The sequence below is a fragment of the Burkholderia sp. AU6039 genome (genome assembly GCF_002223365.1).
Taxonomy (GTDB): domain Bacteria; phylum Pseudomonadota; class Gammaproteobacteria; order Burkholderiales; family Burkholderiaceae; genus Burkholderia.
Genome location: NZ_NKFK01000005.1, coordinates 1831671 through 1886872, shown reverse-complemented (window position 1 = coordinate 1886872; position 55202 = coordinate 1831671). Strand labels below are relative to the sequence as shown.

Sequence of the window (55202 nt, the reverse complement as noted above, 5' to 3'; positions counted from 1 at the left end):
CCGGTAGCCGGGCGCGAGCGTCTTCGAGAACGAACTGCAATGCATCACGAGGCCGTGCCGGTCGAACGCGCGCGCGGGCAGCGGATAGTCGGGGCCGAAGTGCAGCTCGCCGTACACGTCGTCCTCGATCAGCGGCACGTCGCGCGCGGCGAGCAACTCGACGAGCGCGCGCTTCTTCTCGGCGGACAGCGTGACGCCGGTCGGATTCTGGAAGTTGGTCATGAACCAGCACGCGCGGATGTCGTGCCGGTCGAGCGCGTTCGCGAGCGCGTCGAGATCGAGGCCCGTGCGCGGATCGACGGGTATCTCGACCGCGCGCAGGTCGAGCCGCTCGATCGCCTGCAGCGCCGCATAGAAACCGGGCGCTTCGACGGCCACGACGTCGCCGGGCCGCGTGACGGCCATCAGGCACAGGTTCAGCGCTTCGAGCGCGCCGTTCGTGACGACGATCTCGTCGATCGGCTGCGAGATGCCGGTCGCGAGATAGCGCCGCGCGATCTGCTGGCGCAGCGCTTCGTTGCCGGGCGGCAGGTCGACGACCGTGCTCCACGGGCTGACGAGCCGCGTGGCCTGCGCGAGCGATTTCGCGAGACGCGGCAGCGGAAACAGTTGCGGCGACGGGAACGCGGAGCCGAGCGGCACGATGCCGGGTTGGGTCGCCGCGTCGAGGACGGAGAACACGAGGCTGCTGATGTCGACCTTGCGCGTGACGCCGGCGCGGCTTGCCTGGCGTTTGGCGGCCGGGCTTGCCGCCGGCGTGGCGCCCGGCGCGACGTAGTAGCCCGAGCGTTCGCGCGCGCGGATCAGCCCCCACTGTTCGAGCAGGTAGTACGCGCGAAACACCGTCGACTGGCTCACGCCGTGCTGCGCGATGATCTGCCGCAGCGACGGCAGGCGCGTGCCGACGGCGAGGTTGCCGTTGCGGATGTCGTCGGCGATCGTGTGGGCGAGGGTTTCGTAGCGTTTCATCGGCGAGGGTGGCGCGCGCCGTCGCCACGCGCGGGCCGGGGTGGCGCCGCGCCGGCGGGCGCGGCTCATTGTCCGATGCGCGGCCCGAAAAGGAAAGCGCAGGCGCGGTCAGTTCAAGGCGGGCCGCGCTTTCCTGCCGCGTCAGGCCGCGTTCGGCTCGACGTTATGCCGGTTCGCGGCGCCGCGCAGCGGCGGCAACGGCTCGACCTTGCCGACGATGAACAGGTACGACAGCGCGCCGACTACGAATGCTCGAGTAGCACTTCTGTCGGATCATGCGACTTGAGGCCGCCTGAGTGCATTCACGGGAAACCTTAGGCGGATAGTCCACCAGCGGGTGCACGTGATCGTCCTCGTCGCACGGGTATTCGGTCACGAAGACCAAGTGCACATGCATCAGAAAGACATAATGGCGGCCACGTCGAATGGCTTGACTCTCGCTTGTAGGCCAGACATACAATGGCCCGATGCGACGACTCCAGGCCTTCAAGTTCGAACTGATGCCGAACGGCGAGCAGCAGCGCGATATGCGCCGCTTCGCCGGATCGTGCCGGTTCGTCTACAACAAGGCACTGGCGTTGCAGAAGGAGAACTACGAGGCGGGCGGCAAGTTCATTGGCTACGTAGCGATGGCCAAGCATCTGACGGAGTGGCGTAACGGAGGCGAAACGCCATGGCTCAAGGACGCCCCCGTTCACCCGTTGCAACACGCCCTCAAGGACATGGAGCGGGCCTACAAGAACTTCTTCGCCAAGCGAGCGGCGTTTCCGAAGTTCAAGAAGCGCGGCCAGCGCGACAGTTTTCGCTACCCGGACCCGAAGCAATTCAAGCTTGACCAGCCCAATGGGCGCATTTTCCTGCCCAAGCTGGGCTGGATGCGGCTGAGGCTGTCGCGTCCCGTGCTGGGCGAACTGCGCAACGCAACGGTCAGCTTCAACTCGGGCAAGTGGTGTGTCTCGATCCAGACCGAGCGCGAGGTCGAGCAGCCGGTGCCCCATGCCACCAGCGTGATCGGCATCGATGTTGGCATTGCCCGCTTCGCCACGATGAGCGACGGCACGTTTGTCGCACCGCTCAACAGTTTCAAGAAACACGAGGCTCGTCTGCGCCGATGCCAACGTGCGATGAGCCGCAAGGTCAAGTTCAGCAATAACTGGAAAAAAGCCAAGACCAGAGTCCAGCGCATCCATGCGCGCATCGGCAATGCTCGCCGCGACTACCTGCACCAGGCAACGACCACGATCAGCAAAAACCACGCGATGGTGTGTATCGAGGACTTGCAGGTTCGGAATATGTCCAGGTCGGCGGCAGGCAGCACCGATGCGCCTGGCAAAAATGTTCGGGCCAAGTCCGGTCTGAACAAGGCCATCCTCGACCAAGGGTGGTTCGAGTTCAGGCGGCAGTTGGAATACAAGCTGGCCTGGATTGGCGGCTGGCTGGTGGCGGTTCCGCCCGCGAATACAAGCCGGACGTGTCCGGCTTGTGGATACGTGAGTGCGGAAAACCGGACCACGCAGGAAAAATTCGCCTGTGTCGAGTGCAGTTACGAGGAGAACGCCGATGTCGTCGGCGCTCTGAACATTCTGGCGCGGGGACACCGCGTTGCAGCCTGTGGAGAGCCGGTGCAGTCGGGCCGCTCAATGAAGCAGGAACCCGCCGAGGCGATCTGAGAAAAGCGTTATCGTTTCAGGCGCGGTAGGAATCCCCCCTCTTCAGGCGGGGGAGGATGTCAAGACGTTGGCCAGGAAGCACATGAGGATCATGGCCTATCGGATACATGGCATGCGGTGTGCCGCGCGGAATGCCGTGATGCCTGCCTGCGATCCGTAGCGCGGGCGGCCTCGATGGGCGGGTTATCGCGTGGCTTGCGACGGCGTGCGGTCGAACTTGGCGAGCGCTTCCCACAGGCCGTTCAGGTAGACCGTGCCGAGCGTGCGGTCGTAGAGGCCGTAGCGAGGGCTTGCCCATCTCACCCCAGATAATACGGCCGATCGCCAGTTCCACCTGCGTATCGCGGAATCGACCGGCAACACGGTGCTGCTGCACATGGTCACCGCGATGTGGGACTGCGCGCGCAGCGATCCGCTGTGGGACAAGATCGAGGAGCATTTTCACTCGACCGCGCTGCGTGAGGCGTCGCAGGAAGATCACCAGCGGATCTTCGCGGCGATCATGGCGCGCGACGCAACGGCGGCACGCGACGCGATGCGTGCACACCTGTCGCGCGTGATCGCGGAATTCACGCAGGCGTGGCGCTGACGCGCGTTCCGTCAGAGGAAACAGGCCGGCGTAACGTTACCGTCATACGGCGGTGAGGGTTGGCGCGCGCGTCCCCGTTGTACGGCTTCTTCCGATTGCATGACCGTAGGTTTTATGGTCTTGTTGCGGGATATCGCATCGACTCAAAAAAGGACAGTCGAATGCAGCCGGGCGATTCACACGGGGTCCAATTGATCAGGGGAATCGGCGGACGTACACGCGTACGGTTCGCCGTGCGCCGGCTGCTTGTCATTTTGACGGCAGGCTTACTTGCCTCCGTGCTTCCCCCCGCGTTCGCCGCCTCTCCCGAAACCGTCAACGACAACGTGCTGCGTGTGCTCGCATGGCCCGGCTATGCGGACGACGATGTCGTCAGTGCGTTCGAGGCGCAATTTCACGTCCGCGTCGAAGTCACGTTCGTCGACTCCGACGAAGCACTGTGGACGCGCATGCACAGCGCGGCGCCACCGCCGTACGACGTGCTGGCCGCGAATACGGCCGAGATCCAGCGCTATGCGCACGAACGCCTGCTCGCGCCGATCGACCTGCCGCGCATCCCGAACCGGCGGCGGCAGTTGCCGAACTTCCAGCAACTCGCGGCGATCGACGGGCTCGTTGAAGCGGGCGCCCCGTATGCGATTCCGTTCACGTATTCGTCGATGGGGCTGATCTACGACCGCAAGCAGGTGCCGGCCGCGCCGCGCTCGATGCGGGAGATGTGGAATCCGCGCTATCGCGGCAAGGTGCTCGACTTCAACAGCGCGCAGCACAATTTTTCGTTCACGGCGCTGGCGCTCGGCTATCCCGATCCGTTTCGCCTGTCGCCCGCGCAGACGCTCGCCGTCGCGCACAAGCTGATCGACCTGCGCCGCAACCTGCTGACGTACTACACGCTTCCTGAAGAGGCGACCGCGTTGTTCGTCCAGCATCGTGCGGCGCTGATGTTCGGCAACTACGGCACGCAACAGGTCGAACTGCTGCGACGGGCCGGCGCGGACGTCGGCTACGTGATCCCGGATGAAGGCGCGCTCGCGTGGCTCGACTGCTGGGCTGTCACGCGCGGCGCGCAACATCCGGCGCTCGCGTTCGCGTGGATCAATTACATGCTCGAACCGGCGATCGGCGCGCTGCTGACCGAACGCCAGGGCCTCGCGAACACGCTCGCGTCGCCGCCGGGACTCGACACCGGACACCAGCATCTCGTCTGGCTCCAGCCCGTCGAGGACATCGCGCGGCGCGAATCGCTGTGGAGCCGCATCGTGTCGGGCGACCGGCCGGAGCGTTTCGGAAAATGATCCGGCTCGGGCTCACGTCGAAACTGTCGGTGCTGTTCGCCTGCATCGGCGTGATCGCGTCCGGCACGACCGGCTACTACGCGTATCGCGCGAACCGCACGATGCTCGTGCAGGAAGCGCAGCACAGCCTGCTGATGTCGACGCAACTGCTCGGGCAGCGCTTCACCACGGCGCTGTCCGACGTCTCGGACGATGCGCTCGTGCTCGCACAGTTGCCGTCGTGTGCACGGGTCTCGAGCGGCGACAACCGGGATGGCGCGCCACGCGCGCGGCTCGAGCAGGTGTTCTACAGCTTCATGAGGAATCACCCGGAGTACCTGCAGGTCCGCCTGATCGCGCGCGGGGATTTCGGCCTCGAACGCATCCGCGTCGATCGCGATGCGCACGGCATCGTCGTACTCCCGGACAGTGCGTTGCAGGAGAAAGGACAGTTTTCCTACGTATTCGATACGCTGGCCACGGCGCCCGGTCATATCTACCTGTCGCCGATCGTGATCAACCACGAGACGGGGGCGCACGCGGCCGAAGGGCTGCCGATCCTGCGCGTGGGCACGCCGGTCGTCGACGCGTCGGGCCAGACGGTGGGGGCGCTCGTCGTCGACGTCGAGCTGTCGCGCGTGTTCGACCGGCTCGAACGCGATCTGCCGGAAGACTACACGGTGTACCTCGCGAACGAGTGGGGCGATTTCCTCGTCCATCCCGATCCGACGCAGACGTTCGGCTTCGATCGCGGCCGGCGCGTGCTGATGCAGGACCGCTTCGCCGTCACGCGTGCGCTGTTCGACAGTGCGCGCGCAAACGTTACCCTCAATGGCCTGGCCGACCCCGCCGCGGCGCCGGGCCAGATGTTCGCGTTCGTGCGCACGCCGTTCGGGCACGACGAGGGCAACCGCTTCGTCGTGCTCGGGATGGGGCGCCCGCTGGCGGATGTGTTGTCGCCGGCGGGCATGCTTGGCGAGCGGATCGTCCGGATGGTGCTGGTGTCGAGCTTGATGGCGGTGATCCTCGCGATCCTGTTCGCGCGTGCGATCACGCGGCCGCTGCAGACGCTCGCGCGCGCCGCGACGCACGTGTTCGACGATCCGGCCACCGAGCAGTTGCCGGTCGGGCGTGCCGACGAGATCGGCGTGCTCGCGCGCTGTTTCGACAGCATGCGCGTCGAGATCCGCACGCAGGTCGCGATGTTGCGCGCGAAGCAGCTGGAGCTCACGCACCTCGCCGGACACGATGCGCTGACCGAACTGCCGAATCGCCTGCTGTTCATGGAGCATCTCGATGCCGCGATCCGGCGTGCGGCCGCGCTGCACGAAGGGCTGGCCGTGATGTTCGTCGACCTCGACCGCTTCAAGCAGATCAACGACCAGCACGGCCACTCGGCCGGCGACCGCACGCTCGTCGCGGTCGCCAAGCGGCTGAGCCTCGTGCTGCGTGGCGGCGACATGGTCGCGCGGCTCGGCGGCGACGAATTCATCGTGCTGATCACGGACGTGCGCTCACCGGCGGTGATCGGCGACGTCGCGTCGCGCATCCAGCGTGTGATGGACGAGGAACTGGAGTTCGGCGACCGGCGCGTGGCCGTCGGCGCGAGTATCGGCGTCAGCGAGTTTCCGGCCGACGGTGCGTCGGCCGAGGAACTGCTCGTCAAGGCCGATGCGGCGATGTACGCGGCGAAGGCGTCCGCGCAGCGCGCGTTCGTGCGCTATCAGGAACTGGTCGGCAACGGGAGTGGCGCCGGCAGCGGGACGGACGAAGCGGCCGGCCGGGTCGCGTCGGGCGGCGGCCGGTGATGGCCGCTCGCGGGTTCGCGCGTTGCAAACGCCACGAGCCCGTCGCAAGACGGGCTCGTGGCGGGTGCGGACCGCGCGCGAAGGCGCGCGGCGGCAGGCTCGCTTAGTGGCCGAAGTAGACCGAGTCGCGCGGGTTTTGCGCCTTGACGGCCGGTGCGCCACCCTGGACGGTCGCGGCCGGTTGCGCACCGTAGCCGCTGTTGTCGGCACCTTGCACGCGGGCTTGCGCGGCCTGGATGTCGGCCGGGTAATACGGGCTCGACTGGCTCGGCTTGTAGCCGGCGCTTTCGAGCTGGACGAGTTCATTGCGCACTTGAGCGCGGGTCACGGTGCTTTGGGCGAAGGCGCCGAACGAGGCGGACAGGGCGGCGGCGGCAACGACTGCGGAAACGAGCGATTTCATGATGACCTCCGATGTTTTTGGCTTTCCGCGTTCGACACCATGTCGTAAGCGGTTGATTACATCGTAGGCGCCGGTCGACCTAGGGTAAACGTGAGTTTCGGCGAAAGATCGTTGCAGCCGGGGCAATAATTTCGAGATAAATGCCTTCCGTCCCTAATCGACGTTGCCGGATTTGCAAGGGAACGGGCGGCGGATGCGCGCACGGACGGGCGCGCGGCGGCGCAGGCGCGGGCGGAGAGGGGGACGCACTGCGACGCTGCCGGATCAGACGTCGTCGTCGATTTCCTTGCGCTCGCGGCGTTCCTCGTTGCCGCGGCGCGCGCGCAGGCGCTGGCGCGACAGCACGGCGATCACCTGCTGGGTCGGCGCGCCGGACGGCAGTTCGTTGCGGATGCGATCGGGCACCATGGGCAGGCCCGCGCGCTGCCGGCGCAGCGCCTTGGCGATTGCCCGGCGGCATTCGTCACCGTGGCAATCCCATTCATCGCGGATTCTCTGGCAATAACGGCATTGTTCCATCGGGACAGTCTAACGCGTCTTCGGGAGCGGGGCTGAACGCTTGCCCCGAAGCGTCACGTGTTGACTGCGGCATCGGCGAGCGCTTTCGCATGCGACTGGAAGCGTCGGTGCTCTTCCGGCGGCACGAGCGAGCCGCCCGTCGCCCAGATGACGTGCGTCGACCGGCGCAGGTCGATCGCGTGGCGATGCACGTAGTCGCGGCCGGCCGGGGACGCCGCGAGCCAGCCGGGGCCGCTGACGGCGGCAGCGGCCGACGGCTCGAGTTCCACGCCCGTCGCGCGCTGAACCGCGAGCAACTGGGCATAGAGCTGCGCGTCGCTGACGGTGAACACGCCCGACAGCAGCGACGCCATCAGCGGGCTGACGAGGTGCGATGCCTGTGCGACGGCCAGGCCGTCGGCCTCGGTCCGGTTGTCGAGCCCCGCGTCGTAGACGGACACGGGCTTCCCGGGGCCGGCGGCCAGCTGGACCAGCATGCACGGCGACGCGACGGGTTCGGCAAAGAAGCAATGCACGTGCTCGCCGAACAGTGCCTTGAGGCCATACGCGATGCCGCCCGGTGCGCCGCCGACCCCGCACGGGAGATGGACGAAGAGCGGATGCGTCGCGTCCACGCGGCGGCCCGCGTCGGCGAGCTGCGCGGCGAGATGCCGGGCGCTGGCCGCGTAGCCGAGGAACAGCATCAGCGAGCCTTCGTCGTCGACGAAGTGGCTGCGTGGCTGATCGCGTGCCTGCGCGCGTCCGGCCGCGACGGCTTGCGCATAGTCGCCGTCATGGTCGATCACGCGAACGCCGCGCTTTCTCAGGCGCGCCTTCTTCCACGGCTTCGCGTCGGTCGACATGTGCACGACCGATTCGAACCCGAGTGCTGCGGCCATCACGCCGATGCTCAGGCCGAGATTGCCGGTGCTGCCGACGATGACGGTGTGCGCGGCAAACCGTTCGCGTGCGGCGGCCGATGCGAGGATCCGCCGGTCGCCCGCGGGTTCGAGCAACCCGTGTTCGATCGCGATCGACTCCGCGAGCGCGAGTACTTCATGAAAGCCGCCGCGCGCCTTGATCGAACCGGCGATCGGCAATGCGTCGTCGCGCTTGATGAACCAGGCGCCGTGTGCGCCTGCCGGCAGCGACAGCCTGCGCGGCAGGTTGTCTGCCGGCATCAGCGGCGATTCGATTTTTCCCGCGCTCGCCGCGAGTTCGGGAAACAGCGCGGCCATCAGCGGTTCGCAGCGCGCCAGCCGCGCTTCGGCCATCGCAATGGCGCCGAGCCCCGGCGCGTCTTGCGGCAACGGGCTGCCGGCAAGGGGATTCAGCCACAGTAGAGGATGGCGGGATTGCAGTTGAGCTAATAGGTCGTCGGGCAGGGGCGTGAGGGTCATGGATCGGTCTTGCGCTGGATAAACGTGAGGGGTAGCCGGAATGCTACGATCCGGGACGCCCGCGCGAAAGCGCCGATTTCTAATGAATCCATTAGCCTGACTGATACCTATGCGACTCGACGGTTCGACCCTGGGTGCGTTGCTCTGCTTTGAAACCGCCGGCCGGTTGCTGAGCTTCACGAAGACGGCACAGGCGTTCAACCTGACGCAAAGCGCCGTGAGCCAGCAGATCCGGAACCTGGAGGATCGGCTCGGCTATCCGCTGTTCGTGCGCCAGGCGCGCGGACTGAAGCTGACCGAGAAGGGCGCAATCCTGCTCGGGACGATGTCGAGCGCGTTCGTCGACATCAATCGCACGCTTCAGGCGCTCGGCATGTCGGATGCCCCGCTGCAGGTCAGCTGCCTGCCGTCGCTCGCGCTGCAGTGGCTGATGCCGCGCCTGTCCGAATTTCACCGGCAGCAGCCGAACGTGCCGGTTCGCGTGAAGGCCGAGTTTCAGGTGCTGGATCGCCAGGCCATGGAGACCGACGACATTGATGTGGCGGTGCGCTACGACCCGGTGCAATACGATCGGCTGCATGCCGAGGCTATCCTCGACGAAATCCTGTTTCCGGTCGCCACGCCGGCGTATCTGGCGCAGCATCCGGCCTTTGCCAGCGGCGAATCGCTGGACGGCGTCGTCCTGCTGCACGACGCCGCGCCGTGGGGCGGCGCGCCCGAGTTCGTGGAGTGGCGCACGTGGCTCGAGGAAGTCCGTCCGGCGTGGGCGGCCGATCTTGACGGCCCGCAGTTCAATTTCTCCAGTCTGGCGATCACGGCCGCGCTGAACCATCAGGGTGTCGCGATGGGGCGCGGCGCGCTCGTGCATGACGAGATCGCGAGCGGGAGGCTCGTGGACGTCTTTGGCAGGCACGTGCGTGCGCCGGCGCGCTACATGCTGTTGTCACGCCATCCCGACGATCCGCGTACCGAGGCGTTTTCGGACTGGCTCAAGGCCGAATGCACGCGCTTCGATGCCGCGCGTTCACGTTTGCTTTCGAACGGAAGCAAACGCGGGTAGCCGACGCTGTCGGATAGCTGAATCGGAGTGCGAAGTAGTCGGGTGACGAACGCGGATGCAAACTACAGTTTCCCGTCCGTCTCCATACGGATAGCTTTCGCGTGGACGGGGCGGGCAAGCGTTACTTGAGTTGCCAGATGCCCCAGACGGCGATCAACAGGCCAAGGCCGAGTCCGCAGCCGAGCAATACGTAGGTTTCCATGTCAAGCCTCTGAAAGCGTGGCCGCGCCGATGCGGGCATCAGCGAGCGAGCAGCCAAGTCGGTGACGTATCGTTCGGCCCGTTGGACGGGGCGATACGCCGGGTCCGCGAATACTACGCTTCGCGGCTTTCAGAACGCATGCGTGATCGACGGCTTCGCGCCGTCTCTCAGTTCTTGCCCGTGTGCGCGTTGTTCAGCTGGGTCACGTGCGATCCACCGTGCCGGAACACGCCCGATTTCCAGATCATCTGCGATGCCGCGACGAGCACGAACAGCAGCACGACCATCCTGAAGATCTTTGGCGACATCTTGTCCCGCAGCGGGCGAACGAGCCACATGCCGGCAATCGCCGGCAGGCTGGCCGCCGCCGAGATTGCGAGGTCGGCGCCGCTCGCATGCGCGGCGCCGCTGAACGTCGTGACCAGCGTGACGATCGACACGACGAGGATGATCGCGATCTGCTTCGTGAAGACGCGCCCGGTCGCGCCGGACGAAATCAGGTAGGTGGCGAGCAGCGGGCCGGGAACCGACGCAATGCTCTCCATCAGCGCCGCACCGAAGCCGAGCGCGAAGCCGACGGGCGTCTGCCATGCTTCCGGCAGGTTGAGTTTCGGCGCGGCGAGCATCAGCGCCGCGGCCACGATCAGCAGCGCGCCGGACGCCGCTTGCGCATGCCCCGGATTGAGCGACAGCAGGATCGCCACGCCGACGATGTTGCCGATCACGGTGCCCGCGATCGGCGCGGCGATCTTGCGTGCCGTCGCCAGCAGCTGGCCGCCTTCCAGCGCCTGCGGGATGTTGCCGAGGATGATCGGCATCGACAACAGCAGCACCGCATGCCGGATCGGCAGGAACTGGCTGAGTATCGGCATCGCGATCAGCGGCACGCCGATGCCCGTGATCCCCTTGGCCATGCCGCCCAGCAGCAGTGCAAGGGCGATACCGGCCAGCTCGAACGCGCTGAGCCCCTGCAGGCTGGAGACCAGCACCCCTTCAGTCAGATTGAAATGCATCATGGAATGGCATGTCGCGGCATATCCGGCAGCGAGCGCTGTCGATGGCGCACGTGGCGGTCGCGTGTGTCTGGCACGCATGTGTTCTGGGTTGGCTTGAACCGGAAGTCGATCGCGTGGCGTCGCGCCGTTGTGCGGCCGGGGCCGCAGGCAATCGATGGGCGGTTCGAGGGTGCATCTTACCTGAGCGTTGCGAAGGACATTCGGCACGGGCCGCGGCGCGTCACGGGGCACGTCGACGTGATCATTTCCGCGGTTCAATATAATTCATGACGGTTTGTCGTTTCATGTGCAGTTCTCATATCTTTGAACGAGGAGGCGTCGATGACGCTGGCCCAGTTGCAGGCCCTGGCGGCCGTGGTCGAACTCGGGTCGCTCACGGCCGCGGCTGAACGGTTGAGCCGCAGTCAATCCGCGATCAGTCATGCATTGACCGAGCTGGAAGACCTCACGGAGGTCAAGCTTCTGTGGCGCGACCGGCAGCCGGTCGTCCTGACGGCGGCGGGCGAACGCCTGTGGCCGTACGTGCAGAACGTGGTGCGGGAAGCGCAGCTGTTGCGCCAGCAGTTCAGCCTGTCGCGCGGCAAGCTCGAAGGGAAGCTGGTGGTCGCGTCGCTGCCGAGCGTGTCGCTGGCGTTCGTCGTGCCCGCGCTCGAGGCGTTGAAGGACATGCACCAGGGCGTGTCGGCGGTGCTGCTCGAAGGCACGGACAGCGAAGTCGAAGGGTGGATCGACGACGGTACGGCCGATGTCGGCGTGGTGGCCGGCACGAAGACGTTCGCACACACTCTGCCGCTGCTCGACGAGGATTTTGTCGCGGTGGCGGCCGACGGCATGTTCGCCGGCCGCAAGAGCGTGTCGGCGAAGCAGTTGTCCACGGCACCGTTCATCTTCTCGAAGGCAGGGTGCGGGCCGGTGATCGCGGATTACTTCGCGCGCGGCGGGGTGCCGCTGCGGGCCGCGTTCAACGTGGTCGAGATGCGGACCATTCTGTCGATGGCGGAGGCCGGCATGGGCGTGTCGATCGTGCCGCGCATCACGCTCACGTACACGCCGTTCGGCGGCCGCGTGCTGGAACTGTCGCCCAGGCTGCATCGCTCGGTGCGGTTGTCGTGGAATACGACCGGCAACGCGGTCGCAGACGAGTTCGTGCGGCTCGTCGACGCGCAACGCGCGAAGGCGGCGAAGGCGGTCAACACGCGCGCGAGAAAGGCCCGGTGACGAGCGGCTTCAGCGATGAACAGCGCTCATGGGCGACTTGAAGTTTATTCAAGCCGCGGGCAGTCGAGATGCAATACATTGTTCGAACTCGCCCCTGACCGCATCGTCCCGAAGGAGATTGCCGTGCCGGCCTTGCCCACCTTGCTTGCTTTCGGACTCGTGTCGCTCGGCATGGTGCTGACACCCGGGCCGAACATGATCTACCTGGTGTCGCGTTCGATCTGCCAGGGCCGCCGTGCCGGGCTGGTGTCGCTCGGCGGCGTCGCGCTGGGGTTCGTGTTCTACATGGTGTGCGCGGCGTTCGGCATCACCGCGCTCGTGATGGCCGTGCCGTATGCGTACGACGCGTTGCGTTTCGCCGGTGCGCTTTATCTGGCGTACCTGGCTTGGCAGGCGTTGAGGCCGGGCGGTCGCTCGGCGTTCCAGGTCAGGCAGTTGCCGCACGACAGCCGTGCCAGGCTGTTCACGATGGGCTTCGTCACGAACCTCGCGAATCCGAAGATCGCGGTGATGTATCTGTCGCTCCTGCCGCAGTTCATTTCGCCGGGGCACGGCAGCGTGCTCGCGCAATCGCTGGCGCTCGGCTGCGTGCAGATCGCGGTGAGCGTCAGCGTGAATGCGCTGATTGCCTGCATGGCCGGCGGCATCGCGGGTTTTCTGGCGGGGCGGCCGGTCTGGGCGTCGGCCCAGCGCTGGTTGATGGGCACGGTGCTGGCCGGGCTGGCCGTGCGTATCGCAGTGGAGTCGCGCTAGCGCGAATGGTTGGCGGTATGCAGGATCGCCGGGGGGCTCTCAAGCGGCATCGCAACGAAAGCGCCCGGCATCGTCAGCCCTGGCAGTTGCCCTGCGCTTCGTTGCCGACCGGGACAGGTGCGGCTTTTTCACGGCGCCGGCTGCGCGTCGCGAGCCAGCACAGGATCGATCCGCCGCACACCATCAATGCGCCTTGCCAGAATTCGATCGACAGCGGCGCATGCAGCAGCGTCGCGGCGAGCAGCGCGGCGAGCACCGGGGTGAAGTACGACGCGCCGACGATGACGGTCACGTTGCCGTGCATGATGCCGGTGTTCCAGGCCGCATAGCCGAACCCCAGCGCCGAGGCCGCCAGCACGATGTAGATGACCGCATGCAGGCTGAACGTCATGCCGCCGCCGCCTTCGATCGCGAACTTGATCCAGAGCGCCAGCGCCACCAGCATGAAGAACGGCGTGACGCCGTTCTTGCCGTCGGCGAGGCGCGCCGTCACCGTGCAATAGCCGGCCCAGATCAGCGCGCCGACGAACGCGAGGCCGTAGCTCAGCGGATTGTCCGCGACGTTGTGCAGCATGCCGGCCGGGTCGAGGCCCCGGTCGCCGCCGAGCACCCGGCAGATCCCGAGCATCGACAGCAGGACGCCGGGCACGACCAGCAGGTTGGCGCGCTGCTTGTTGAACACGATCGCCGCGACCAGCGTGAAGCTCGGCCACAGATAGTTGACCATCGCGACTTCGATCGCCTGCTGGCCGTTGCTGGCATAACCGATCGACAGCGCTAGGCACAGCTCGTACGCGACGAACAGCAGCCCGCCCCAGAGCAGATACTTTTTCGGGAATTTGCTGAGATCGGGGAAGCCGATCGTCAACAGCAGAAGCGCGGATGCGACCGTATAGATCATCGCGGCGCCGCCGGTCGCGCCGAGGCTTTCGCTCACGCCACGAACGAGGGCGACCACGGAGGCCCACAACAACACCGCGCCGAGCCCGGCGAGCGTGGCCTTGTTCTTGCGCTTCATGCTTCCTGCCTGTTTCAACATTCAAATTCGATTTCAGGTGATTCGGGTCCGCCTGCATGAGCCACACGCGCATTCGGCATGCGGAACGGCCAGTGCGGACGGAGGCGCGTAGTTTAACGGGGTGACGGAGATCGAGCAGCGGCGTCGGCGGTGATCAGCCCTGCGCTTGAGGCCGATCATCCGGGAGCATGGGCGTCACGCGGCAACCCGTCACGCGTCGTCGATGTGCCAAACCGAGCCGATTGCCGACAACGCGCGGCCAATCGTGTCGAGCATCGTGTCTCGCGTCGGCCCGAGCGTCGTGACCAGGAAGAAGCCGTCTTCGCCGGTCGACAGGCCGATCAGTGGCCAGCTGCCAGAGGCGTCACGGACTTCAAGTTGTTGCCGGACGGGATCGATGTCGATGTTGTCATGCACTTGCCGCAACGCATTCGCGATGGCATCGAACGCGTCGGCCGACGGGATCGTGTGGATGCGGTATTCGAAACTCATCTTCATGGGCAGGTGGGCGAGGCGGGCAGTCTAACGCGTGCCAAGCCGCAACACGCCCTGACCGCACCGCATCAGGCGCCCGTCGCAACGGGCGCCCGCCCGATCACCGTTCGTTGCGCTTCTTGCTCAGCTCGATCGTCTCGAACAGCTCGTAGTCGGCGGTCGGGTGCTGGTCGGCGCCCGGCGCGTGGTAGTAGCGCATCGTGATCGTCGTGTGCCCGCCCGGCTTGCCCGGGTCGTGGTCGAACACGGCAATTCCGTAACCCGTGCCCGTATCGCGGCGCGCGGACCAGATCGCATCCTCGAGCGCATCGGCCGGCGCGCGCACGAACGTGTTCGGCGCCGTGCCCGGCACCGGCCGGTTCGGCTTCGTGAACACCTTCGCCCGCGCAAAGCCGGTGGCCGGGTTCTCGCCATACACGTCGAGCGGCGCGCTGGTGCCGCCGCCGCCAAGGATCAGGTGGATCGTGCCGTGGCTCGTATCGAACGTCGTGCGGTCCGGGTCGTTCGAGCCGACCGGTCGCGGCTGCAGCGTCTCGACGACTTCGCCGGTCGTCGCATCGACGCCCGCGCGGTGATTGCAGCCGCGCACCGGGTAGCTGCGCTCGTAGTCGTGATCGTGGCCGCACAGCACGAGGTCGACGCCGTAACGGTCGAACAGCGGCAGCCAGGCTTCGCGAATGCCTTTGTCGGAACCGTTGCCCGTCTTCGACGAGCTGAGCGCGTCCTGGTGCATCTGCACGACGATCCAGTCGATGTCGTCGTCATGCGCGGCATGACGCAGCGTGTGTTCGAGCCAGCGCGTCTGCTCGCCGTTGCTGTAGCCGCGCACGTAGAACGACGTACCGGGCTCGATCGGCGGGCGGCCCGTGCTCGCGGCCGGCACGAGCGGCGCGGGGCCGCCGACGAACGCGGCGGCGTCCTGGTACACGACATCGTCCGCATCGAGCGAGACGAACAGCACCGAGCTCACGCGGAAGCTGTACCAGCGGCCCTGGAAGCGCGTGCCGTTCTCCGGCAGCGTATAGCGCGCGAGATACGAGTCGAGCCCCTGCGGGCCGTTGTTGAACTCGATCTCGTGATTGCCCGGGCATGGCATCCACGGACGATTCGCGGCCGACGTCTGGTTGTTGTTGCCGAAATCGCGCCACACCTCGGGCTGGTGCGCGGGGTTCAGGTTCGCGTAGCAGAGGTCGCCGTTCAGCAGGTGGAACAGCGGCTGGAACTGCTCGACAGCCTGCACCGCGAAGCGGCTCTGCGGCGACGACAGCACCCATGCGCCGTTCGGCGTCGCGAGATCGCCGTAGCTCGTGAAGCGGAACGGTGCGCGGCCGCGCGGCGCGGTCGAGAAATTCGCCGAGAACGGCTGCGCGGCGTTGCTGTCGTTGTCGGCCGTGATCTCGTAGCGGTAGCGCGTGTTCGGCTTCAGCCCGTGCACGCGTGCGTGGTACGCGAATACCGTCTCGCCGTTCAGGCCGTCGGTGTACAGGCGCTGGACGCCGTGCACGGTGTGCGCCGGCTCGCCATCGGCGACGATGCGCGCACGCGGATTGACGGCCGACGCGAGCGAGGCCCACGAGATCACGACTTCCGACGTCGGGTCGTTGCCCCACGTCAGGTGGACCTGTTCGGGCGTGCCGTCCGGGTTCGACGCGGCGGCCCTGGCTGCCGCGAGGCCACCCGCGGCGGTGGCGAGGCCGGATACGCCGGCGAGTTTCAGGAAGCCGCGACGCGACACGGACGCGGCCGGCTCGTTCGGCTGGATCGGGGAGTTGTCCTGGTTCGACATGGTCGGTGTTTTCGTGAGTGGAGACGCGAGATGTGGAACCGCCTGGCCGTGCGCGAGCGTGACCAGTGCGTGAGCCGGAAACGAGCGGGATCCCGGTGCGAGACATTGTCGAAGGGCAGTTTTGCCGGGTTGTGACAGCAGGGCAACCCCACGCGAGTGTAGGCGCCTGTCCGAGCGTGCGCGTCACGGTATCCGGCCCGTGCCGGCGCGCATCCGTGGCGACCGAAATTTATTTGCAGACACCGCGACGGATTCCGTTCGCCCGCGCCGTTTAACGCATGAACGGCCGCTTCCGGTCGATATCCGCTACTTCGGAGTCTTACATGAAGCTTTCCAATCCATTGCGGTTCACCGTGGCATGCGTGGCCGCACTGGCTGCGTCGGCCGCCTTCGCGCAGGCCGTCATCGTCGCGCCTTACGCGCCGCCTGCGCCTCGCGTCGAAGTGATGCCGGCGCCGCGCGCGGGCTACGTGTGGGACCAGGGCCACTGGCACTGGCGGCAGGGCCGCTACGTGTGGATTCCGGGGCACTGGCAAGTGGTGCGCGTCGGCTATCACTGGGTGCCGGGCCATTGGGCCGCGCGCGGTCCGGCCTGGCGCTGGGTGCCGGGTCACTGGGCCTGATGCGCATGCCGCCGCTCGGCACCCGATGCCGGCGCGGCGGCGCTTTCCCGCAACGTCATGAGGCGCAGCCATGCCTTTTCGAACCGTGGTGATACTCGCGGCCGCAGCCGTCGTGCTGGCCGGCTGTGTCGTGGTGCCGGCGCGTCCGGTCTATTACCGGCCCGCGCCGGTCGTCGTATATTGAGCACGCCGGCCGCCGCTCGCGCAAACGGGCGGCCGGCACCCGATCGACCCGATCGCCATGCAGCCTGAAACGGATGCCGATGAAACGGACCTTGCCGAGGCCGTGCGCGATGCGCGCGGCGATCCCGAACCGCCACTGGGGCGGGGCCGGGTAATGGCGCGGCGCATGCAAGGAGAGCACGACGATGAGCTTCAGTCTGCCGGCGGGCGCGTCAACGATCGCGCCGCGGCACAGACGCGCGATGCGCTGGAGCGCCCCGCGTTGAGCGACGGCGATCCGGACGCGGCCCTGGTCGCACGGGTCGGCGCGCGCGACGCGTCGGCCGTGCGCATGCTCGTCGCGCGCAAGCTGCCGCGGCTGCTCGCACTCGCGACGCGCATGCTCGGCGACCGCACGGAAGCCGAGGACGTCGCACAGGAGACGTTCTTGCGGATCTGGAAACAGGCGCCGGGCTGGCGCGAAGGCGAGGCACGGTTCGACACGTGGCTGCATCGCGTCGTGCTGAATCTGTGCTACGACCGCTTGCGCGGCCGCCGCGAGGAACCGGTCGACGTGTTGCCCGACGTGCCCGATCCGCAACCGGAGCCGGCCACGCGCGCGGAGGCCCGCTCGCGCGACGCACGCGTGCGCCAGGCGCTCGCGGCGTTGCCGGCGCGGCAGCGCGAAGCGCTCGTGCTCCAGTACTATCAGGAAATGTCGAACGTGGAGGCGGCCAACCTGATGGGCATTACCGTCGACGCGCTGGAAAGCCTGCTTGCACGTGCGCGGCGAAACTTGCGCGCGCAACTGGCGGGCGACTCACCTAGCGAGGACATCCGATGACACCCGAACGATTTCGTACCATCGTCGCCGCGTACGGCTCGGATGCGCGGCGCTGGCCGGACGGCGAGCGCGCGGCCGCCGAGGCATGGGCGCGCGCGCATCCGGGCGACGCATTGGCCGCGCTGGACGAAGCCGCCGAACTCGATGCGTGGCTCGCCAACGATACGGTCGCACCGCCCGCGCCGGCGCTCGTCGAGCGCATCGTCGGGACGGCGCCTGCGCCGCGGCGCGCGCGGCGGCGGGGCGCCGTATGGTGGTCGGGCGCGGCATTCGCGGGCGTGGGCCTGGCCGGCGCGCTCGCGGGTGCGGTGGCCGTGTCGATGCTGATGCTCGGCAGCGTGCCGCCTGCGCATGAGCCGGGCTATCTGACAACGACGTTCGGTGGGCCGAGCGTGGACTGGAGTGATGAATGAGTGAGCGTGGCTGGAAATTCGTCCTCGTCGGGTCGGTCGTGCTGAACGTATTCATGCTCGGCGCGATCGGCGGCGGTGCGTATCAGTGGTTTTCGACGCATCGCGACCTGCGGGCCGCGGGCGCACCGGCGTCGCACACCGCATTGCGTTTCGCCGCGGACGAATTGCCGGACGCGCGCCAGCAGGAATTCGTTGCGGCGCTGAAGGCGGCGCGCAAGGACGGCCGCGATTTCGCGCGGGAAGGGCGCGACGACCGGATCACCGTGCTGGACCTGCTCGCCGCGCCGCAACTCGATCGCACGGCGATCGACGCGGCGCTCGACCGCACGCGTGCGGCCGACACGGCGCTGCGTGCGCAGGTCGAGCGCCGCGTCGTCGATTTCGCGGCGACGCTGACGCCGGACGAGCGCGCGAAGTTCGTCGACGGGCTGCGGCGTAGCGGGAACTGGCGGCTGCCGGCGAAGTGGCAGAAGAAGCAGGACGACGCAGCGAGCAAGTAAGCCAACGCCGCGCGGGCAACGTGCGGCGGCGCGCCTTTTCAGTGATGCGCAACGCGTACGCGGAAGATTGGTCGGCAATGCTTGCAGGCTGAGCTTCGGCGAAGGATCGCAAGGAGCAACCGCGACTTCGCTACGCGGCACGCACGTTCAGCGTGCCAGCATCCACGCGGAGATCGCGTCGACCACACCGCTCTCCAGACCATTGAAGCCGTGATAGGCAAAGGCTTCGCACGGATCGCCCCGGGACGTGCCGCCCGACACGATCATCAGCTCGGCCTTCGGCGACTGCTCCAGCTTCTTCAGCAGCGTATCCGTTTCGGATACCGGACAATGTTTGCAGCCGTCATTCTGGTGGTGAACGATGAGCACCGGAATCGTGAGACTGGCAAGGTTCATGTCCGTGACCGCGGTCCCGCCTCGCTCTTCGCGGAGGATGGTGGACGTCAGCACGAGACCGTCGGGCCCGCCACCGCCGGCCAGCGCAACCGCAATGGCGGCGGCGGACTGGGTGCCGCGGCTCGTCCCGACCAGCCAGACCGGTACGTGGAGTTGCTCCTTCAACCACGCAATCACGGCGCGTGCGTCGTCGGCGTGTTCCTTCGACAGTCGAAAGCCGTTGAGGTAGGGCGGGGATTGCCGGTCGCTCGGCGCATCGATGACCGCGACGGCGATGCCGTCATTCACGAACATCTGCCGGGTGCGGACGAGAAAGTTGCCTGCCCCCCATCCGAACTGTCCGGACGGTTCCAGTTGCAGCCCGCCGTGTCCGCCGGCATAGAGAATGGCCGCGGCCTTCGGCGCGTCCGGCGCGATGAAGAGAATCCGTTGCGTCACGCCGGGGCGCGTCGGAATGTCGACGACCTTGGGCGGGTTCTGCGCATGGGCCGCATAGCCGTGCAGCGTCAGCGCGACGGCAAGCAGCCACGCACGGGTCCAGTGTGAGTGCGGACGCATCGAACCGACGCAACGAAACCGTGCACGCAAGCTGACGGGAAGAGTGGGCATCGTAGTGGTCGCTGGGTCGGGACGGCAAAACGCCGTGACGCGGGGGCGATACCTTTCATTGAGTCTAGGTGGCTTTCCGGGAACGGCAAGCGTCCGGGTGGGGGCGGCCGGCGAGCCTTCCGCTGAGATTGCAGCCGGTCAGGCAAGTGAAAGCCCGTTAGCCGAATGTCGAAACAAGCCCGTCCTTCGCAGGGACGCGGGATCCCGATTCGGCGGCTGAGCGATCCACCGATTCGCTGCATTCGTCAGCCGAATTAGCGATGGGCATTCGAGCGGCAACACGCACGCATTCAAAGCCGCGCGACGCACCGGAAATATTCGTCTTCCCGGCGACGGATTTCCCGCCGGCCAGCGTTAAACACGGGTACGCATCGCGAGAGCCCTGTCATGGACCACCCGAACGACATCACACCGGCCGCCATCGCGCTGAACCGTTTCGGTCTCGGCGCACGGGCCGACGAAGCGCCGCCGGCGGACCCGAAGGCGGCGCTCGTCGCGCAGTTCGACCGTTACGACGCGCGGCCGGCCGCATGGGCCGGCGAGCCTGACGCGGTCGCGCTCGCGACACGCTTCGCGAACGCACGCAATGCGATGACGGCCAACGATCCGGCGACGAAGCGCGCAACCGAGCAGTCGATCCGGCGCGACGGCAACGACACGTATCGCAGCGCCGTCGTCGCGCGGATGAATAGTGCGCTGAATACGCCCGCGCCGTTCGTCGAGCGTCTCGTGCATTTCTGGGCGAACCATTTCGCGGTTTCGGTCGACAAGGGGCCGGTGGCGGCCTACGCGGGCGCGTTCGAACGCGACGCGATCCGTCCGCACGTGCTCGGCCGTTTCGAGGACATGCTGGTCGCCGTCGAACAGCATCCGGCGATGCAGCTTTTCCTCGACCAGGCGCGCTCGGTCGGCCCTGACAGCCCGGCCGCGCTGCGTGCCGAAGCACGCAATCCGTCGGCCAGGCGCGGGCTCAACGAGAATCTCGCGCGCGAAATCATGGAGCTGCATACGCTCGGCGTACGCACGGGATACACGCAGGCCGACGTGACGGAATTCGCGCGTGCGCTGACCGGCTGGAGCATCGCCGGCGGGCGCGGCCCGCAGCCCGGCGATGCGGTGCCCGGCGCGTTCGTGTTTCGCCCGAAACTGCACGAGCCCGGCGTGCGGACCGTGATGGGCCGCAGCTACGACCAGCCCGATGAAGCGCAGGCGCGCGCGATCCTGCACGACCTCGCGCATTCGGAGGCGACCGGCCGGCATATCGCGTTCCAGCTTGCACGCCATTTCGTCGCCGACAATCCGTCGCCGGCGCTGACCGACCGGCTGGCCCGCGCGTTCGACGCAAGCGGCGGCGATTTGCCGACCGTCTATCGCGCGCTCGTCGATTCGACGGATGCATGGTCGCCGCTCAACCGCAAGTTCAAGACGCCGTGGGAGTGGGCCGTGTCGTCGCTGCGCGGGCTCGGCTGGCGCGACACGGGCGACCTGAAGGTCGCGCCGCTGCTCGCGCAGCTCGGCCAGCCGGTGTGGCGGCCGGGCTCGCCGGCCGGTTACGACGACGTGGCCGCGAGCTGGGCCGCGCCCGACGCGCTCGTGCGTCGCGTCGAGCTCGCGCAGCGGCTGGCCGCGCGCACGGGCGACCGGCTCGATCCGCGCACGCTCGGCAACACGCTGCTCGCCGGTTCGTTGAGCACGCCGACGGCGGCCGCGCTGTCGCGCGCCGAAAGCGCGACCACGTCGCTCGCGCTACTGCTTGTATCGCCCGATTTCCAACGGAGATGACCATGGCACTGTCCCGCCGACAATTCCTGAGCGTGGCCGCCGCCGGTGCTGGCGCGATCCTCGTCGCACCGCGGATCGTGTTCGCGAACGTCGAGACCGATCGGCGCTTCGTGTTCGTGATCCAGCGCGGCGCGGCCGACGGCCTGAACATCGTCGTCCCGTATGCCGAGCCCGCGTATGCGTCGCTGCGCGGCCCGCTCGCAATCGACACGTCGGTCGCGACGCGGCTCGACGGCACGTTCGCACTACATCCGTCGCTCGTGCAGACCGCGCAGTTGTACCGCGACGGGCAGGCGCTGTTCGTTCACGCGATTGCCTCGCCGTATCGCGACCGCTCGCATTTCGACGGGCAGAACGTGCTCGAGACGGGCGGCCGCGCGCCGTACCAGGTGAAGGACGGCTGGCTGAACCGGCTCGCCGCGCTGCTGCCGGCCACGCGCGAAAGTGCGATCGCGTTCGCGCCGACCGTGCCGCTTGCGCTGCGCGGCACCGTGCAGGCCGCGTCGTACGCGCCGTCCGGTTTGCCGGCCGCACCGGACGACCTGCTCGCGCGCGTGTCGGCGCTCTACGAGGCCGATGCGCAGCTCGGCCCGTTGTGGCAGTCGGCGATGGATGCGCGCGGCCTCGCCGGCGATGCGCATGCGCGGCAGGATCCAGCCGGTGTCGGCAAGCTCGCCGCGACGTTCCTCGCGCGCGACGACGGCCCGCGCATCGCGATGATCGAGACGGGCGGCTGGGACACGCACAGCGCACAGAACGCACGGCTCGCGAATCAGCTGAAAGCGCTCGACACGATGCTCGCCGCGTTGCGCGACGGCCTCGGGCCCGCGTGGCAGCAAACCACGGTGCTGGTCGCAACCGAGTTCGGCCGCACGGCGGCCGCGAACGGCACGGGCGGCACCGATCACGGGCAGGCGTCCGTCGCGATGCTGGCGGGCGGCGCGGTCGCGGGCGGCCGCGTGATCGCCGACTGGCCGGGGTTGAGGCCGGGCGACCTGTACGAAGGGCGTGACCTGAAGCCGACCGCGTCGCTCGACGCGTTGATCTCGGGCGCCGCCGCCGACAGCCTGCGGCTCGATCCGCGCCGTACCGCGTCCGCGCTGTTTGCGGAAAGCGGTGTGACGCGGCCGATGAGCGGGCTGATTCGCGGAACCGCGTGACGCGCGACGTTGCCGCGTCGGCACCGAATCGATTCACGACACAAAAGGGAGAATCCAGGATGATCAAGATCCGATCCGTTTCGCTCGCCATGCTGGTGACGGCCAGTGCGGCGCTGATGTCCGCGTGCGTGGTCGAACCCGTGCGGCCGCCGCAGCCGGCGCCCGTCGTCGAGGTGCCGCCGCCGATGCCTGCGCCGGGCTATCGCTGGGTGAAGGGGCATTACCGGTGGGCCGGCAATCACTGGGCGTGGGTGCCCGGGCACTGGGTGGGCGTGTACTGATCGAGTGTGACGCGCCGGGCGGGGCGGATGCCGCCTACCACCCGATCCGGTGCTTCTCCTCCGTCTCGCGATGCCGCCAGTCGTCGTCCGCGTGCAGGTACTGGCTCGTCGTCGTCAGCGACACGTGGCCGAGATTGTCGCGCACGAGCCGCAGGTCGACGCGGCCGTCGGCCATGTGCGAACCCGCGCTGTGGCGCAGCCAGTGCGCGGACGCCTGTTCGAGCACGCGCGCCTGTTGCTCGCCGGCTTCGCCGTGCGTGCGCAGCCGGTCGGCCGCGTGCCGGAACACCTGCTTCACGATCCGGTGCAGCGCCGCGCGCGTGAGCGGCTTGCGCGCCTGGCCGACCGGCAGCACGAGCGGCGTGGCCTCGCCATCGGACGGCAACGCGGGCAGGCCGTGCGCGCGCCGGTAGCGCGACAGCTCGGCCATCATCTCGTCGGTGGCCGGCACGAGCCGCTGCCGGCCGCCTTTGCCCGTCACGTCGAGCCACCAGCGATCGCGCCCGTCCGCGTCGCGCCGGCAGAAAAACTGGCCCATCGTCGTGTCGGCCGCTTCGGTGATGCGCAGCCCGCCGAGATACAGCAGCGTGAACAGCCAGCGCGCACGATCGGCATGGAAGCTTGCCCGCGCGTCGTCGCGCGGCATCGCGGCGATCGCATCCTTGACCGACTGCCACAGCGGCTGCCCGAGATGGCGCGTGACGCGCGGTGCGGGCCGGCGCTGCCGCTGACGCGACAACGCGAGCGGATTGCCGGCGAGATAGCCGGCCTGCACGAGCCACGAAAACATCACGTTCAGGATCACCAGCGCCTGCCGCTGGCTGGCCGCCGACAGCGGCCCGTAGAACGGCCGCCAGCGCGGATCGTCGCGCGGATGCTTGCGCCCGCCGTTCGCACACCACAGCTCGGCCGGCGCAGGCGCGAGCAGGAACTGGCGGTAGACGACCAGATCCTCGTGCGTGAGCGACGACAGCGGCTTGCCGCACGTGATCACGGCCCACAGCAGCAGGCGTTCGGCTTCCTTGCGGTAGTTCTGGAACGTGGTCGGCGTATCGACGAAGCGGGCGAGCCACGCGCGCACCGCGTCGAGGTCGTTGGTCGCGGCAATCTGCGGATGCGCGCTGCTCGAGCGGTTGGTGCCCGTGCGTCCGTCGAGCGCGGCCGGCACGGTCAGCGCATCGATCGGCAGCGGGCGCAGCGCGGTGTCGGACGGAACGGGTGAGGTCATGCGAGGCGGGGTGCGCAGTGCGGATCGTGCGCACGTGAAAAGGCGGACGAACGCAGCGCGATCAGGCAAATCGGGAAGCGTCGATGGTACACGATCAGCACACGGTGAATTCGCCGTCGACAGCGATTGCCTGACCGGTGACGAAGCGCGCGGCGGGCGAGCATAGTCACGTCTCCGCGACCGCGATGTCGTGCGATCCGCCGGGCATGAAAGAGGTGGCGTGAATTCTGTAAGGTATTTGTGAACTTTCTTGCCGTGAGGGCCTCTAATCGGCCCTCCAACGCTTCCAGAGGAACACCCGATGATTCGCCCATCCAGAACGCTGCTCGGCGCGGCCGTCATTGCCGGCAGCACGCTCCTCGCCGGATGCCAGACCGATGCGGTCGCCACGCAGCCGAACGCGGTGCGCCCGGCCGACAGCAAGCCGGTGACCAAGACCGTGTACGTCGCGCCGCAATCCGCGCGCTGCACGGGCGTCGCGCCGATGGAGTGCCTGCAGGTGCGCAACGGCCCGAACGAGCCGTGGAGCCTGTGGTACGCCGGAATCGAAGGATTCGCGTACCAGCCCGGCTACCTGTACACGCTCGAAATCGACGAATACCGCGTCGCGCAGCCGCCGGCCGACGGTTCGTCGATCCGCTGGGTGCTCAAGCGCGTCGTCGAGCGCCGCCAGGTGAACTGACGGCCGCGCTCACGCGGATGGGCGTGCGGCCGCGCTGGCCGGCGGCGCGGCCGTATCGATCCGCCGGAACACGACGGACGACAACAGCGTCACCACGCCCATGCACGTGAACGACAGCATGAACCCGTGCGCCATCGAGCCCCAATAGGCGGCAAACAGGTTGACGAGGCCGCCGCCGATCGACACGCCGAGCCCCATCGCCAGCATCTGCATCATCGTGAACAGGCTGTTGCCGCTGCCGGCGTCGGCATGCGACAGCCCCTTCAACGTCACGCCGTTCATCGCCGCGAACTGCATCGAGTTCGCCGTGCCGAACACGATCAGCAGCGCGCCTTCCAGCAGCGGCGCGGGCCGCACCGACACCAGTGCGAATCCCGCGATCGCGCACCCGACGATCCCCGTATTCACGACCAGAAACGCCGCGTAGCCGAACCGCTTCACGAGCGGCGCGATCCAGCGTTTCGCGATGACGCCCGCGATCGCGGCCGGCAGCATCATCAGCCCCGACTGCAGCGGCGTATAGCCGAGCTGCACCTGCATCAGCAGCGGCAGCATGAACGGCACGGAACTCGTGCCGATCCGGCACAGCAGGTTGCCGAGCAGCCCCGAGCCGAAGTTCGGCTCACGGAACAGCCCGAGCCGGAACAGCGGCTGCGCGCGGCGCCGCGCGTGCGGCAGGTACGCAAGCGCGCTCGCCAGCCCGACCACGGCGAGCCCGGCCGCCCAGGCGGCGCGATGCGCGGGCATCGGCGGGTCGATCGCGAGCGACAGCGCGATCATCGCGACCGACAGCAGCGCACAGCCGACGAAGTCGAACGGTGGCGGCTGGTGCGCCTGGTCGTGCGGCAGGTAGCGCTGCACGGCGACGAAGCCGACCACGCCGACCGGCACGTTGACGATGAACACCCAGTGCCAGGAAATCGCCTGCGTGAGCCAGCCGCCGAGCGTCGGCCCGACGATCGGGCCGAGCTGGCCGGCGATCGACACGAACGCGATCGCCGCGACGTACTGTTCGCCCGGCACGCGGCGCAGCACGGCGAGCCGGCCGATCGGCAGCAGCATCGAGCCGCCGATGCCCTGCAGCGCGCGCGCGGCGACGAGCTGGCCGAGCGTATGCGACGCCGCGCAGCCGATCGAGGCGAGCACGAACACGAGAATCGCGAGCGAAAACACGCGGCGCGTGCCGAACCGGTCGGCGAGCCAGCCGGACGCCGGCGTGAGCATCGCCATCGTCAGCGTATAGACGACCACGACCGGCTGCATCGCGAGCGGCGACGCATGCAGGCTTTGCGCGATCGAAGGCAGGGCGGTGTTGACGATCGTCGTGTCGAGTGACTGCATGAAGAATGCAGCGGCGACGATCCAGAGCAGCGCGGAATGTGTGGGTTCCCGGGACATGGCGAAATCGGTGGGGCAAAGGCCGGCGCGGAGGGCGCCTTCACGCGGTTGCGCGGCGCCTGCCGGTCTCCAAGCGCTCGATGGTACCGATTCCGATGGTCATCGGGAAGCCGCCTGAAGGCGTTGACTGTCATCGGTAATGCCGATGACAATGCGCCATGCTCAATCCCGTCTGGCTCAACACGTTCGCGACCGTCACGAACTGCCGCAGCTTCACCGAAGCGGGCCGGCAGCTCGGGCTCAACCAGTCGAGCGTCAGCGAACACATCCGTCGTCTCGAGGAGAGCGTCGGCCGGCGGCTGTTCGTGCGCGATACCCATTCGATCGCGATGACGGCCGACGGCGAGGCGCTGCTCGTGCATGCGAACGTGATCCTGCAGGCGCTGAACCGCGCGGAATCGCAGTTTCGCAAGCCGAGGCTCAAAGGGCGGGTGCGCCTTGGCGCGCCGGACGACCTCGCGCTCGTCGCGCTGCCGGACGTGCTCGCCGGGTTTCGCGCCGCGCATCCGGACGTCGCGCTGGAAATCACCACCGGCATGACGAGCCGGCTCTGCGAAGGGCTGGACGCGGGCGCGCTCGACCTGATGATCGGCAAGCGGCGGCTCGGCGAGCGGCGCGGCACGCCGCTCTTGCGCACGCGGCTCGAATGGGTCGCGCGGCCCGGCACCGTCGTCGATCCGGAGCGGCCGCTGCCGCTCGTGCTGGTCGCCGAGCCGAGCGTGACGCGCGCGATCGTCCTGAACGCGCTCGCGGAGAAGGGGATCGGCTGGGAAGTCGTGTGTTCGAGCAGCAGCCAGCCGGGCTGCATCGCGGCCGCGCGCGCGGGGCTCGGCCTGACCGCGACGTCGCACTATCTGTCGACGCGCGGGCTCGCGCCGCTGGTCAACGGCGATGCGCTGCCGGCGCTGCCCGACATCGAATTCATCGCGCTGGCCGCGAAGCGGCTCAGCCAGCCGGCGCGCACGCTGCTCGAATTGCTCGAAGCGAGCGACCTGAGCACGCCGGGCGCGCACGCCTAGCCGGCGCGCCGCGCACGAGGCGCCCGTATCCGGCGCCCGCGCGGCGTGCCATCATGCGGCCCGTTTCTGCGAAATCACGAGCAGCGCGCCGTTCTTGTCCTCCAGCACCGCGCGGTATTCGTGCGGCCCGGCCTGCACGGGCACGCGCACCGACGCGCCGGCCTTCACGACCCGCGCCATCGCCGCATACAGGTCGTCGTCCTCGTCCACGCGCAGCGTGAGCGCCGCGCGCTCGACGATCTGCTCGTCGCCCGCGACCAGCGCGATCGTCAGCGGGCCGCCGTCGAGCGCGCAATAACGGTCGCCGTCGCGAAACTTCACGTTCAGGCCCAGTCCGTCGACGAACAGCGGCAGCGCCGTGTCGATGTCGTCGACCGGATACAGCAGCATCGATACCTTCATTCGCTCTCTCCCTTGTCGTTGGTCGGCGCGCGCCACGCGCCCGCCGTTCGATGCTAGCGCGCCGGTCGCGCGCTCACGCAGTCCGATCGGATGACGGTGAAACCCCTCTGTCCCCGCGGGCGCGCCGGTACTCCGAACAGACGATGCCCGCGCCCGTGCGCGCGCCGACACTCCCATTCGTGGACCGTCGCGCTTCGTCCGTATCGTGCGGGCGGGCTGCACGACCCGACTCGTCCAACAACCATGGAGACGCACGCAATGAAGTTTTCCCTCATCTACGAAGCCCAGACCACCGACGCATCGCGCGAGGGCGACCACCGGGTATTCAAGGAGACGGTCGAACAGGCGCTGCTCGCCGAGCAGGTCGGCTTCGACACGATCTGGTGCGTCGAGCACACGTCGCTGACCAACTATGCGCACATGAGCGCACCGGAAACCTTCCTTGCGTACCTGGCCGGCCGCACGACGCGCATCGGCCTCGGCCACGGCGTCGTGTGCCTGCCGCCGGCGATGAACCACCCGATCAAGGTCGCGGAGCGCGTCGCGCTGCTCGACATCCTGTCCGGCGGCCGCGTGCACTTCGGCGTCGGCAAGGGCGGCAGCCAGCAGGAAGCCGGCGCGTTCGGCTACGACCTCAACGAACTGCAGCCGATGATCGACGAATCGATGTACCTCGTGCCGAAGATGTTCGTGCAGGACGAGATCGAGCACGACGGCAAGTACATCAAGATTCCGAAGCGTCCGATCCACCCGAAGCCGTTCCAGGATCCGCATCCGCCGATGTACCTCGCGTGTACCAACACCGACGCGCTGCTGCGCGCCGGCCAGCGCGGGATGGGCGCGCTGGTGCTCGGCTTCGGCGGCCCCGACGAAGTCGCGAAGAAGAACGCCGTGTATCGCGAAGCGTGGGCGAACCGCAAGCCGGAAGACCAGGTCGGCTTCCGCCCGACCCAGCACCTCGCGGCGCTGTGCCCGACGGTCGTGATGGCCGACGGCCAGGCCGCCCGCAAGATCGGCATCCGCGGCCAGCGCTACTTCATGGAATCGCTCGCGTACTGGTACACGGGCGGCGAGCGTCCGGACCCGGCGAAGTGGGGCGACGACCTCGTGCAGGCCGATACCGGCGAGATGGTGATCCGCTCGCGCTTCGCATCGGAGGAAGTCGTCGTGAACTTCGCCGACCCGGCGCTCGCGATGATGAACCCGAACCATGCGTACGGCACGGTGGACGACTGCATCGGCTATGTCGGCCGCCTGCAGGAAGCCGGCGTCGACGAAGTGCTGTTCCTGTGCCAGATGGGCACGGTGCCGCACGACGCGCAGATGGAGACGATCCGCAACATCGGCGAGCACGTGATCCCGTTCTTCAACCGCGAGAAGGCGCGCGCCTGCGCGTGATGCACCGGGCCGCGCCCGTCGTCCGGTCGGACGATGCGGTGCGGTCGCGCGAAGCCGACCATCGGTGGTGGCGAGCATCGCCCGCGGCCAGGCCGCGCCGGACAACTTTGAACGAGAGCGGGGCCCGCGCCGCGGCGCATCACCCGCTTCACAGGAGACATTCGTGCATCGCGACAACGATTCGAACGCACTGGCCGCCACGCTGATCGCCCGGGCCGAGGCACTGGCGCCGACGCTGGCCGGCCGCGCCGCGCAGGCGGACGCGCAGGGCCGCATCCCGGCCGAGACGATCGCCGACATGCAGGCCGCCGGCTTCTTCAAGGTGCTGCAGCCGAAGCGCTACGGCGGCTACGAGCTCGATCCGCAGGCCTTCTTCGACATCCAGATGGCGCTCGCGCGCGGCTGCATGTCGACCGCGTGGGTGTACGGCGTCGTCGGCGTGCACAACTGGCAGCTCGCGCTGTTCGACGAACGCGCGCAGCAGGACGTGTGGGGCGACGACCCGGCGACGCTGATCGCGTCGACCTACATGCCGGTCGGCCGTGTGACGCCGGTCGACGGCGGCTTCCGCCTGTCGGGCCACTGGAAGTTCTCGAGCGGCAGCGAACTGTGCGAGTGGGTGTTCCTCGGCGCGCTGGTGCCGCCGGCCGTTGCCGGCCAGCCGCCCGAATACCGCACCTTCCTGCTGCCGAAAGCCGACTACCGGATCCAGCAGGACTGGGACGTGCTCGGCCTGCGCGCGACGGGCAGCCACGACATCGTCGTCGACGACGTGTTCGTGCCCGCGTACCGCACGCACAAGGCGATCGACGGGATGATGGGCACGAGCCCGGGCCTCGCCGTCAACGATGCGCCGCTGTTCAAGCTGCCGTTCGCGCAGATCTTCGTGCGCGCGGTGTGCACGTCGTGCATCGGCGCGCTGCAGGGCGCGCTCGACGATTTCACCGGCTATGCGGCCACGCGCGTGTCGGCCAACAGCGGCGCGAAGACGACCGATGATCCGGGCGCGCAGAACGCATGCGCGAACGCGGCCGTCGCGATCGACGAGATGCAGGTGCTGCTCAAGCGCAATTTCGCGGAACTGATGGCGTCGGTCACCGGCGGCCCGGCCGTGTCGATCGAGCGCCGCGTGCATTTTCGCTACCAGTCCGCGCAGGTCGCCGAGCGCTGCGCGCAGGCCGCGAACGCGCTGCTGCGCTACGCGGGCGGCAATGGCATCTATCACCGCAATCCGCTGGTGCGCCGCTTCCTCGACCTGCATGCGGCCCGCGCGCACTACGCGAACAACGTGGACCGTTTCGGCCAGAACCTCGGCGCCGTGATGCTCGGCCGCGAGAACACCGACTTCTTCATCTGACGAGGCCGCGATGAACGACCCGCAAGCACCGCAATACGTGTTCGACGTGGTGGTCGTCGGTTCGGGCGCGGGCGCGCTGCTCGCCGCGTGCCGCGCGGCCGACCGCGGCCTGTCCGTCGTCGTGATCGAGAAGACGGCGCTGTACGGCGGCACGTCGGCCGTGTCGGGCGGCGGCATCTGGGTGCCGTGCAACCACCATATCGCCGAGCTCGGCGCGACCGATTCGCGCGAGGCCGCGCGCGGCTATATCGAAGCCTGCGTGGCCGGCGAATCGACGCCCGAGAAGATCGACACCTATCTCGACCGCGCGCCGGAGATGCTGCGCTACCTGGAAACGAAGACGCCGGTGCGTTACCAGTCGCTGCCGAAATACGCGGACTATTTCCAGAAGGTGCCGGGCGCGATGCCGGGCTACCGCGCGCTCGATCCGATGCCGTTCGACGGCGGGCTGCTCGGCGACGAACTCGACCGGCTGCGGCCGGCGTCGCCCGGCACGCTGATCGGCGGGCGCGTGGCCGTGACGTCGAAGGAGGCGCACACGCTGTTCTCGCGCGGGCCCGGCTTCATGAAGCTCGCGATCGCGCAGTTCGGCCGCTACTGGCTCGATATCGGGATGCGCCGCCGCACGCGGCGCGACCGGCGCCTGACGCTCGGCAACGCGCTGATCGGCGGGCTGCGCCGTGCGCTGCTCGACCGCAACGTACCCGTGTGGCTCGATACGCCGATGCGCGACCTGCTCGACGTGGACGGCCGCGTGACGGGCGTGCGCGCGCAGCGCTTCGGGCAGCCGGTGACGATCGTCGCGCGGCGTGGCGTGATCCTCGGCGCGGGCGGGTTCGAGCGCAACCAGCCGATGCGCGAGCGCTACCTGCCGCAGCCGACGCAGGCGCAGTGGAGCGCGACGCCGCCGGCCAACACCGGCGACGCGATCGCCGAAGGCCACCGGCTCGGCGGCGCGCTGGCGTTGATGACGCACGTGTGGGGCGCGCCGACGGTCGGTGTCGCCGGCGAGGAGAAGCAGCGCGCGCTGTTCGTCGAGCGCAACCTGCCGGGCTGCGTGATCGTGAACCGCCTCGGCAAGCGCTTCGTCAACGAAGCCGCGCCGTATTCCGAATTCGTGCCGGCGATGTATCGCGACCATGCGCGCACCGGCGCGAACGTGCCGGCGTGGATGGTGTTCGACGCGCGGTTTCGCCGCAAGTATCCGTGCGGGCCGATCATGCCGGCGTCGATGATGCCCGATTCACGGATTCCGGCCGCGTTCCGCGACGTGATCGTGAAGGCCGACACGATCGACGCGCTCGCCGCGCGCATCGGCGTCGACGCGGCTGGCCTGCACGACACGCTGCGCGACATGGCGCGTTATGCGGCAACCGGGATCGACGAGGCGTTCGGCAAGGGCGACAACCTGTTCGACACGTACTACGGCGATCCGCGGAACAAGCCGAACCCGTGCCTCGGGCCGGTCGACCAGGCGCCGTTCTACGCGGTGCGGATCGACGCGGGCGACATCGGCACGAAGGGCGGGCTCGTCACCGACGTGCACGCCCGCGTGCTGCGCGCCGACGGCGAGCCGATCGACGGCCTCTATGCGATCGGCAACACCAGCGCCTCGATGATGGGCGCGAGCTACCCCGGCGCGGGCTCGACGCTCGGTCCGGCGATGACCTTCGGGTATCTCGCCGCCGACCATCTGGCTGCTCGCGCGGCCGACGCCGGCGGGCAGCCCGCCCGGCCTTCCACGACTGAACTTGACGGAGTCCAATGATGAGCGATCTCACCACCCATCCGCTGCGCACCGACATGCTGCTCGCGATGCGCCGCCTCGCGCGCTCCGTCACGGTCATCAGCAGTGCGCACGACGGCCGGCGCTACTCGATGTCCGCGACGGCGGTCGATTCGCTGTCGAGCGATCCGCCGTCGCTGCTGATCTGCATCAACCGCAGCGCGTCGCTGTATCCGCCGCTCGACGCGGGCGCCGGGTTTTGCGTGAACGTGTTGTCGGCGGCGCACGAAGGCATCGCGATCGACTGCAGCGGCCGCCTGAAGGGCGAGGCGCGCTTCACGACCGGCGACTGGCACACGTCGGCGCTCGGCGTGCCGTATCTGCGCGACGCGCAGGCGAGCCTCGTGTGCGAGCAGGACGGCCGCTTCGAATACGGCACGCACACGGTGTTCATCGGGCGTATCCGCGAGGTGCTGATGAGCGGCGACGTCGATCCGCTCGTCTATCTCGACGGCGCCTACACGACGCCCGGCGCGCCGGTGGCCCGTGCGGCCGCGTGACGTGAGGAGCCGGCCATGAGCGATTCGCGCTTCCATCGGCTGACCGTGGCCGACGTGATTGCCGAAAGCGACGACGCGTGCTCGTTCGTGTTCGACGTGCCGGCCGCGCTGCGCGACGCCTTCGCGTACCGGCCCGGCCAGTTCCTGACGCTGAACGTGCCGTGCGCGGACGCGACCGTCGCGCGCTGTTATTCGCTGTCGAGCGCGCCCGGCATCGACGCCGCGCCGAAGATCACCGTCAAGCGCGTGCGCGACGGCCGCGCGTCGAACTGGCTGTGCGACCGCGTGAAGGCGGGCGATGCGCTCGACGTGCTGCCGCCGGCCGGCGTGTTCACGCCGCGCACGCTCGACGGCGACCTGCTGCTGTTCGCGGGCGGCAGCGGCATCACGCCGGTGCTGTCGATCCTGAAATCCGCGCTCGCGCACGGACGCGGGATGCTGACGCTGATCTACGCGAACCGCGACGAACGCTCGGTGATTTTCCGCGCCGAGCTGCAGCAGCTCGCGCAGCGCCATCCGGGCCGCGTGCGCGTGATCCACTGGCTCGACAGCGTGCAGGGCGTTCCGCAGCAGCGCCATCTCGAGGAACTCGCGCGGCCGTTCAGCCAGCAGGAGACGTTCATCTGCGGGCCCGCACTGTTCATGGAGAACGCGCTGGCCGCGATGCTCGGCCTCGGGTTGCCGCGTTCGCGGGTCCATGTCGAGCGTTTTGCATCGCTGCCCGATGCGCCGGCGCAGGCGCCGACGTCGGCGGATACGACGGCGTCAAGCGTCGCAGCGTCGGCCTCGGCATCCGGCGACGGCGCGGCGATCGAGACGGTGCTCGACGGCGACGCGTTCGCGTTCGACAGCGCCCCCGGCGAAACGCTGCTCGACGCGATGCTGCGCGCGGGCGTGCCGGCGCCGAATTCCTGCCGGATGGGGCAATGCGGCGCGTGCATGTGCCGGATCGAGCGCGGCGAAGTCGCGCTCGACAGCAACCACGTGCTCGACGACGACGAGATCGCGGCCGGCTGGACGCTCGCCTGTTGCGCACGGCCCGCGAGCGACGCGCTGCGCGTGGTGTTTCCCGACTGAGCCGTCGCGCGCCGGCGGCGCGCACGGCCACCCTGATCTATGACGATGGACAATGAAATCCTGACCACGCCCGCGCTGATCGCCCGGGCAGCCGCGCGCCACGGCGCGCATCCGGCGATCGAGTCGGAGCATGGCCGGCTGACCTACGCGGAACTCGACGCGGCGCGCGTCGACGCGGCCCGCGCGCTGCTCGCGAGCGGTATCGAGACAGGCGACCGCGTCGCGGTGTGGGCGCCGAACCTGCCGGAATGGATCGTCGCGGCGCTGGCGATCCACACCGTCGGTGCGATCCTCGTGCCGGTCAATACGCGGATGAAGGGGATGGAGGTGGGCGGCATCCTGCACGACGGCGGCGCACGGCTGCTGTTCTGCTGCGGCACCTTCCTCGGCGAATCCTATCCGGCGATGCTCGCGCCGCACCGGCCCGCGACGCTCGAGCGCGTCGTCGTGTTCGACGGCGAGCCGCCTTCAGGCGCGCGCGACGAGACCTGGAACGCGTTCCTCGCGCGCGGCGCCGAGGTGCCGCTGGCCGCGGTACGCGAACGCGAGGCGCAGGTCACGCCCGACACCGTGATGGACCTGATGTTCACGTCCGGCACGACGGGCCGCCCGAAGGGCGTGATGACCGCGCACGGCCAGAACCTGCGCGCCGCGCAGGCATGGGCGGCGATCGCCGGCGTGCGCGCCGACGACCGCTACCTGATCGTCAATCCGTTCTTCCACACGTTCGGCTACAAGGCCGGCTGGCTCGCTGCGCTGTCGAGCGGCGCGACCGTGCTGCCGCATCTCGTGTTCCAGCCGGCCGAGGTGCTGCGGCGCGTCGCCGACGACCGCGTGTCGGTGCTGCCCGGCCCGCCGACGCTGTACTACGCGCTGCTCGACGCACCCGATCGCGCGACACGCGACCTGTCGTCGCTGCGGATCGCGGTGACGGGCGCGGCGGCGATCGCGCCGAGCCTGATCGAGCGGATGCGCGCGGAGCTCGGCTTCGAGACGGTGCTGACCGGCTACGGGCTGACCGAATCGTGCGGCTTCGCGACGCTGTGCCGCCAGGGCGACGATGCGCAAACCGTTGCCTATACGTCGGGGCGCCCGATGCCGGATGTGGAACTGCGCATCGCGGGGCCAGGCGGCGCGCCGCTCGGGCCGGACGAGACCGGCGAAATCTGGGTGCGCGGCTACAACGTGATGCGCGGCTACTTCAACCAGCCGGACGCGACGCGCGAGACCGTCGATGCGGACGGCTGGCTGCATACGGGCGATCTCGGCTGCGTCGATGCGAACGGCAACCTGAAGATCACCGATCGCATCAAGGACATGTTCATCGTCGGTGGCTTCAACTGCTATCCGGCCGAGATCGAGCGGCTGCTCGCCGCGCATCCGGCGATCGCGCAGGTCGCGCTGGTCGGCGTGCCCGATACGCGGCTGGGCGAAGTCGGGCATGCGTATGTCGTGCTGCGGCCGGGCGCGCATGCCGACGCCGACGAACTGAACGACTGGGCGCGCCGCAACATGGCGAACTACAAGGTGCCGCGGCATTTCACGTTCGTCGAGCAACTGCCGACGAGCGCGGCCGGCAAGGTGCTGAAGTACCGCCTGCGGGCGGGGATCGACGCGGCGGCCTGAGCGCCGCCGCGACACACGAACGGGATGAACGCATGAACGACAACGGGTTTCCGCAGGGCGCGGTGCTGGTGTTCGGCGGCAGCGGCGGGATCGGGCAGGGTGTCGCGCTCGAGTTTGCGCGTGCCGGCGTGCCGGTCGCGGTGGGCTATCGGAGCAAGGCCGACGTGGCCGAGCGCGTCGCGCGCGAGATTCGAGGCGAAGGCGTCGCGGCCACCACGCACTGCGTGGACGTGACCGATCCCGCCCAGGTCGAGGCCGCGCTCGCGGCCGCGATCGGCGCGCATGGCCGCGTGCATACGGTCGTCTGGGCGGCGGGGCCGTTCGTGAACCAGCGTCACATCGGCGACATGACGCACGACGACTGGCGCCGCGCGATCGACGTCGAGACGGTCGGCTTCTTCGTGGCGGCGAAGGCTGCGTTGCCGCACTTCCGTGCGTCGGGCGGCGGATCGTTCGTGACGCTAGGCTCGGCCGGGCACCTGCGCTGGCCGGATCGCGACGGGCTGTCGGTCGCGCCGAAGGCGGCGAACGAGGCGCTGGTGAAAGGGCTGGCGCGCGAGGAAGGGCGTTACGACATTCGCGCGAATTCGATCCTGGTCGGCGTGATCGAGGCCGGGATGTTTCCGGTGCTGCTCGAACAGGGGCAGTTCGATCAGGCGTGGATCGACGAGACGCAGAAGATGCTCGCGCTCAAGCGCTGGGGGAAGGCGCACGATGTCGGGCGGGCGGCGGTTTTTCTGGCGTCGGACCGGGCTAATTACATTACGGGGCAGCAGTTGAATGTGTCTGGGGGGTATGGGTTGTAACGGGTACAAAAAGCCTGCTCGGACGAGCAGGCTTCAGCGTCGCCCGAGTCGCGTCAGTTGTCTTGAACGTTGACATCGCCGGTTTGGGCGATCTTCGTCAGAACGCGCTTCTGATACGCGTACCACGATGTCAGACAGTCCTTGTCTCGACAATTCTTCTCGCGAAAATTCCACTGCTTTCGTGTCCGCTCAACAAAGGCGGTCTTGTCGATGACGGCATCTTTCGCTTGTTGATATGTCGCGGCAAGATCCCGATCTGAAGCCGCAAGATCGGCATCGTGACAGATCAGAAATTCTGGAATGGACTTGGCTTTGGCACAGTCGAAGCTTGTTTGTTGCAGCGGTGAAGCTGCGGCATCGCTTGCAGGCTGATTTGCCACCGGCTGAGCAGCAGGCAAGTTCGATTGCGTCGAGATTGCCGTAGTAGATGATTGTTGAGGTTGGGGCAACGTTGCCGTGCGTTGACCATAAGGTGTCAGTTGCCCCGACATCGCGTCTTCGACCATCGCGCCGATCAGGGAATTAGGTACAACCCGTACTGTTTCAGTTTTAAGAATCGAATCACCAGCCATGGTTTGCGACTTGGCGAAATTGCACGGGGCCGAACAGGTAATGCGATTCGAAATGTTCGGGTTGTCTTCATCGACCAGGAGCAGAATATAGCTGCCATCCCTAAGTCCAACGTAGCGCATCATGACAAGCGCCTTCGTGGCCTTTCCTGCTCTCACGTCGTCTTCACTAAGCGCAGGCTCGTAACCATACGTGCCATCTTGGCTCATGGCGTAGTTGTGTGAAGGGGGGGGCGGCGCAGGGGCCACCACTGGAGGCGGTTGCTGCGGCGTGGAAGTATCGCTTGATGTGCTGGGGCTCGTTGCTGACGACTGAGTGCTGTTGTCGGATTGTTTCGAATTGCAACCAGCAACAGTGGCTGCTACCAACAAAAGAATTGCGATGTGTTTCACATTTCCCCCGCTAATCGATTGGTCTTATGAATTGCCGATGGTTGCCGCGGATATTCGACGTGGAATGCCTCGTCTGCAATTTTCCGGTGGCCGGATTGATTTATAAATCGGCTTGGTCTTGGTCGATGGATTGTACCAAGCTGCTTCGTTTGGTTGGTGATCTGGAAAGTCAACAAGTTGGAGCGTCGTGGCTGCATTCAAATGAAAAACACGCGCCGGCACCCGTATTCACCCTGAATTGCCACGTGCGATCGCACATCGGCCACGCGCTCGAGCCGCGCGCGGTCACATCCTTGCAACGTTTCGTCCACGCATTGCGTCGCGTGCGCTTGACGGCAACGACGACTCGCATGCGCTGAAGGCCGTCCCGCCTCGTTCAATACGCATTGCGGCATCGATGCCGACACATCGGATCGCGTGTGCCGGCTTCGTCTGCCGAATAACGATGCGTTCCTGAAACATTTCCTCCGATTACAAGCCGCGCGACTGCCCACGTTCGGCGATGACGCATGTCCCGCTTCGATTTGCGCCGCATGGCACGCGCTTTGCGATTGACCCGGTGCCGCCGGTGCAAACGAAACACGCAACCACGATGAACGCATCGGCGGCATGCAGCGACATCGAAACAAACGGGGAATCGGATCGGGGCGTGGGCGCCGCCTGGAGCGGCGTACATGCCGCGCATGTCGTATCGGCCATGCGCAAGGGACAACGCGTTCCCGATCCGTCGAACAGCAAGCGTGCTTGCAAGGTGTCGTGCCGGGGTTCGCGTCACGCGTGGCGGCGCAGGTCGCATGCGGTGGCGAGGCGCGCCCGGCACATGTCGGGGGAGGCGCCCGTGAAAACGACGGTGAACCAATGGGTAGCGGTCGCGGTGACGTGCGCCGCGAGCATGCATGTACTCGCGCAGGAGATCTACCTGCAAGGTGGTACGCAGGGCGTCGGCATCGGCGCGGCCGTGAGCTTCAATTCGATGCTGGGCGCGCATGCGGACTTCAATGCGATCGATCTTTCGCATGACTTCACGGTAGCCGGCAATCGCTATCAGGACGACCTGAAGCTGCGCCAGGGCGGCCTGTACGCGGACATCTTTCCATGGCGCGGCAGCGGCTTCCGGGCGACGCTCGGCCTGCGCTTCAACGACGACGAACTCCGTGGCGTATCGGTGCCGACCAATGGCTCCTATGTGTTCGGCGGCAAGCGCTATCCGGCGATGCCGGGGATGAACGCGGTGGCTGAAGCGCGCTATCCGACCGTGATGCCGTACTTCGGGATCGGCTACGGGCACCGGCCGGCATCGAAGGGGCTGGGCTTCGTCGCGGATCTTGGCGTGGCGTACGGGATACCGAAATGTTCGTACACGCTGTCGCCGGAACTGGCGGCCGCGGCCGGGCCGGCGAAGAGCCAGGTCCTGGCCGCGAGCGGGCTGGATTCGCTGCGGCAGGTGATGTCGCGCTATCGGTGGTACCCAGTGTTGCAGATCGGGATCTCGTATCGGTTCTGAGCGGTGGGCAGGTCACGGCGTGGCCGTGTGACGCTCGCGCTCGGGCGGTACCGATCGGTGTGCCGGACGCGCGCTGCTGCGTTTCGCGATGAATGGATGCTCGATGTAGCGATAGGTCAGCAACGCACAAAGTACCGCGACCAGCGCGCATCCAAGCGAGAGCATCCAGCGTTGCAGGTCGTCCGCGGAACCGATCTGTAAAACGAACCGGTCGATCGCGTGGATCAGCATGTACACGATCACCATGTGGATCATGTAGATGCTGAAGCTGACCGTGCCGAGCAACGCGAGCGGTCGGGTCTTGAGCACGCCGTAGAACGTGTTCCCGCACGCGACGCAGACGAACACGGGCAGCAGCGGCAACACGCCCTCGATCGAATAGCGTTCACCCGGGCTCGGGGCGACGGCAAGGATCAGCAACGCGACAGTGGCGGCCGATTTCGTGTCGAGCCGCGCGCGGATGGCGGGGTGCCGCGACAGCTCGAATGCCACGGCACCGAGCGCAAACAGCAGGGCCAGGCTGCCAGGCTGCCCGAACAGCGTCGCGCAGATCGTGACGACCGCGAGCGCGAACAGCTTGCGCCACGCATGCGTCGCGACGAACCACGCGAGAAACGGAACGACGGCATAGAACCGCCATTCATATCCGAGCGTCCACCAGACGCCGCTCAGATAGCTGGTGTGTTGGGCGCCGTTGATCGGGAACGCGCCGAACCAGCCGAGCGACACGGTCTTGAGCACGTCGGCCAGCAACTGCGTCGGCGCGTCCACGACGTGGCGGGGAAACCAGACCAGCGTGCAGACGACGATGACGATCGCGCAAGCGAGATAGAGCGGGGCGACGCGCCGCACGCGCCCGACGAAGAAGGTCCGCACGTCGAGCGTGCCCTTGCACGCGCGTTCCCAGAACAGGAACCCGGTGACCATGAAGAACATCGCGACGGGAATCGTCCCGAGATTGCGCAGGAAGCCGGGGCTCGTGCCCCAGCTTCCGGTCGTGAGCAGCCCCTGGTTGCACGCGAAGTGATGAAAGACGACGGAGGTGGCGAGGATGCCGCGGAATCCGTCCAGGTTGCGATAGCGCATCGACAGCGACTGGTCGACGGCGAACCGGTAGAACGGCGTGTGTCGCGCGATGAACCACGCGATGATCGCCACGGCCGCAAGGCAGGCCGGGAAGTAGAGTTTGTCGGGAGTCGGGGAAAGGAGGGTGTCGAAAGAAGGCGTAACAAAGTCCACTGAAAGGCGTCTCGTGTCTTGATCGGGATTTCAGGCACGGATGATCCGCGTCGATGCAAGGTCTTCTGCGCGCTTTGCTCGGCGTTCTATCGCCAGTCTCATGGTTTCGATGGTATCAAACGACGCCGATGGCCGCAGAGCCGGCGAGTGGCAGCCGGCTACGCGTCGGAAACCGGCCATTCGGCTGTCTTTCACCTCGCTCCGTCCCGGTTTACCTTGGGCGACAGCAGTTCGAGGCGTCGGGCCAGCGGCGGGCGGTGGGCGGATCCATTTCGTCCGGTGCCGAGGGCCAGCGCCGACATCGTCGTCCGTCCGTCATCAAGATGATAGCAATGCTTGCACTTCATCCTGTTGGCGCTATCATTGATAGCAAATCCGGATGGAGGAATTCATGGCAAATCTACTGGTGCGTAACGTGGATGACAGTATCGTTCAGAGCCTGCGCGAGCAGGCTGCGGCAAATGGCAGGAGTGCCGAGGCCGAACATCGGGCCATCCTGGCCGATGCGCTCGGCCGGCCGAAGCGAAAGACATTTGCGCAAGTGCTGATGAGCATGCCCGATGTTGGCGACGACGCGGATTTTCAACGTGTTCAGGATTCCGGCGAGGCCAGGCGTGTATTTGATTGACACGAACATCATCAGCGAAATCAGGAAGGGCAAGCGAACCAACCGTGGCGTGCGGGCATTCTTCACGCAGGCCGCGGCGGACGCGAGCCCGCTTTACCTGTCCGTCGTGACGGTTGCTGAACTTCGCCGCGGCGTCGATCTGATCCGTCATCGCGGCGATCATCCTCAGGCGTCGGCGCTCGAGGCCTGGATGGCGACCATCCTGTCCGGCTATGCGCCGAACATCCTGCCGGTCGACATCGAGATCAGCCAGATGTGGGGGCATTTGCGCGTGCCCGATCCGACGCACGAACTCGACAAGCTGATCGCGGCCACCGCGCTGATCAACGATCTCACCGTGGTCACGCGCAACGTCGCGGATTTCGCCCGCACCGGCGTCCGGCTGCTGAACCCGTTCGACTGACCCGGGCTGCCGCGCCGCGGCAATCCGCACCCGCTCCTCGTCTCCTCCCGCATGCATGGCCCGTCCCACCGGGCTTCCGCGCGCGCCGGCGCCGTGCCAATTCCCCGCCGCCTCTCGTCCCAACAGACGATGTAACACCACCCCCGACCGGCCAGAATCCTTTCACGAACAACGGATTCTGAACCAGGAGGAGGCCGACATGATCGATGTCCGTGCGCTTGGCTATGTCGTCGTCGAGGCGACGCGCGTCGATGCGTGGCGCCGCTACGCGGAAGACGTGCTGGGCATGCAGGCGCTCGACGCGCCCGACGGCGCGCTGTACCTGAAGATGGACGAGCGCGATTTCCGCTACGTGATCGTTCCCGGCTCGACCGACCGCTATTTCGCGTCGGGCTGGGAGCTGCCCGACGGCGCCGCGTTCGACGCCGCGCTGGCGGCACTGCAGCGGGCAGGCGTCGAGCCGGTGCGCGCCACCCGCGACGAAGCCGCGCTGCGCCGCGTGCAGGCGATGGCGTGGTGCACCGACCCGTCCGGCAACCGCCACGAGCTGTACTGGGGCGCGCGCTGCGACTTCCGCCGCTTCGTGTCGCCGCTGGGCGTCTCGCACTTCGTCACCGGCGACATGGGGCTCGGCCACGCGGTGCTGCCCGCGCCGCAGTTCGACGCGACGGACGCGTTCGTGCGCGGCGTGCTCGGCTTCGAGCTGTCCGACATCTTTCGCGTGAAGTTCACGCCCGATCCGGCCGAACCCGAGAAGCGCATCCACTTCATGCACTGCCGCAACGCGCGCCATCACAGCCTCGCGCTGTTCGAGATGGCCGTGCCGTCGGGCTGCGTGCACGTGATGGCGGAAGTCGGCTCGATGGACGAAGTGGGCCGCGCGCTCGATCGCGTGGCCGCGCACGACGTGAAGCTGTCCGCGACGCTCGGCCGTCACTGCAACGACCAGATGATCTCTTTCTACATGAAGACCCCCGGCGGCTTCGATCTCGAATACGGCTTCGGCGGCCTCACGGTCGACTGGTCGAAGCACGCGGTGTTCGAGGCCACGAAGGTGAGCCAGTGGGGCCACGATTTCAGCATCGGATACCGGTAAGCCAGCACGATGACGATGAAACCTCTCGACAAGACGATGTCCGCGCGCGACGTGGTCGCGCAACTCGCCGACGGCATGACGATCGGCATCGGCGGATGGGGGCCGCGGCGCAAGCCGATGGCGCTGGTGCGCGAGATCGCGCGCTCGAACCTGAAGGACCTGACGATCGTCGCGTACGGCGGCGCCGATGTCGGCCTGCTGTGCGCGGCGGACAAGGTGCGCAAGGTGGTGTTCGGCTTCGTGTCGCTCGACGTGATTCCGCTCGAACCGCATTTCCGTCGGGCCCGCGAGCAGGGCCGCGTCGACGTGCTCGAACTCGACGAAGGGATGCTGCAGCTCGGCCTGCGCGCGGCCGCCGCGCGCCTGCCGTTCCTGCCGACGCGTGCCGGGCTCGGCACCGCGCTGCTCGATCACGCGCCGCAACTGCGCACGGTGCAATCGCCGTACGACGACGGCGAGACGCTGCTCGCGATGCCCGCGATCGACCTCGACGTCGCGCTGCTGCACGTGAACGCGGCCGACCGGATGGGCAACACGCGCATCGACGGCCCCGATCCGTTCTTCGATGCGTGGATGGCGCGGGCCGCACAGCGCTGCTACGTGTCGGCGGAAACGCTCGACGCATCGCTCGCGAGCGAAGACCTCGACGCCGCCAAACGCAACCCGTTCGAGCGCTCGCTCGTCAGCGGCGTCGTGCATGCGCCGGGCGGCGCGCACCCGACGTCGTGCGGGCCGGCCTACGGCTGGGACCTGCCGCACCTGCGCGCGTACTGCGCGAGTGCGGAAGACGACGCGAAAACGACGGCGTACCTGCGCGACGTGGTCGGCCAGGACGAACGCCGGTACCTCGAAGGCGTCGGCGGCCTGTCGCACGTGACGACGCTGCCGTTGCCGATTCTGTAAAGGAGCGCCTGTGAGCGAATCTCTCGACCATTCCCTCGCGGAACTGATGATCGTCGCGTCCGCGCGACTCTGGCGCGACGACGGCGAAGTGCTGGCGACCGGCATCGGCACGGGCCCGCGGCTCGCGGCCGGCCTCGCGCGGCTCGCGTACAACAACGGGCTGATGCTGACCGACGGCGAAGCGTATCTCGTCGAGGAGCCGGTGCCGCTGGGGCCCCGCCCCGACGGCTATCGCGTGAAGGCGAGCGGCTGGATGACCTATGAGCGCGTGTTCGACTGCCTGTGGCACGGCCGCCGCCATGCGCTCGTGATGCCGACGCAGATCGACCGTTTCGGCCAGGCCAACATCTCGTGGCTCGGCGACGACTACGCGCGCCCGAAAACCCAGCTGCTCGGCGCACGCGGCTTCCCCGGCAACACGACGAACCACGCGAATTCGTTCTTCGTCAGCGGCCACGGCAAGCGCACGTTCGTCGAGAGCGAAGTCGACATGGTGTGCACGGTCGGCTACAACCCGGCGCGCCGGCTGCCCGGCATGAAGACCTTCGTCGACCTGCGCAGCATCGTCACCGACCTGTGCGTGATGGATTTCGGCGGGCCGGACCATGCGATCCGCGTGCGGTCGCTGCATCCGGGCGTGAGCTTCGACGAGGTGCAGGACGCGACGGGCTTCCCGCTGGTCGCCGCACCCGACCTCGGCACGACGGCCCCGCCGAACGCGGAAGACCTGCGCATCGTCCGTGCGCTCGATCCGCACAACCTGCGCGCGACGATCGTGCGCAACAATCCGGCGCCGCGCCGGGGATGAGGTCCGACATGGAAGCGACCCAGGTGACCTTCGGCGACGGTGTCGTCGACTACGCGGTCGAGGATGGCATCGCGACGATCACGATGAACCGCCCCGAGTATCACAACGCGCAGAACTCGAAGATGACGTATGCGCTCGACGCGGCGTTCCGGCGCGCGGCGCACGACGACGCGGTGAAGGCGATCGTGCTCGCGGGCGCCGGCAAGCATTTCTCGGCGGGCCACGACATCGGCACGCCGGGCCGCGACATCCACGAGTCGTTCGATCGCGCGTCGCTGTGGTACGACCACGTCGACAAGGAGGGCGGCGAATTCCTCTATGCCCGCGAGCAGGAGGTGTACCTCGGGATGTGCCGGCGCTGGCGCGACCTGCCGAAGCCGACGATCGCGATGGTGCAGGGCGCGTGCATCGCCGGCGGGCTGATGCTCGCATGGGTGTGCGACCTGATCGTCGCGTCCGAGGATGCGTTCTTCGCCGATCCGGTCGTGCGGATGGGGATTCCGGGCGTCGAGTATTTCGCGCATGCGTACGAGCTGAACCCGCGCATCGCGAAGGAGTTCCTGTTCCTCGGCGAGCGGATGCCGGCCGAGCGCGCGTACCAGATGGGGATGGTCAACCGCGTGGTGCCGCGCGAGCGGCTGCGCGACGCGACCTATGCGATCGCCGCGAAGATCGCGACGATGCCGCGCCTCGGGCTCACGCTGACCAAGCAGGCGCTGAACCACGTCGAGGAACTGCAGGGCAAGCGCGCGGCGATGGACGCGGCGTTCGCGTGGCATCACTTTGCGCATGCGCACAACGAACTGGTGAGCGGCGACCGCCTCGGCGGCTACGACGCGCGCAGCATGGCCAGCTCGCAGCGCCAGCCGAATGGTGCGAACCGTAGCGAGGCACAGGAGCCGGCACCGGCGCCGGTTGCCGTCAACGGAGCCGCCGCATGAGCACGACGCTGCATACGCCTTTGTGCGACCTGCTCGGCTGTCGCTATCCGATCGTGCAGACCGCGATGGGCTGGGTGGCCGATGCCCGGCTCGTCGCGGCCACCGGCAACGCGGGCGGCTTCGGCTTCCTGGCCGGCGCGACGCTCGAACCCGACCAGGTCGAGGCCGAGATCCTGAAAGTGAAGTCGCTGACGGACCAGCCGTTCGGCATCAACTTCCACATGTTCCAGAAGAACGCGCAGCAGGTCGTCGAGCTGGCGATCAAGCACCGGCTGCGCGCGGTGAGCTACGGCCGCGGGCCCGATGCGAAGACGATCCGCCGCTTCAAGGATGCCGGCATCGTCTGCATGCCGACCGTCGGGGCACCGAAGCATGCGGCGAAAGCGGTCGAACTCGGCGCGGACATCGTGACGGTGCAGGGCGCGGAAGGCGGCGGCCACACCGGCTCGGTGCCGACCACGCTGCTGCTGCCGAAGGTGCTCGACGCGGTACGCGTGCCGGTGGTCGCGGCCGGCGGGTTCTTCGACGGGCGCGGGCTGGCGGCCGCGCTCGCGTATGGCGCGGCCGGCATCGCGATGGGCACGCGCTTCCTGATGAGCGCCGAATCGCCGGTGCCGCGCGAGACGCTCGAGCGCTACGTCGCGGTCGGCGACCCGGCGCGCATCCGCGTATCGGACGCGCTCGACGGGCTGCCGCAACGGATGATCGACAACCCGTATCTGCTGAAGCTCGAACGCTTCGGCCCGCTGCGCCGCACGTGGTTCGCGTTGAAGACGGCGGAAGCCTGGCGGCGCCAGAACGGCCTGAGCACGGGCGACATGCTCGGCCTCGCGCTCAAGGCACTGCGCTCGCATGACTACACCGCCAGCCAGACGCTGATGGCCGCGAACGCGCCGTTCCTGATCCAGCGCGCGATCGTCGAGGGCCGCCCGGATGAAGGCGTGCTGCCGAGCGGCCAGGCGGCCGCGATGATCGGCGCGATCGAATCGTGCGACGCATTGATCGCACGGATCGTCGCGGAAGCCGGCGAGCGGCTCGACGCACTGGCCGCGCTGCGCGGCGCGCCGGCCGCACAGGCTGCGTGAAAACATAACAGGGAGGCTTTGGAGATGACTGCATCCAACCAACCGGCCGGCGCAATGCCGTTCCGGATCGATCGTGCCGACGGCATCGCCGAACTGGTGATCGCCCATCCGCCCGTGAACGCGCTCGACGCACAGGGCTGGCATGCGCTCTCGCGCGCGCTCGATGCGCTGGGCGAGGACGACGACGTGCGCGTGATCGTCGTACGCGGCGAAGGGCGCGGCTTCTGCGCGGGCGTCGACATCAAGGAACTGGCCGCGCATCCGGAGCGGATCGTGGCGGTCAACGCGGGCAACTACGAGACGTTCCGCGCGGTGCACCGCAACCCGAAGCCGGTGATCGCGGCCGTGCACGGCTTCGTGCTCGGCGGCGGGATCGGCATTTGCGGGGCGGCGGACATCGTCGTCGCGGCCGACTGCGCGCGCTTCGGCGTGCCCGAGATCGACCGCGGCGCGATGGGCGGCGGCGCGCACCTGCAGCGGCTGTTCGGCGTGCAGAAGGTGCGCGCGATGTACTTCACCGGCGACATGATCGACGCGGCGGAAGCTTACCGGCTCGGCGCGGTCGAGCAGGTCGTGACGCGCGACGCGCTGCGCGACGCGGCGCTCGCGATCGCCCGCAAGATCGCGGCGAAGAGCCCGGCGATGGTGCGGCTCGCGAAGGAGGCGCTGAACGGCGTCGAGGACGGCGATCTCGAGGACAAGTACCGCTGGGAGCAGGGCTTCACGCTACAGGCGTACATGACGAACGACTCGACGGAAGCGCGTGCCGCGTTCGTCGAGAAGCGCGATGCGCGTTTCGATGTGCAGGCAACCGCCGAGGAGGCACGCGCATGAACCTGACCTATACGCCGCAGCAACAGGCGTTTCGCGCGGAGATCCGCGCATGGCTCGCGGCGCACGTGCCGCGCGAGCGCTTGCCGAGCTTCGACACCGAGGAAGGCTTCGCCGCGCACCGCGAATGGGAGCGCACGCTGCACTCCGGCCGCTGGAGCATGGTCACGTGGCCACGCGAACTCGGCGGGCGCGGCTGCGACCTGATCGAGTGGCTGATCTTCGAGGAAGAGTACTGGCGTGCCGACGCGCCGATGCGCGTGAACCAGAACGGCATCTTCCTGCTCGGCCCGACGCTGATGGATTTCGGCACGGCCGAGCAGAAGGCGCGCTTCCTGCCCGCGATGGCGGCCGGCGAGCACGTGTGGGCGCAGGGCTGGTCGGAGCCGAACGCGGGCTCGGACATGGCCGCGATCCGCACGACGGCCGCCCGCATCGGCGACGAATACGTGCTGAACGGCCAGAAGATCTGGTCGACGCGCGCGGTGTGGGCCGACTGGTTGTTCGGCCTGTTCCGCAGCGATCCCGAATCGTCGCGTCACCACGGGCTCACGTTCCTGATGGTGCCGCTATCCGCGCCGGGCATCACGGTGCGGCCGATCCGCCAGCTGAACGGGCAGACCGGCTTCGCGGAAATCTTCTTCGACGACGTGCGTGTGCCGGTCGAGAACCGTCTCGCGGCCGAAGGTGCGGGCTGGCAGGTCGCGATGGCGACGGCCGGGTTCGAGCGCGGGTTGATGCTGCGTTCACCGGCACGGTTCCAGCGCACCGCGCAGGCGCTGCGCGACCTGTATCTCGCGCACCGTGACAGCGCCGACCGCGATCCGACGCTGCGCGAGCGCGTGGTGCAGGCGTGGATGGATGCGCAGGCCTATGCGCTGTCGACCTACGCGACCGCGAGCCGGCTGCTGAAGGGCGGCCATATCGGCGCGGAGTCGAGCACCAACAAGGTGTTCTGGTCGGAACTCGATCTGCGCATGCACCAGACCGCGCTCGACATCCTCGGCGCGCACGGCGAGGTCGTCCCGCAGACGGCCGCGCAGCACGCGACGCTCGGCCACTGGCTCGACGGCTTCCTGTTCGCGCAGGCCGGCACGATCTACGCGGGCACCAACGAGATCCAGCGCAACATCGTCGCCGAACGGATGCTCGGCATGCCGCGCGCGTAAGCGTGCCGGCGCCACCCTTACAGAACGGACATCGTATGGATTTCGTATTCGATGAAGACCAGGAAGCGCTCGCGGACAGCGTGAAGCGCCTGCTGATGACCGAGATGACGCCCGAGCTGATCCGCGAGCTGTGGGCCACGCCGACCGGGCGCTCGGACGACCTGTGGGCGCTGTTCGCGTCGCAGGGGCTGACCGCCGTGTCGGTGCCCGAGGCGCACGGCGGCCTCGGCTTGACCGAAGCGGAATGGGCGCTGCTCGCGCAGGCCTACGGCTATTTCGGCAGCCCCGAGCCGCTGCTCGATACGGCGCTCGTGTCGGCCGGCGTGCTCGCGCGGCTGCCGGCGAGCGACTGGCGCGACGCGCTGCTGCGCGACATCGCCGAAGGACGTGCGCGCGTCGCGCTCGTGCATCCGGTGAATCCGTATGCGGCCGACGTGCATGTCGCGCAGACGCTGCTGTGCGAGCACCGCGGCGAGCTGCACCGCGTCGACCCGGCGCAATGCGCATGGCGCGCGGTGGACAGCGTCGACCCGTCGCGGCGGCTGTTCACGCTCGACTGGGAACCGTCGGCGGCCACGCGCATCGCGAGCGCCGATGAGGCCGCGCCGCTGCTGAACCGCGCGCTCGACCACGGCGCGTTCGCGGTCGCCGCGCAACTGCTCGGCCTCACGCAGCGCGTGCTCGACGTCGCGATCGACTACAGCGCGCAGCGCAAGCAGTTCGGCAAGGCGATCGGTTCGTACCAGGCGCTCAAGCACCTGCTCGCCGATGTCGCGATCCGCTACGAGTTCGCGCGGCCGGTGGTGGCGCGCGCCGCGCAGGCGATCGCCGACGATCACCCGCAGCGCGCGGTGTTCGTGTCGCACGCGAAGCTCGCGGCTGCATCGGCCGCGCAACTGGCCGCACGCCACTCGATGCAGGTGCACGGCGCGATCGGCTACACGTGGGAGCTCGACCTGCAGATCTTCATGAAACGCATCTGGGCGCTGTCCGGCAGCTGGGGCGACAGCGCGTTCCACAAGGCCCGCGTGGCCGACGCGATCCTCGGCGACGCGTTGCCGATCGGCCCCGCGCAGACCTTCGACCTCGAGGAATTGAACTGATGAGACAAGCCTATATCGTCGACGCGCTGCGCACGCCGACCGGCCGCCGCAAGGGTGGGCTCGCGCACGTGCATGCGGCGGACCTCGGCGGCTTCGTGCTGAAGACGCTGGTCGAGCGCAACGCGATTCCCGCCGATGAATACGACGACGTGGTGTTCGGCTGCGTCGACACGATCGGCCCGCTCGCGGGCAACATCGCGCGCACCTGCTGGCTCGCAGCGGGGCTGCCGCTGCAGGTGCCGGGCGTGACGGTGGACCGCCAGTGCGGCTCGTCGCAGCAGGCCGTGCACTTCGCCGCGCAGGCGGTGATGAGCGGCGTGCAGGATGTGGTGGTGGCCGGCGGCGTGCAGACGATGACGCAGATCCCGATCTCGTCCGCGATGACCTGCGCCGCGCCGCTCGGCTTCAACGACCCGTTCTCGGGCAGCACCGGCTGGCGCGCGCGCTTCGGCGATGAGCCGGTGTCGCAGTTCGTCGCCGCGCAGCGGATCGCCGATCACTGGAACCTGTCGCGCGACGCGATGGAGCGCTATGCGCTGGAGAGCCACCGCCGTGCGGTTGCGGCGATCGAGGCCGGGCATTTCAAGCGGGAAATCGTGCCGCTCGAAGGCGTGATGCACGACGAAACACCGCGCCCCGACACGTCGCTGGAAAAGATGGCGACGCTCGAACCGCTGACGCCGGGCGGTTCGCTGACGGCCGCCGTCGCGAGCCAGACCTGCGACGCGGCCGCCGCGCTGCTGATCGTGTCGGAGGAGGCGTTGAAGCGCTACGGCCTCACGCCGCGCGCACGCATCCATCACCTGAGCGTGCTCGGCGACGATCCGCTGTGGATGCTCACCGCGCCGATTCCCGCGACGAAGGCGGCGCTGAAGAAGAGCGGCCTCGACTGGTCTCGGATCGACGTCGTCGAGATGAACGAGGCATTCGCATCGGTCGCGCAGGCCTGGCTCGCCGATACCCGTTTCCCGCATGAAAAGACCAACCCGAACGGCGGCGGGATCGCGCTCGGCCATCCGCTCGGCGCGACCGGCGCACGGCTGATGACGACGCTGCTGCACGAACTGGAACGCACGGGCGGCCGCTACGGGCTGCAGACGATGTGCGAAGGCGGCGGTCTCGCGAACGTCACGATCATCGAGCGCCTGTGAGCGCGTCACCTTCACTATCCGCGAGGCACAAGCATGGGAATCTGTAACGGACGCACCGTCATCATCACCGGCGCGGGCGGCGGGCTCGGGCGCGAATACGCGCTGGCGTTCGCGGCCGAAGGCGCGGCGGTCGTCGTCAACGACATCCGGCACGACGCCGCGCAAGCGGTCGTCGACGAGATCGCCAGTCGAGGTAAAAGCGGCGGCGGCCGCGCGCTCGCGAATGCGGACGACATCACGCAGGTCGACACCGCGCAGCGGATCGTCGACGCGGCGCGCGAAGTGTTCGGCGACGTGCACGTGCTCGTCAACAACGCGGGCATCTGCCGCGACAAGATGTTCACGAGCATGACCGAAACCGACTGGGACGACGTGATGCGCGTGCACCTGCGCGGCCACTTCTGCCTGTCGAGCGTGCTGGCGCGCGTGTGGCGCGACGCGGCGAAGGCCGGCAACCCGGTCGACGCGCGGATCGTCAACACGAGTTCGGGCGCCGGGCTGCAAGGCTCGATCGGCCAGTCGAACTACGGCGCGGCGAAGGCCGGGATCGCCGCGCTCACGCTGATGCAGGCGGCCGAGCTGCAGCGCTACGGCGTGCGCGTGAACGCGCTGGCACCGGCCGCGCGCACGTCGATGACGGAAGGCGTGTTCGCCGACATGATGAAGAAGCCCGAGGACGGCGGCTTCGACTATTTCGATCCGGCCAACGTCGCGCCGCTGGTCGTGTGGCTCGGCAGCGCGCTGTCGGCCGACGTGACGGGCCAGGTGTTCGAGGTCGCGGGCGGGATGATCGCGGTCGCGGAAGGCTGGCGTACCGGCCCGAGCGTCGATCGCGGCGCGCGCTGGGAAGCGGCCGAGGTCGGCCCGGCGGTGGCGCAGCTGCTCGCCGCTGCGCGCCCCGCGCAGCGCGTGTACGGGAGCTGAGAAATGGATCTGGCGCTCACCGACGAACAGGCGATGATCCGCGACGCGGCGGCCGACGTGCTCGCCGAACGCAGCGCGTCCGCCGACGTGCGCCGCGCGCTCGAGCAGTCGGCCGGCCGCGACGATGCGTTGTGGGCCGCGCTGTCCGGCGAACTCGGCTGGAATGCGCTTGCGCTCCCCGAGGCGGCCGGCGGGCTGGGGCTTGGTGCAGTCGAACAGACCGTACTGATGGAACAGCTCGGCCGGCGCGTGGCGTGCGTGCCGTATTTTTCGACCGCATGCCTTGCGGCGACCGCGCTCGCTGGCTTCGCTGATACGCCGCTGGCAAGCGGCTGGCTCGCGAAGATCGCAGAAGGCGCATGCAGCGCGACGCTGGCGCTGCCGTTCGACTTGCCGACCGTTTCGCGGTCGTTGCCGGTCGTCGCGGAAGAAGCGGCGGGCGGCTACGCGCTGTCCGGCACGCTCGAACAGGTGATCGACGGCGCGCGTGCCGACCTGCTGCTGGTGCCCGCGCGGATCGCGAACGAAGGGCAATCGATCGGCCTGTTCGCAATCGACGTCGCAGCGGCATCGGGCCTCAAAGTCACGTCGCTCGACACGCTCGACGCAACACGGCCGATCGCGCGCGTGATGTTCGACGAAGCCCGCATGAGCCGCGACGCGCTGCTCGCGTGCGGCACGGCGGCGGCGCAGGTGCTGGAACGGACCGCCTGGTTCTCGGCACTCGCACTCGCCGCCGAACAGCTCGGCGGCGCCCAGCAATGCCTCGACCTGACGCTCGACTACACGAGCCAGCGCGTGCAGTTCGGCCGTGCGATCGCGTCGTTCCAGGCGGTCAAGCACCGCTGCGCGCAGATGATGGTGCTGATCGAGTCGGCGCGATCGGCCGTGCTCGGGGCTGCACACGCGTGGGATGCCGAAACCGGCAGCACGCAGCCGAGCGACGCATTGCGTGCCGACATCGCCGCCGCGAAATCCGCCGCGAACGACGCGTATGCGTTCTGCGCACAGGAAGCGATCCAGCTGCACGGCGGCGTCGGCTTTACGTGGGAATACGACCCGCATCTCTATTTCAAGCGCGCACAGGCATCGGGTGCGCAGTTCGGCAGCACGCCGCAACTGCTCGAATGGATCGCGACCCATGCGATCGACGGCGGCGCATCGCATCGCGACGCAGCGTTCGCCCCCGCCGCCGCGGTGGCATCCCGGCCGTCGGCCGCACGCGCAGGAGCCCTGCAATGAACAGCGAAACGCGCGAACAGCAATTGCGGCACGAAGTGGCCGACTGGGTGCAGTCGCACCTGACCGGCGACTTCGCATGCCTGAAATACCGCGGCGGCCCCGGCGACGAGGAGGCGTGGCCCGAACTGCGCAAGGCGTGGGAGCAGGAACTGGCGAAGGGCGGCTGGACCGGGCTCGGCTGGCCGACGGACGCCGGCGGGCGCGGCTTCTCGGTCGCCGAGCAGGTGATTTTCCATGAGGAATACGCACGCGCGGGCGGCCCCGGGCGGATGGGGCACATCGGCGAAGGGCTGCTCGGGCCGACGCTCGTCGCGTGCGGCACCGACGACCAGCGCGCGCGCTTCCTGCCCGGCATCCTCGCTGGCACACAGTTCTGGTGCCAAGGGTATTCGGAGCCCGGCGCGGGTTCCGACCTCGCCAACGTGCGCACGCGTGCCGAACAGGACGCGGACGGTACGTGGCGCGTGTACGGACAGAAGGTCTGGACGTCGCTCGCACACGATTCCGACTGGATCTTCGTGCTGGCGCGCACCGATCCCGCATCGAAGGGCAACAAGGGGCTGTCGTTCCTGCTGATGCGGCTCGACCAGCCGGGCATCGAGATCCGGCCGATCAGGCAGCTCAACGGCGGTGCCGAATTCAACGAAGTGTTCTTCGACGGCGCACGCGCTCAAGCCCGCGACCTCGTCGGCACACCCGGCGACGGCTGGCGGATCGCGATGACGCTGCTCGGCTTCGAGCGCGGGATGTCGACGCTCGGCCAGCAGATGCAGTTCGTCCGCGAACTCGAATGGGTGATCGACGCCGCGCACGAATCGGGCGCGGACCGCGACCCGGTGCTGCGCCAGCGGATCGGCCGCGCATGGGCCGGGCTGCGCGTGATGCGCTACAACGCGCTACGGATGCTGTCCGGCGCGGACGACACGGATGCCGGCGCGGGCACGCCGCTGCGCCGCGAGGCGCTGATCTACAAGTATTTCTGGTCGAACTGGCACCGCGACCTCGGCCAGCTCGCGATGGACGCACTGGGCCCGCGCGCGAACGTGATCGACCCGGCCGACGAAAAACTCACCCATCTGCAGCGCGTGTTCCTGTTCTCCCGTGCGGACACGATCTACGCGGGCACCAACGAAATCCAGCTCAACATCATGGCCGAGCGCGGGCTCGGCATGCCCAGGGAAGCCAGAGGAACAGCATGACCGAACCCCAGATCCAGAAAGCGCCGGCCTACGTGCCGGGCCACCAGCTGCTCGCCGGCAAATCGGTGCTGATCACGGCGGCCGCCGGCGCCGGCATCGGCTCCGCGGCCGCGCGCCGCTGTGCGGAAGAAGGCTGCCGCGCGCTGTTCATCTCCGACATCCACGAAAAGCGCCTCGAACAGGCGGTCGAGACGCTGCGCGCCGAAACGGGGCTGCAACAGGTCTACGGCCGCCTGTGCAATGTCTCGGTGGAGGCCGACGTGCAGGCGCTGGTTGCCGAAGCGCAGGACAAGCTCGACGGCGTCGACGTGCTGATCAATAACGCGGGGCTCGGCGGCTCGACCCGCATCGTCGATATGGACGATGCCGAATGGTCGCGCGTGATCGACATTAGCCTGACCGGGACGTTCCGGATGACGCGCGCGATGTTGCCGCATATGCAGGCCCGAGGCCGCGGCGCGATCGTCAACAACGCATCGGTGCTCGGCTGGCGCGCGCAGGCGGAACAGGCGCACTACGCGGCGGCGAAAGCGGGCGTGATGGCGCTCACGCGCTGCGCGGCGCTCGAGGCGTCGCCGTACGGCGTGCGCATCAACGCGGTCGCGCCGAGCATCGCGATGCACGATTTTCTGAAGAAGTCGGCTCCGGCCGACCTGCTGAATCAACTGGCGTCGCGCGAAGCCTTCGGGCGCGCCGCCGAAGTCTGGGAGGTCGCGAACGTGATGGTGTTCCTTGCAAGCGATTACGCGTCGTACATGACCGGCGAAGTGCTGTCGGTCAGCAGCCAGCACGCATGATGAGCACGACCCTCGACCCCGTGCGCGCGACGCCCCGCGTGTTCGCGCATCCCGGCGAACTCGCGGCGGCCGTCGGCGACACGCTCGGCGCGAGCGCATGGCTCGCGATCGACCAGTTCCGCATCGACGGCTTCGCCGATGCGACGGGCGACCACCAGTGGGTGCACGTCGACCCGGTGCGCGCGAAGGACGGCCCGTTCGGCGCGTGCATCGCGCATGGGTACCTGACGTTGTCGCTCGTCAATCACTTCCTGCCGCAGATCGTGCGGATCGACGGCGCGCGGCTCGGCGTCAACTACGGCTGCGACAGGATCCGTTTCCCCGCACCGGTGAAGGTCGGCGCGCGCGTGCGCGGCGTCGGCGAGCTGCTGCGCGTCGAGCCGCTCGAAGGCGGCGTGCAGGCCTGGATTCGCGTGAGCGTCGAGATCGAAGGTGAAGCGAAGCCCGGCTGCGTGGCCGACACGATCAGCCGCTACTACTTCTAGTTTCAGAGAGCCAGACACATGGAAGACGCAGTCATCGTTTCCGTTGCACGCACGCCGATCGGCAAGGCGTTTCGCGGCATGTTCAACGACACCGAGGCGCCCGCGCTGGGCGGCCACGTCGTGCGCACCGCGCTCGGACGCGCGGGCGTCGCGCCGGCCGACGTCGACGACGTGCTGATCGGTTGCGCCGCGCAGCAGGGCACGCAGGGCTACAACATCGGCCGCCTGTCGGCGGCGGCGGCCGGGCTGCCGGCATCGGTGCCGGGCATGGCGATCGACCGCATGTGCTCGTCGGGCCTGATGTCGATCGCGAGTGCCGCGCGCAGCATCGGCGCGGGCGATGCGCGGATCGTCGTCGCGGGCGGCGTCGAGTCGATCTCGCTCACGCAGAACAAGCACAAGAACGCGTATCGCGCGCGCTCGCAGGCCGTGCTCGACCACCAGCCGGCCGCGTACATGGCGATGATGGAGACGGCCGAGATCGTGTCGCGCCGCTACGGGATCTCGCGTGCCGCGCAGGATGA

The 55202-nt window shown here is 68.1% G+C and carries 55 protein-coding genes and 2 pseudogenes (2 of these 57 cut by a window edge); 42 read left to right on the top strand and 15 right to left on the bottom strand.

The window, feature by feature from the left end:
• Positions 1 to 969, bottom strand: the 5' portion of a protein-coding gene (locus CFB39_RS26200) for a PLP-dependent aminotransferase family protein (protein ID WP_089475016.1). 465 nt of this gene lie to the left of the window's left edge; only the first 969 of its 1434 coding nucleotides appear in the window; it begins with the start codon at positions 967 to 969; the stop codon falls past the left edge of the window.
• Positions 970 to 1436: 467 nt separating this feature from the next.
• Here CFB39_RS26200 and CFB39_RS26195 point away from each other — a divergent pair, with 467 nt between their 5' ends.
• Complete coding sequence (locus CFB39_RS26195; RefSeq protein ID WP_089475015.1) at positions 1437 to 2639, top strand: RNA-guided endonuclease TnpB family protein; 1203 nt, start codon at positions 1437 to 1439, stop codon at positions 2637 to 2639.
• 183 nt (positions 2640 to 2822) lie between these two features.
• On the opposite strand, the pseudogene CFB39_RS39660 reads toward CFB39_RS26195, so the two are convergent.
• Positions 2823 to 2958, bottom strand: a pseudogene (locus CFB39_RS39660) (mannonate dehydratase); the annotation flags it as partial.
• Between CFB39_RS39660 and CFB39_RS26190 the strand changes: the two are divergent.
• From CFB39_RS26190 to CFB39_RS26180, 3 genes and pseudogenes are all read left to right on the top strand, one after another.
• Positions 2950 to 3228, top strand: a pseudogene (locus CFB39_RS26190) (FCD domain-containing protein); the annotation flags it as partial. The pseudogenes CFB39_RS39660 and CFB39_RS26190 sit on opposite strands and share 9 nt — an antisense overlap.
• A gap of 161 nt (positions 3229 to 3389) precedes the next feature.
• A complete protein-coding gene (locus CFB39_RS26185; protein WP_089475014.1) occupies positions 3390 to 4523 on the top strand; it encodes a PotD/PotF family extracellular solute-binding protein in 1134 nt (377 codons plus the stop codon).
• On the top strand, positions 4520 to 6310 hold the full coding sequence (locus tag CFB39_RS26180) for a sensor domain-containing diguanylate cyclase (RefSeq protein WP_089432806.1): 1791 nt from the start codon (positions 4520 to 4522) through the stop codon (positions 6308 to 6310). The genes CFB39_RS26185 and CFB39_RS26180 overlap by 4 nt, the downstream gene beginning before the upstream one ends.
• Positions 6311 to 6413: 103 nt before the next feature.
• On the opposite strand, the gene CFB39_RS26175 is transcribed toward CFB39_RS26180, so the two are convergent.
• From CFB39_RS26175 to CFB39_RS26165, 3 genes are all read right to left on the bottom strand, one after another.
• Positions 6414 to 6713: a DUF4148 domain-containing protein gene (locus CFB39_RS26175; RefSeq protein WP_089432805.1), complete on the bottom strand. Its 300-nt coding sequence runs from the start codon at positions 6711 to 6713 to the stop codon at positions 6414 to 6416.
• A 264-nt stretch (positions 6714 to 6977) separates the two neighbouring features.
• Positions 6978 to 7232, bottom strand: a complete 255-nt coding sequence (locus CFB39_RS26170) for a hypothetical protein (RefSeq protein ID WP_027791787.1) — start codon at positions 7230 to 7232, stop codon at positions 6978 to 6980.
• 53 nt (positions 7233 to 7285) lie between these two features.
• On the bottom strand, positions 7286 to 8611 hold the full coding sequence (locus tag CFB39_RS26165) for a D-serine ammonia-lyase (protein ID WP_089475013.1): 1326 nt from the start codon (positions 8609 to 8611) through the stop codon (positions 7286 to 7288).
• 109 nt (positions 8612 to 8720) lie between these two features.
• Between CFB39_RS26165 and CFB39_RS26160 the strand changes: the two genes are divergently transcribed.
• A complete protein-coding gene (locus CFB39_RS26160) occupies positions 8721 to 9671 on the top strand; it encodes a LysR substrate-binding domain-containing protein (protein ID WP_089475012.1) in 951 nt (316 codons plus the stop codon).
• 369 nt (positions 9672 to 10040) lie between these two features.
• On the opposite strand, the gene CFB39_RS26155 is transcribed toward CFB39_RS26160, so the two are convergent.
• The gene (locus CFB39_RS26155; protein WP_089475011.1) at positions 10041 to 10889 is read right to left on the bottom strand and encodes a sulfite exporter TauE/SafE family protein; all 849 of its coding nucleotides are present in this window, start codon (positions 10887 to 10889) and stop codon (positions 10041 to 10043) included.
• 321 nt (positions 10890 to 11210) lie between these two features.
• Here CFB39_RS26155 and CFB39_RS26150 point away from each other — a divergent pair, with 321 nt between their 5' ends.
• Positions 11211 to 12107 (top strand): LysR family transcriptional regulator, encoded by an 897-nt coding sequence (locus CFB39_RS26150; RefSeq protein ID WP_089475010.1) that lies wholly within the window; start codon positions 11211 to 11213, stop codon positions 12105 to 12107.
• A 123-nt stretch (positions 12108 to 12230) separates the two neighbouring features.
• On the top strand, positions 12231 to 12860 hold the full coding sequence (locus CFB39_RS26145) for a LysE family translocator (RefSeq protein WP_089475675.1): 630 nt from the start codon (positions 12231 to 12233) through the stop codon (positions 12858 to 12860).
• Between the two features lie 73 nt (positions 12861 to 12933).
• Here CFB39_RS26145 and yddG read toward each other — a convergent pair whose 3' ends face one another.
• The 3 genes from yddG to CFB39_RS26130 all read right to left on the bottom strand — a co-directional run bounded on the left by yddG (position 12934) and on the right by CFB39_RS26130 (position 16159).
• Entirely contained in the window at positions 12934 to 13878 is a 945-nt protein-coding gene (gene yddG, locus CFB39_RS26140; protein ID WP_144030319.1) for an aromatic amino acid DMT transporter YddG, read from the bottom strand.
• Positions 13879 to 14088: 210 nt separating this feature from the next.
• Positions 14089 to 14376, bottom strand: coding sequence for a hypothetical protein (locus CFB39_RS26135; RefSeq protein ID WP_089475008.1), 288 nt, complete (start codon positions 14374 to 14376; stop codon positions 14089 to 14091).
• A gap of 97 nt (positions 14377 to 14473) precedes the next feature.
• Positions 14474 to 16159: a metallophosphoesterase family protein gene (locus CFB39_RS26130; RefSeq protein WP_089475007.1), complete on the bottom strand. Its 1686-nt coding sequence runs from the start codon at positions 16157 to 16159 to the stop codon at positions 14474 to 14476.
• Positions 16160 to 16482: 323 nt separating this feature from the next.
• Between CFB39_RS26130 and CFB39_RS26125 the strand changes: the two genes are divergently transcribed.
• The 4 genes from CFB39_RS26125 to CFB39_RS26110 all read left to right on the top strand — a co-directional run bounded on the left by CFB39_RS26125 (position 16483) and on the right by CFB39_RS26110 (position 18701).
• On the top strand, positions 16483 to 16782 hold the full coding sequence (locus CFB39_RS26125) for a YXWGXW repeat-containing protein (RefSeq protein ID WP_089475006.1): 300 nt from the start codon (positions 16483 to 16485) through the stop codon (positions 16780 to 16782).
• 241 nt (positions 16783 to 17023) lie between these two features.
• On the top strand, positions 17024 to 17788 hold the full coding sequence (locus tag CFB39_RS26120; RefSeq protein WP_089475005.1) for an RNA polymerase sigma factor: 765 nt from the start codon (positions 17024 to 17026) through the stop codon (positions 17786 to 17788).
• Complete coding sequence (locus tag CFB39_RS26115; protein WP_089475004.1) at positions 17785 to 18201, top strand: hypothetical protein; 417 nt, start codon at positions 17785 to 17787, stop codon at positions 18199 to 18201. Before CFB39_RS26120 ends, CFB39_RS26115 begins: the two co-directional genes overlap by 4 nt.
• Positions 18198 to 18701, top strand: coding sequence for a periplasmic heavy metal sensor (locus CFB39_RS26110; RefSeq protein ID WP_089427342.1), 504 nt, complete (start codon positions 18198 to 18200; stop codon positions 18699 to 18701). The genes CFB39_RS26115 and CFB39_RS26110 overlap by 4 nt, the downstream gene beginning before the upstream one ends.
• A 147-nt stretch (positions 18702 to 18848) precedes the next feature.
• Here the strand turns inward: CFB39_RS26110 and CFB39_RS26105 are convergent, their stop codons facing one another.
• The gene (locus tag CFB39_RS26105; RefSeq protein ID WP_256991457.1) at positions 18849 to 19706 is read right to left on the bottom strand and encodes an alpha/beta hydrolase; all 858 of its coding nucleotides are present in this window, start codon (positions 19704 to 19706) and stop codon (positions 18849 to 18851) included.
• A gap of 387 nt (positions 19707 to 20093) precedes the next feature.
• On the opposite strand from CFB39_RS26105, the gene CFB39_RS26100 reads away from it, so the two are divergent.
• From CFB39_RS26100 to CFB39_RS26090, 3 genes are all read left to right on the top strand, one after another.
• The gene (locus tag CFB39_RS26100; RefSeq protein WP_089475002.1) at positions 20094 to 21488 is read left to right on the top strand and encodes a DUF1800 family protein; all 1395 of its coding nucleotides are present in this window, start codon (positions 20094 to 20096) and stop codon (positions 21486 to 21488) included.
• A gap of 2 nt (positions 21489 to 21490) precedes the next feature.
• Positions 21491 to 22648 carry a DUF1501 domain-containing protein gene (locus CFB39_RS26095; protein WP_089475001.1) on the top strand — a complete coding sequence of 386 codons (1158 nt, stop codon included), beginning with the start codon at positions 21491 to 21493 and terminating at the stop codon, positions 22646 to 22648.
• 62 nt (positions 22649 to 22710) lie between these two features.
• A complete protein-coding gene (locus CFB39_RS26090; RefSeq protein ID WP_089475674.1) occupies positions 22711 to 22929 on the top strand; it encodes a YXWGXW repeat-containing protein in 219 nt (72 codons plus the stop codon).
• Between the two features lie 34 nt (positions 22930 to 22963).
• Here the strand turns inward: CFB39_RS26090 and CFB39_RS26085 are convergent, their stop codons facing one another.
• Complete coding sequence (locus CFB39_RS26085) at positions 22964 to 24157, bottom strand: tyrosine-type recombinase/integrase (RefSeq protein WP_089475000.1); 1194 nt, start codon at positions 24155 to 24157, stop codon at positions 22964 to 22966.
• 301 nt (positions 24158 to 24458) lie between these two features.
• Here CFB39_RS26085 and CFB39_RS26080 point away from each other — a divergent pair, with 301 nt between their 5' ends.
• Entirely contained in the window at positions 24459 to 24839 is a 381-nt protein-coding gene (locus CFB39_RS26080; protein WP_089474999.1) for a DUF4377 domain-containing protein, read from the top strand.
• Between the two features lie 9 nt (positions 24840 to 24848).
• Here CFB39_RS26080 and CFB39_RS26075 read toward each other — a convergent pair whose 3' ends face one another.
• Complete coding sequence (locus tag CFB39_RS26075) at positions 24849 to 26237, bottom strand: DHA2 family efflux MFS transporter permease subunit (RefSeq protein WP_089474998.1); 1389 nt, start codon at positions 26235 to 26237, stop codon at positions 24849 to 24851.
• A gap of 158 nt (positions 26238 to 26395) precedes the next feature.
• Between CFB39_RS26075 and CFB39_RS26070 the strand changes: the two genes are divergently transcribed.
• Entirely contained in the window at positions 26396 to 27256 is an 861-nt protein-coding gene (locus tag CFB39_RS26070) for a LysR family transcriptional regulator (protein ID WP_089474997.1), read from the top strand.
• Between the two features lie 51 nt (positions 27257 to 27307).
• On the opposite strand, the gene CFB39_RS26065 is transcribed toward CFB39_RS26070, so the two are convergent.
• Positions 27308 to 27658 carry a VOC family protein gene (locus CFB39_RS26065; protein WP_011355015.1) on the bottom strand — a complete coding sequence of 117 codons (351 nt, stop codon included), beginning with the start codon at positions 27656 to 27658 and terminating at the stop codon, positions 27308 to 27310.
• 258 nt (positions 27659 to 27916) lie between these two features.
• Between CFB39_RS26065 and CFB39_RS26060 the strand changes: the two genes are divergently transcribed.
• The 7 genes from CFB39_RS26060 (at position 27917) to CFB39_RS26025 (ending at position 36208) form a co-directional block, all read left to right on the top strand.
• Positions 27917 to 29056: an LLM class flavin-dependent oxidoreductase gene (locus tag CFB39_RS26060; RefSeq protein ID WP_089427349.1), complete on the top strand. Its 1140-nt coding sequence runs from the start codon at positions 27917 to 27919 to the stop codon at positions 29054 to 29056.
• A 163-nt stretch (positions 29057 to 29219) separates the two neighbouring features.
• Positions 29220 to 30413, top strand: coding sequence for an acyl-CoA dehydrogenase family protein (locus CFB39_RS26050; protein ID WP_089474996.1), 1194 nt, complete (start codon positions 29220 to 29222; stop codon positions 30411 to 30413).
• Positions 30414 to 30423: 10 nt separating this feature from the next.
• A complete protein-coding gene (locus tag CFB39_RS26045) occupies positions 30424 to 32181 on the top strand; it encodes an FAD-dependent oxidoreductase (protein WP_089474995.1) in 1758 nt (585 codons plus the stop codon).
• Positions 32181 to 32699 carry a flavin reductase family protein gene (locus CFB39_RS26040; protein ID WP_089474994.1) on the top strand — a complete coding sequence of 173 codons (519 nt, stop codon included), beginning with the start codon at positions 32181 to 32183 and terminating at the stop codon, positions 32697 to 32699. Before CFB39_RS26045 ends, CFB39_RS26040 begins: the two co-directional genes overlap by 1 nt.
• 15 nt (positions 32700 to 32714) lie before the next feature.
• Complete coding sequence (locus tag CFB39_RS26035; protein WP_089474993.1) at positions 32715 to 33776, top strand: ferredoxin--NADP reductase; 1062 nt, start codon at positions 32715 to 32717, stop codon at positions 33774 to 33776.
• Positions 33777 to 33815: 39 nt separating this feature from the next.
• Positions 33816 to 35402, top strand: coding sequence for a FadD3 family acyl-CoA ligase (locus CFB39_RS26030; protein WP_089474992.1), 1587 nt, complete (start codon positions 33816 to 33818; stop codon positions 35400 to 35402).
• 32 nt (positions 35403 to 35434) lie between these two features.
• Positions 35435 to 36208: an SDR family NAD(P)-dependent oxidoreductase gene (locus CFB39_RS26025; protein WP_089474991.1), complete on the top strand. Its 774-nt coding sequence runs from the start codon at positions 35435 to 35437 to the stop codon at positions 36206 to 36208.
• Between the two features lie 53 nt (positions 36209 to 36261).
• On the opposite strand, the gene CFB39_RS26020 is transcribed toward CFB39_RS26025, so the two are convergent.
• Positions 36262 to 36987, bottom strand: a complete 726-nt coding sequence (locus tag CFB39_RS26020) for a lysozyme inhibitor LprI family protein (RefSeq protein ID WP_174972541.1) — start codon at positions 36985 to 36987, stop codon at positions 36262 to 36264.
• A 242-nt stretch (positions 36988 to 37229) separates the two neighbouring features.
• Between CFB39_RS26020 and CFB39_RS39655 the strand changes: the two genes are divergently transcribed.
• Together CFB39_RS39655 and CFB39_RS26015 are read left to right on the top strand one after the other, a co-directional pair.
• A complete protein-coding gene (locus CFB39_RS39655; protein ID WP_144030318.1) occupies positions 37230 to 37529 on the top strand; it encodes a hypothetical protein in 300 nt (99 codons plus the stop codon).
• Between the two features lie 461 nt (positions 37530 to 37990).
• The gene (locus CFB39_RS26015) at positions 37991 to 38674 is read left to right on the top strand and encodes a hypothetical protein (protein WP_089475673.1); all 684 of its coding nucleotides are present in this window, start codon (positions 37991 to 37993) and stop codon (positions 38672 to 38674) included.
• Between the two features lie 12 nt (positions 38675 to 38686).
• On the opposite strand, the gene CFB39_RS26010 is transcribed toward CFB39_RS26015, so the two are convergent.
• On the bottom strand, positions 38687 to 39913 hold the full coding sequence (locus tag CFB39_RS26010; protein WP_089474989.1) for an acyltransferase: 1227 nt from the start codon (positions 39911 to 39913) through the stop codon (positions 38687 to 38689).
• Positions 39914 to 40304: 391 nt separating this feature from the next.
• Here CFB39_RS26010 and CFB39_RS26005 point away from each other — a divergent pair, with 391 nt between their 5' ends.
• From CFB39_RS26005 to CFB39_RS25925, 17 genes are all read left to right on the top strand, one after another.
• Positions 40305 to 40541 carry a DNA-binding protein gene (locus CFB39_RS26005; protein ID WP_039351245.1) on the top strand — a complete coding sequence of 79 codons (237 nt, stop codon included), beginning with the start codon at positions 40305 to 40307 and terminating at the stop codon, positions 40539 to 40541.
• Positions 40528 to 40944, top strand: coding sequence for a type II toxin-antitoxin system VapC family toxin (locus CFB39_RS26000; RefSeq protein WP_226203062.1), 417 nt, complete (start codon positions 40528 to 40530; stop codon positions 40942 to 40944). The genes CFB39_RS26005 and CFB39_RS26000 overlap by 14 nt, the downstream gene beginning before the upstream one ends.
• A 199-nt stretch (positions 40945 to 41143) precedes the next feature.
• Positions 41144 to 42040 (top strand): VOC family protein, encoded by an 897-nt coding sequence (locus CFB39_RS25995; protein WP_089427358.1) that lies wholly within the window; start codon positions 41144 to 41146, stop codon positions 42038 to 42040.
• Positions 42041 to 42049: 9 nt separating this feature from the next.
• Positions 42050 to 42943 (top strand): CoA transferase subunit A, encoded by an 894-nt coding sequence (locus CFB39_RS25990; protein WP_089474987.1) that lies wholly within the window; start codon positions 42050 to 42052, stop codon positions 42941 to 42943.
• Between the two features lie 10 nt (positions 42944 to 42953).
• Positions 42954 to 43751 (top strand): CoA-transferase subunit beta, encoded by a 798-nt coding sequence (locus CFB39_RS25985; protein ID WP_089474986.1) that lies wholly within the window; start codon positions 42954 to 42956, stop codon positions 43749 to 43751.
• 8 nt (positions 43752 to 43759) lie between these two features.
• Positions 43760 to 44692, top strand: a complete 933-nt coding sequence (locus tag CFB39_RS25980) for an enoyl-CoA hydratase (protein ID WP_089427361.1) — start codon at positions 43760 to 43762, stop codon at positions 44690 to 44692.
• A complete protein-coding gene (locus CFB39_RS25975; protein WP_089474985.1) occupies positions 44689 to 45777 on the top strand; it encodes a nitronate monooxygenase family protein in 1089 nt (362 codons plus the stop codon). Before CFB39_RS25980 ends, CFB39_RS25975 begins: the two co-directional genes overlap by 4 nt.
• Before the next feature lie 24 nt (positions 45778 to 45801).
• On the top strand, positions 45802 to 46611 hold the full coding sequence (locus CFB39_RS25970; RefSeq protein WP_089474984.1) for an enoyl-CoA hydratase family protein: 810 nt from the start codon (positions 45802 to 45804) through the stop codon (positions 46609 to 46611).
• The gene (locus CFB39_RS25965; RefSeq protein WP_046547952.1) at positions 46608 to 47777 is read left to right on the top strand and encodes an acyl-CoA dehydrogenase family protein; all 1170 of its coding nucleotides are present in this window, start codon (positions 46608 to 46610) and stop codon (positions 47775 to 47777) included. The genes CFB39_RS25970 and CFB39_RS25965 overlap by 4 nt, the downstream gene beginning before the upstream one ends.
• Positions 47778 to 47812: 35 nt before the next feature.
• Positions 47813 to 48880 (top strand): acyl-CoA dehydrogenase family protein, encoded by a 1068-nt coding sequence (locus CFB39_RS25960; RefSeq protein ID WP_089474983.1) that lies wholly within the window; start codon positions 47813 to 47815, stop codon positions 48878 to 48880.
• Entirely contained in the window at positions 48880 to 50031 is a 1152-nt protein-coding gene (locus tag CFB39_RS25955) for an acetyl-CoA C-acetyltransferase (RefSeq protein ID WP_089474982.1), read from the top strand. The genes CFB39_RS25960 and CFB39_RS25955 overlap by 1 nt, the downstream gene beginning before the upstream one ends.
• A gap of 33 nt (positions 50032 to 50064) precedes the next feature.
• The gene (locus tag CFB39_RS25950; RefSeq protein WP_089474981.1) at positions 50065 to 50955 is read left to right on the top strand and encodes an SDR family oxidoreductase; all 891 of its coding nucleotides are present in this window, start codon (positions 50065 to 50067) and stop codon (positions 50953 to 50955) included.
• 3 nt (positions 50956 to 50958) lie between these two features.
• Entirely contained in the window at positions 50959 to 52197 is a 1239-nt protein-coding gene (locus CFB39_RS25945) for an acyl-CoA dehydrogenase family protein (RefSeq protein WP_089474980.1), read from the top strand.
• Positions 52194 to 53396: an acyl-CoA dehydrogenase family protein gene (locus tag CFB39_RS25940; RefSeq protein WP_089474979.1), complete on the top strand. Its 1203-nt coding sequence runs from the start codon at positions 52194 to 52196 to the stop codon at positions 53394 to 53396. Before CFB39_RS25945 ends, CFB39_RS25940 begins: the two co-directional genes overlap by 4 nt.
• The gene (locus CFB39_RS25935) at positions 53393 to 54193 is read left to right on the top strand and encodes an SDR family oxidoreductase (RefSeq protein WP_089474978.1); all 801 of its coding nucleotides are present in this window, start codon (positions 53393 to 53395) and stop codon (positions 54191 to 54193) included. The genes CFB39_RS25940 and CFB39_RS25935 overlap by 4 nt, the downstream gene beginning before the upstream one ends.
• The gene (locus CFB39_RS25930; RefSeq protein WP_089475672.1) at positions 54193 to 54678 is read left to right on the top strand and encodes a MaoC family dehydratase; all 486 of its coding nucleotides are present in this window, start codon (positions 54193 to 54195) and stop codon (positions 54676 to 54678) included. The genes CFB39_RS25935 and CFB39_RS25930 overlap by 1 nt, the downstream gene beginning before the upstream one ends.
• A gap of 18 nt (positions 54679 to 54696) precedes the next feature.
• Positions 54697 to 55202, top strand: the beginning of a protein-coding gene (locus CFB39_RS25925; RefSeq protein ID WP_089474977.1) for an acetyl-CoA C-acyltransferase. 700 nt of this gene lie beyond the right edge of the window; 506 of the gene's 1206 nt are visible here — the first part of the coding sequence; the start codon lies at positions 54697 to 54699; its stop codon lies off the right edge, out of view.

What these genes read in the sequence shown, in the direction of transcription:
- CFB39_RS26170 (WP_027791787.1), bottom strand. Translation starts at nt 7,232, where the DNA reads ATGGAACAATGCCGTTATTGCCAGAGAATCCGCGATGAATGGGATTGC.
- CFB39_RS25960 (WP_089474983.1), top strand. Translation starts at nt 47,813, where the DNA reads ATGGATTTCGTATTCGATGAAGACCAGGAAGCGCTCGCGGACAGCGTG.
- CFB39_RS26160 (WP_089475012.1), top strand. Translation starts at nt 8,721, where the DNA reads ATGCGACTCGACGGTTCGACCCTGGGTGCGTTGCTCTGCTTTGAAACC.
- CFB39_RS25955 (WP_089474982.1), top strand. Translation starts at nt 48,880, where the DNA reads ATGAGACAAGCCTATATCGTCGACGCGCTGCGCACGCCGACCGGCCGC.
- CFB39_RS26150 (WP_089475010.1), top strand. Translation starts at nt 11,211, where the DNA reads ATGACGCTGGCCCAGTTGCAGGCCCTGGCGGCCGTGGTCGAACTCGGG.
- CFB39_RS26020 (WP_174972541.1), bottom strand. Translation starts at nt 36,987, where the DNA reads ATGAGCCAAGATGGCACGTATGGTTACGAGCCTGCGCTTAGTGAAGAC.
- CFB39_RS26070 (WP_089474997.1), top strand. Translation starts at nt 26,396, where the DNA reads ATGCTCAATCCCGTCTGGCTCAACACGTTCGCGACCGTCACGAACTGC.
- CFB39_RS25970 (WP_089474984.1), top strand. Translation starts at nt 45,802, where the DNA reads ATGACTGCATCCAACCAACCGGCCGGCGCAATGCCGTTCCGGATCGAT.
- CFB39_RS26065 (WP_011355015.1), bottom strand. Translation starts at nt 27,658, where the DNA reads ATGAAGGTATCGATGCTGCTGTATCCGGTCGACGACATCGACACGGCG.
- CFB39_RS26005 (WP_039351245.1), top strand. Translation starts at nt 40,305, where the DNA reads ATGGCAAATCTACTGGTGCGTAACGTGGATGACAGTATCGTTCAGAGC.
- CFB39_RS26100 (WP_089475002.1), top strand. Translation starts at nt 20,094, where the DNA reads ATGGACCACCCGAACGACATCACACCGGCCGCCATCGCGCTGAACCGT.
- CFB39_RS25975 (WP_089474985.1), top strand. Translation starts at nt 44,689, where the DNA reads ATGAGCACGACGCTGCATACGCCTTTGTGCGACCTGCTCGGCTGTCGC.
- CFB39_RS26180 (WP_089432806.1), top strand. Translation starts at nt 4,520, where the DNA reads ATGATCCGGCTCGGGCTCACGTCGAAACTGTCGGTGCTGTTCGCCTGC.
- CFB39_RS26185 (WP_089475014.1), top strand. Translation starts at nt 3,390, where the DNA reads ATGCAGCCGGGCGATTCACACGGGGTCCAATTGATCAGGGGAATCGGC.
- CFB39_RS26075 (WP_089474998.1), bottom strand. Translation starts at nt 26,237, where the DNA reads ATGTCCCGGGAACCCACACATTCCGCGCTGCTCTGGATCGTCGCCGCT.
- CFB39_RS26130 (WP_089475007.1), bottom strand. Translation starts at nt 16,159, where the DNA reads ATGTCGAACCAGGACAACTCCCCGATCCAGCCGAACGAGCCGGCCGCG.
- CFB39_RS26165 (WP_089475013.1), bottom strand. Translation starts at nt 8,611, where the DNA reads ATGACCCTCACGCCCCTGCCCGACGACCTATTAGCTCAACTGCAATCC.
- CFB39_RS25980 (WP_089427361.1), top strand. Translation starts at nt 43,760, where the DNA reads ATGGAAGCGACCCAGGTGACCTTCGGCGACGGTGTCGTCGACTACGCG.
- CFB39_RS26040 (WP_089474994.1), top strand. Translation starts at nt 32,181, where the DNA reads ATGAGCGATCTCACCACCCATCCGCTGCGCACCGACATGCTGCTCGCG.
- CFB39_RS26105 (WP_256991457.1), bottom strand. Translation starts at nt 19,706, where the DNA reads ATGCCCACTCTTCCCGTCAGCTTGCGTGCACGGTTTCGTTGCGTCGGT.
- CFB39_RS26015 (WP_089475673.1), top strand. Translation starts at nt 37,991, where the DNA reads ATGTCGGGGGAGGCGCCCGTGAAAACGACGGTGAACCAATGGGTAGCG.
- CFB39_RS26060 (WP_089427349.1), top strand. Translation starts at nt 27,917, where the DNA reads ATGAAGTTTTCCCTCATCTACGAAGCCCAGACCACCGACGCATCGCGC.
- CFB39_RS25945 (WP_089474980.1), top strand. Translation starts at nt 50,959, where the DNA reads ATGGATCTGGCGCTCACCGACGAACAGGCGATGATCCGCGACGCGGCG.
- CFB39_RS26035 (WP_089474993.1), top strand. Translation starts at nt 32,715, where the DNA reads ATGAGCGATTCGCGCTTCCATCGGCTGACCGTGGCCGACGTGATTGCC.
- CFB39_RS25940 (WP_089474979.1), top strand. Translation starts at nt 52,194, where the DNA reads ATGAACAGCGAAACGCGCGAACAGCAATTGCGGCACGAAGTGGCCGAC.
- CFB39_RS26080 (WP_089474999.1), top strand. Translation starts at nt 24,459, where the DNA reads ATGATTCGCCCATCCAGAACGCTGCTCGGCGCGGCCGTCATTGCCGGC.
- CFB39_RS26195 (WP_089475015.1), top strand. Translation starts at nt 1,437, where the DNA reads ATGCGACGACTCCAGGCCTTCAAGTTCGAACTGATGCCGAACGGCGAG.
- CFB39_RS25930 (WP_089475672.1), top strand. Translation starts at nt 54,193, where the DNA reads ATGAGCACGACCCTCGACCCCGTGCGCGCGACGCCCCGCGTGTTCGCG.
- CFB39_RS25990 (WP_089474987.1), top strand. Translation starts at nt 42,050, where the DNA reads ATGACGATGAAACCTCTCGACAAGACGATGTCCGCGCGCGACGTGGTC.
- CFB39_RS26120 (WP_089475005.1), top strand. Translation starts at nt 17,024, where the DNA reads ATGCAGCCTGAAACGGATGCCGATGAAACGGACCTTGCCGAGGCCGTG.
- CFB39_RS26030 (WP_089474992.1), top strand. Translation starts at nt 33,816, where the DNA reads ATGACGATGGACAATGAAATCCTGACCACGCCCGCGCTGATCGCCCGG.
- CFB39_RS26155 (WP_089475011.1), bottom strand. Translation starts at nt 10,889, where the DNA reads ATGATGCATTTCAATCTGACTGAAGGGGTGCTGGTCTCCAGCCTGCAG.
- CFB39_RS26045 (WP_089474995.1), top strand. Translation starts at nt 30,424, where the DNA reads ATGAACGACCCGCAAGCACCGCAATACGTGTTCGACGTGGTGGTCGTC.
- CFB39_RS26025 (WP_089474991.1), top strand. Translation starts at nt 35,435, where the DNA reads ATGAACGACAACGGGTTTCCGCAGGGCGCGGTGCTGGTGTTCGGCGGC.
- CFB39_RS25995 (WP_089427358.1), top strand. Translation starts at nt 41,144, where the DNA reads ATGATCGATGTCCGTGCGCTTGGCTATGTCGTCGTCGAGGCGACGCGC.
- CFB39_RS25965 (WP_046547952.1), top strand. Translation starts at nt 46,608, where the DNA reads ATGAACCTGACCTATACGCCGCAGCAACAGGCGTTTCGCGCGGAGATC.
- CFB39_RS26110 (WP_089427342.1), top strand. Translation starts at nt 18,198, where the DNA reads ATGAGTGAGCGTGGCTGGAAATTCGTCCTCGTCGGGTCGGTCGTGCTG.
- CFB39_RS26115 (WP_089475004.1), top strand. Translation starts at nt 17,785, where the DNA reads ATGACACCCGAACGATTTCGTACCATCGTCGCCGCGTACGGCTCGGAT.
- CFB39_RS26095 (WP_089475001.1), top strand. Translation starts at nt 21,491, where the DNA reads ATGGCACTGTCCCGCCGACAATTCCTGAGCGTGGCCGCCGCCGGTGCT.
- yddG (WP_144030319.1), bottom strand. Translation starts at nt 13,878, where the DNA reads ATGAAGCGCAAGAACAAGGCCACGCTCGCCGGGCTCGGCGCGGTGTTG.
- CFB39_RS26175 (WP_089432805.1), bottom strand. Translation starts at nt 6,713, where the DNA reads ATGAAATCGCTCGTTTCCGCAGTCGTTGCCGCCGCCGCCCTGTCCGCC.
- CFB39_RS26135 (WP_089475008.1), bottom strand. Translation starts at nt 14,376, where the DNA reads ATGAAGATGAGTTTCGAATACCGCATCCACACGATCCCGTCGGCCGAC.
- CFB39_RS25950 (WP_089474981.1), top strand. Translation starts at nt 50,065, where the DNA reads ATGGGAATCTGTAACGGACGCACCGTCATCATCACCGGCGCGGGCGGC.
- CFB39_RS26125 (WP_089475006.1), top strand. Translation starts at nt 16,483, where the DNA reads ATGAAGCTTTCCAATCCATTGCGGTTCACCGTGGCATGCGTGGCCGCA.
- CFB39_RS26085 (WP_089475000.1), bottom strand. Translation starts at nt 24,157, where the DNA reads ATGACCTCACCCGTTCCGTCCGACACCGCGCTGCGCCCGCTGCCGATC.
- CFB39_RS25935 (WP_089474978.1), top strand. Translation starts at nt 53,393, where the DNA reads ATGACCGAACCCCAGATCCAGAAAGCGCCGGCCTACGTGCCGGGCCAC.